We start from the raw sequence: 57106 nt of genomic DNA on the forward strand, positions 1-57106 counted from the left end.
GAGCAGCCTGCGCACCTGCGCCAGCGGCGGGTCGGCGATGCCGCTCGAGGTGATGAAGGCGTTCGAGGAGAAGTTCGGCTGCGTCATCCTCGAGGGCTACGGGCTCTCCGAGACCTCCCCGGTCGCGAGCTTCAACATGCCCGACAGGGAGCGCAAGCCCGGCACGATCGGCATCGCCATCCCCGGCTGCGAGATGCGCTGCGTCGACCTCGACGGGAACGAGGTGCCGGTCGGCGAGGTCGGCGAGATCGCGATCCGCGGCGACAACGTCATGAAGGGCTACTGGAACAAGCCCGATGCGACGGCGGAGGCCATCCCCGACGGCTGGTTCCGCACCGGCGACCTCGCGACGATGGACGCCGAGGGCTACTTCACGATCGTCGACCGCAAGAAGGACATGATCCTGCGCGGCGGGATGAACGTGTACCCCCGGGAGGTCGAGGAGGTCGTCTACCAGCACCCGGACGTCCTCGAGGTCGCCGTCGTCGGGATGCCGGACGACCTCCTCGGCGAGCAGGTCGGGGCCGCCGTCGCGCTGCGCGAGGGCTCGAGCGCGACCCCGGAGGACATCATCGCGTTCACCAAGGAGCGGATCGCCGCCTACAAGTACCCGCGCCGGGTCTGGGTCGTCGACGCGCTGCCGAAGGGGCCGACCGGCAAGATCCTGCGGCGCGAGGTCCACGCCCCGGCGGAGTGAGCGCCGCGAAGGACGGACTCGGGCGCGTGCGGGCGGACGAGTGGGACGAGCACGGCCCGGTCGAGGAGGAGGTCCGGGCCGCCGACCTCTGGCGTGCCACCGGCGTCGGGCTGTGCATCGTGTGGGGCGTCTCGCTGTGCCTCGTGGTCGGCTGGGTCGTCCGGATCACCGTCGACCCGGCGCCCGGCGACCCCCCGGGGTTCGTCCGCCTCCTGCTCACCCCGGTCGCGCTGCTCTGCGTCGGCTTCACCGTGTGGCTCGCGGTCGCGGGCTGGCGGATCCACCACCGGCGCACCGCCGCCTGGGACGCGGTCGTCGTCGTCGGCGCGCTCGGGCTCGTCACCGGGGTGTTCGTCGCGGCCCCGTGGGGCACGGCCGGCGGACCGAGCGCGGGCCCGAGCCCGGCGTCGCTCGGGCTCGTCGTGCTCGGACTGATGTCGGTCGTCGCCGGGCTGCTCGCGCAGCGGTCGTGGCGCCGGGCGGCTCGGGCCATCGAGGAGCTCCACCCCCACGAGGGCCCCGGCGGCTCAGACCCGGGCGGCGCGCTCCCGGGCGCGGGTGACGACGGCTTCTGGGGAGCGGGGGCTGCGGTTGACGACCCAGGCCGCCGCGAGGACGACGGCGAACCCGACGAGCTGCCAGGTGCCGAGCCGCTCCCCGAGGACGAGGACGCCGAGGAGCACCGAGACGACCGGGATGAGGTAGGTGATCGTCGAGCCGACGACCGGGCCGGCGCCGCGGACGACGTCGAACTGGAGGACGTAGGCGAAGCCGGTCCCGACGACGCCGAGGGCGAGCACGCACGCGAGCGGTAGCCACCCGGGGACGTCGCCCGCGGCGCGGTGGGCGACGAGCGCGCCGAGACCGTCGGCCCGGGTGGCCGCCCACCCGAGCGAGACCGGGACCATGAGCCCGAGCCCGGTGAGCAGCGTGGCGGCCGGCATGGCCAGCCCGCCGAGGTCGGCGCCGGCGAGGAAGCGGCGGTTGTAGGTCCAGCCGACCCCGTAGCTCGCGCCGCCACCGAGCGCCATCGCGAACCCGACGAGGTCCGGGCCCTCGGCGGAGGTCCACGGCTGCATGATCGTCACCACACCGACGAAGCCGACGCCGACCGCGACGAGCCGCCGCCCGGTGACCCGGGCCCCGGGAAGGATGGCGAGGGTCGCGAGCACCGTGGCGATGGGGGTGGCGGCGTTGCCGATGCCGGCGAGCGCCGAGGTGATCCGGGTCTCGGACAGCGCGAAGAGCGTGAACGGCAGGGCGGCCAGGAGGAAGCCGCAGACGAGGAGGTGGCCCCAGACCCGGCGCCCGGTGGGCAGCCGCCCGCCGCCGGCGAGGAGGAGTCCGGTGACGACGACCGCGCCGGCGAGGATGCGCAGCCCGGAGATCTGGACCGGGTCGAGGGACTCGAGGCCGACCTTCATGAGGAGGAAGCTCGACCCCCAGATGAGGACGAGCGCGACGAACTTGACCTGCCAGGGCACCCGCGGCTGGACCATCAGGACTCCGTCTCCTCGGCGACTCGGCGCGCGGTCTCGAGCGCCGTCCGGAGAACGTCGCGGGCCCCCTCCGGTGTGAGCCCGGCCAGGCCGCAGGTGGGGGTGACGACGAGGCCGGGGACGGCGGCGGGGTCGAGCCCGGCCCGCTCCAGGCCGTCGAGGAGGGTCCGGGCGGCCGCGGCGCCGGTCGTCGAGCCGTCGGTCGCGAGCACCCCGGCGTACAGGCCGACCCCCGCCTCGGCGCTCGCGGCGACCGACTCCCAGCGGGCCGGCGAGGCAGCCGTGAGGTCGAGCGCGAGCGCGCCGGCGCCCACGGAGCGCAGCAGCGGGATGGGGGCCCGCGGGTGGCAGGAGTGGAGGACGGTCGGCCCGTCGTGCGCCGCGAGGACGTCGCGCAACCCATCGGCGACCACCTGCCGGTCGACGGCCCGGACCCGGCCGTACCCGGAGGCGGTCGGCAGCGCTCCCTCGAGGACGGCGCTCAGGGACGGCTCGTCGAGCTGGAGCACGACGTCGGCGCCGGGCACGAGGCGGCGCACGTCGGCGACGTGGGCGCGGATCCCCTCGGCGAGCGAGGCGACGAGGTCGGCGGCGGCCCCGGGGTCGGTGACGACCCGCTCGCCGCGGGTGAGCTCGAGGGTGGCGGCGAGGGTCCACGGCCCGCAGACCTGGACCTTGAGCGGACCGGCGTACCCGTCGTAGGCCTCGGCGAGCTCGTCGAGGTCCTCGCGCAGCAGCGCCGCGGTGCGCCCGGCGTCCCGGCCCGGGCGGTCGACGAGGCGCCACCCGCTCGGCTGGAGGTCGACGGGCAGGTCGACGAGGATCCCCGCGGCCCGCCCGACCAGGTCGGCGCCGGGCCCCCGCCCCGGGGTCTCCGGGAGGAACGGGAGCCCGAGGCCGTCACCGCCGCCGTCGAGGAGCAGGTCGCGGACGGTCCGCACCGCCTCACCGGCGGAGGTGCCCGGCCACGACCCGATCCCGGTCGCGCGCACCCCGACCGGCTCCGCCGCGGCACTCACCGGCCCCACCGCGTGACGAGACCGCGGACGGAGGCCGGCACCTCGGCCGCGGTCGACAGGGCGTGGGGGGACGGCTCCGGGTCGCCGGCGACCGTGCGCAGGGGGACGACGCCGGTCCACGCGGTCGTCTCCTCGTCGGGGTCGCCCGGGCCGCCGGAGCGGGCCTTGAGGACCCACCGCCCGTCGGTGATCGGCAGGGCCATCGCGAGGGTCGCGACCTGCTCGCGTCGCGTCATCGGCCGCACCTCGGTGGTCCGTCCGGGCAGCAGCCGCTCGGAGAGCACCTCGAGGGCGCGCTCGCGGTCGGCGTCGCCGAGGGTGACCAGCTCGCCGTGGACGACCGCCGAGCGGTAGTTCGCCGAGGACTCGAAGGTCGTGTGCGCGACGACCAGCCCGTCGACCGAGACGACGGTGAGCGCCGCGGGGGCGCCCGCCGCGACCTGGCGGAGGGCGCCGGCACCTGTCGAGCCGTGGAGGAGGATGCGGTCGCCGTCGCGGGCGAAGAGCATCGGGACCACCCACGGCCGGCCGTCGACGACCGTCGAGAGCGTCCCGGCCAGCACCTCGTCGAGGAGGGCGTCGAGGGCGGCGCGGTCGGCCGTGGCCCGTTCCGGTTTGCGGGTCAGCCGCTCGGTGGCCGGTGCCGCGCCCCCGCCGTACCCGCGGCCGGGGCAGGGCTCGTCGCGGACGACCCGCTCGGTGGAGGCCGGTGCGCGCCGCAGCGCATCGCCGACCCGCGTGGGCCGCGGCATGAACTCCCCTCCGCAGTTCGGGCACACGCGGCCGAGGTGCTCCGCGCAGCCGGTACAGAAGGTGCACTCGAAGGAGCAGATCACGGCGCCGACGGCATCCGCGGGCAGGTCGAGGTCACAGCACTCGCAGGAGGGGCGTAGGGCGAGGGTCACGGGGTCATCATCGCGCCTCCCACCGACGGTGGACGACCCGTCCACATCACTGCGTCACGCTCGCGCTCGCGGGCGCTGTGGCCCTGGCCCGGCACGGCGAGGTGGCGGCCTCCGACGAAGGGTGAGCCGGTCACCATAGGCTGGCCGACGTGCCGGCACCCGAGGGCTTCGCGTACCGCCGCCGCGGCGAGGAGGTCGTCATCTCCCACGGCGGGCGGGTGGCCACCGTGCTCCGCGGCACGCGGGCGCGCGACTTCCTCGACGACGTCGAGCGCACGGACCCCCAGGAGCTCATGACCCGGGTCACCGGCGACTACCGCCGGGGCAACGAGCGGCAGGCCCGGCAGCACCCGCGCAACCGCGGCCGCTGACGACGCCGCCCCCGCCACCTGGCCGGTGGCGGGGGCGGCGTGGTCGGGGTCAGAGGACGTCGTGGCCAGGGTGCGGCTCGGTCGGGATGGTGCCGAGCCGGCCCGCCTGGAAGTCCTCGAACGCCTGCACCAGCTCGGCGCGGGTGTTCATGACGAACGGGCCGTAGGCCGCGACGGGCTCGCGGATCGGGCGGCCGCCGAGGATGTACAGGTCGAGGCTCGGGCTGCGCGACTCCTGGCTCTCGTCGGCACCCACCTCGACGACGTCACCGCCGCCGAGCACCGCGAGCTGGCCCATCCGCAGCGGACGACGGTCGGGACCGACCGAGCCCTTGCCGCCCAGCGCGTACACGAGCGCGTTGTACTCCGGGTTCCACGGGAGCCGCACCCGCGCCCCCGGCGCCACGGTGACGTGCAGCGCGACGATCGGGGTGTGCGTGATGCCCGGCCCCTGGTGGCCGTCGAGCTCGCCGGCGATGACGCGCACCAGCGCCCCGCCGTCCGGGCTCGAGAGCAGGGCGACGTCGCCGCCGCGGATGTCCTGGTAGCGCGGGGGCGACATCTTCTGCGCCTTCGGCAGGTTGACCCACAGCTGGAGGCCGTGGAAGAGACCGCCGCTGACGACCAGCTCCTCCGGCGGCACCTCGATGTGCAGCAGGCCGGAGCCCGCCGTCATCCACTGCGTGTCGCCGTTGGTAATGACGCCACCGCCACCGTTGCTGTCGCGGTGCACGAAGGTGCCGTCGATGATGTAGGTGACGGTCTCGAAGCCGCGGTGCGGGTGCCACGCGGTGCCCTTCGGCTCGCCCGGCGCGTACTCGACCTCGCCCATCTGGTCCATGTGGATGAACGGGTCGAGGGCGGCGAGGTCGACGCCGGCGAACGCGCGGCGCACCGGGAAGCCCTCCCCCTCGTAGCCCTGGGGTGCGGTCGTCACCGAGCGCACGGGGCGGGAGACCGCCGTCGCGACGGGCTCGGAGACCCTCGGCAGGGTCAGGATGTTCTCGACGGTCACGGCCGGCATGTCACTCACGCTCCTCGTGGTCATCCTCCGGGTGGAGGCTCGCCCCGTCCAACAGTAGTTGACAGTTCAACTATTCCTTGTCCCGGCTCACCCCACGGCTAGCCTTCGAGCATGAGCCGTCCGGTCTCCGTGGTCATCGGTGTCGTCCTCGTCCTCCTCGGCCTCCTGTGGATGCTCCAGGGCCTCGGCTACGTCGGTGGCAGCCCGATGACCGGGGTCACCTTCTGGGCCGTCGTGGGGCCGCTCGTCTCCTTCGCGGGCCTCGCCCTGGCGATCCTCGGCGGCCGCCGGCGTAGCGGGTGACCCGTCACCCGGCGTGCCGCACACAGGTGCGGGCGGTCGGCCGCGCCTCGAGCCGGCCGTCGGGGATCGGCTCGCCGCACACCGTGCAGAGGCCGTAGCGCCCCTCCTCGACCCGGACCAGCGCGGCGTCGAGCTCGCCGAGGTGCGCCCGCAGCCCCGCGGTGAGCGCCGCGAGCTGCGAGCGCTCGTACGCGATGGTCTGGCCCTCGGGGTCGTGCTCGTCGTCGGCGTTGGAGTCCACCGACGCCGCGACGAGCCGGGCCATGTCGTCCTCCATCCCCGCGAGCCGGTCGAGCAGGGCCGCGCGGTCGGCGACCAGCCGCCCCCGCGGGTCGGGCCCGTCGGGGTCAGGCGGCACGGGAGGTGGCCGTGATGGTCGCCGAGCCGACGACGCGGGTGCCGTCGTAGAGGACCACCGACTGCCCCGGAGCGACCCCACGCACCCGCTCGGCCAGTCGCACCCGGACCGCGTCACCGTCGACCAGGGCGCGGGCGCCCACCTCGGCCCCGTGGGCGCGCACCTGGGCTCCGACCGCGACCTCGCCCTCCGGGGCCGGTCCGCACCAGCGCAGGTGCGCGCCGTCGACCACGTCGACCCCGAGCAGGTCGGAGGTGCCGACGAGCACGCGGTTGCGGGGCGCGTCGACCTCGACGACGTAGCGCGGCTCGCCGTCCAGGCGCGAGCGGTCGATGCCGAGCCCGCGCCTCTGCCCGACCGTGAAGCCGTGGGCGCCGGCGTGCTCGCCGACCACCTCGCCGGAGATCGCGTCGACGAGCTCGCCGGGGCGCTCGCCGAGCCGTCGGGACAGCCAGGCCCGGGTGTCGCCGTCCGGGACGAAGCAGATGTCGTGGCTGTCCGGCTTCCGCGCGACCGAGAAGCCGCGGGCGGCCGCCTCCTCGCGGACCTGCGGCTTGGTGAGGTCGCCGAGCGGGAAGAAGGCCCGGGCCAGCTGGTCGGCGTCGAGCACGCCGAGGACGTAGGACTGGTCCTTCGCGACGTCGGCCGCTCGGTGCAGCTCGCGCCCGGTGGCCCCCTCGACGACTCGTGCGTAGTGCCCGGTGGCGACCGCGTCGAAGCCGAGCGCGACCGCCTTGTCGAGCAGCCCGGCGAACTTGATCTTCTCGTTGCAGCGCAGGCACGGGTTCGGGGTGCGGCCGGCCGCGTACTCGGCGACGAAGTCCTCGACGACGTCGCGCTCGAAGCGGGCGGCGAGGTCCCACACGTAGAACGGGATGCCGAGCCGGTCGGCGACGCGGCGCGCGTCGCCGGCGTCCTCGATCGTGCAGCACCCGCGGGCCGACTCGCGCAGGGTCGCGGCGCTGCGCGAGAGCGCGAGGTGGACGCCGACGACCTCGTGCCCGGCGTCGAGCATCCGGGCCGCCGCGACCGCGGAGTCGACCCCACCGGACATCGCGGCGACGACGCGCATCAGAGGAGCCCCCCGGCCCTCCGGGCGCGCTCGACGACCCCGGGCAGGGCGGCGAGGAAGGCGTCGACGTCGGCGTCGGTCGAGGTGTGGCCCAGCGAGAGGCGCAGCGCACCACGGGCGTCGGCCTCGGGGTATCCCATGGCCAGCAGGACGTGGCTCGGCTGCGGCACCCCGGCCTGGCAGGCCGAGCCCGTGCTGCACTCGACGCCGGCGGCGTCGAGGAGGTAGAGGAGCGAGTCGCCCTCGCACCCGGGGACGAGCAGGTGGGCGTTGCCGGGCAGCCGCCCGGTACCGTCGCCGGGACGCCAGCACCCGCTGACCGTGATGCCGAGGTCGAGGCCGAGGGCCCCCTCGACGAGCCGGTCGCGCAGCCCGAGGACCCGCTTGGCCTCGACGTCCCGCGTGCCGACCGTCTCCTCGAGCGCGACGGCGAACGCGTGGATCGCCGGCACGTCGAGGGTGCCGCTGCGCACCTGCCGCTCCTGGCCACCGCCGTGCAGCTGGGGCACGAGGACGGCGTCCCGGCGGGCGACGAGCGCGCCGACCCCGAGCGGCCCGCCGAGCTTGTGCGCCGTCACCGTCATGAGGTCGGCGCCGGACTCCTCGAAGCGCACGGGGAGGTGCGCGACGGCCTGGACCGCGTCGGTGTGGAAGGGCACCCCGTGCTCGCGGGCCACGGCGGCGAGCTCGGCGACCGCCTGGACGGTGCCGACCTCGTTGTTGGCCCACATGACCGAGACGACCGCGGCGTCGTCCGCGTGCTCGGCGAGGACCGCGCGCAGGTCGTCGACGGCGAGGTGGCCGCACCGGTCGGGCTCCAGCCACGAGACGGTGGCGCCCCGGTGCTCGACGAGGAACTCGACGGGGTCGAGGACGGCGTGGTGCTCGATGGCGCTCGTGACGACCCGGGTTCGCCGGGGGTCGGCGTCGCGGCGGGCGGCCCAGGTGCCCTTGACCGCGAGGTTGTCGGACTCGGTGCCGCCGGAGGTGAAGACGACCTCGGAGGGCCGGCAGCCGAGCGCCGCGGCGATCCGCTCGCGGGACTCCTCGACCGTCTTGCGGGCCGCGCGGCCGGCGGTGTGCAGCGAGGAGGCGTTGCCGACCCGGCCGGCCGACTCGACGAACGCCTCGACTGCGGCGGGGAGCATCGGCGTGGTCGCCGCGTGGTCGAGGTAATGCGTCACGAGGGTCGAGTCTACGTTTCGCACCGGGTCCGACCGGCGCCCGGCGTCAGCCCGGGAAGAGGCAGAACGGATGACCCGAGGGGTCGGCGAGGACGTAGAGCGGTTCGTCGGGGTCGTCGGTGCGGTCGAGCAGCAGCCGGGCCCCGAGCGCCTCGGCCCGGGACCGCTGCCGCTCGAGGTCGTCGCGGTCGTCGACGAGGAGGTCGAGGTGCAGCTGCATCGGCACCTCGTGGTCCGGCCACGTCGTCGGGGTCAGCTCCTCGACCTCCTGGAAGGCGAGCCGCCGCGTGCCGTCGGCCTCGGTGAGGACCAGCCAGTCGGCGTCGTCGGGCTCGCCGTCGGCCGGCGGCTCGTCGCCCGGACGGTAGACGAGGCCGAGCAGCTCGCGCCAGAACTCGGCGCTGCCCCGGACGTCGGTGGTGTCGAGGACGGTGTGCAGCAGCCGTGGCGATTGCCCCATCGGCCGACCGTACCGCCCCGCCGTCAGCCCTTGCGCTTCCTGACCTCGGACGTCGCCTGCGGCAGGACCGAGAAGAGGTCGCCGACGACGCCGAAGTCGACGAGCTCGAAGATCGGCGCCTCCTCGTCCTTGTTGACGGCGACGATGGTCTTCGAGGTCTGCATGCCGGCCCGGTGCTGGATCGCGCCGGAGATGCCGGCCGCGACGTAGAGCTGCGGCGAGACCTGCTTGCCGGTCTGGCCGACCTGGTTGCTGTGCGGGTACCAGCCGGCGTCGACCGCCGCGCGGCTCGCGCCGACGGCGGCGCCGAGCGAGTCGGCGAACTCCTCGACCGGACCGAAGTCGCCGCCGGTGCCGCGGCCGCCGGAGACGACGATCGCGGCCTCGGTGAGCTCGGGGCGGCCGGTGGCCTTCTTCGGCTGGGAGTCGGTGATCCGGGCGGCCTTCGCGGCCTCGCTGACGCTCACCTCGACGGGCTCGAGCGCGGCGTCCTCCGGGGCCGCCTCGATGGAGGCCGAGTTCGGCTTGACGCAGATGATCGGGGTGCCCGTCGTCACCTTCGCCGTCACCGTGTACGAGCCGGCGAACACCGACTGCGTGGTCTCGGGGGTGCCGTCGTCGCCGGCGCGGACGTCGACGGCGTCGGTGATCATCCCGGAGCCGGTCTTGATGGCGAGGCGCGCGGCGATCTCCTTGCCCGCGGCATTGCTCGGGATGAGCACCGCTGCGGGAGAGACCTTCTCGATGATCGCCGCGAGGATCTCCGCCTGCGGCGCGACGAGGTAGGACGCGGCGTCGGCGTCGTCGACGACGTACACCTTGTGCGCGCCGTACTTCGCGTAGGTCTTCTGGGCGGTCGCGGCGCCGGGACCCACGTGCACCGCGGACGGCTCGCCGAGACGGCGGGCGAGGGTCAGCAGCTCGGCGGTCGCCTTGCGCAGGCGACCACCGGCGTGGTCGGCGAGGACGAGGACTTCAGCCATGGTGTGTGTGCTCCTGGTCTGCTGGGGCGGCCGCGGTCAGAGGAACTTCTGGGCGCTGAGGAACTCGGCGAGCTTCGTGCCGCCGTCTCCCTCGTCGGTGACGATCTGGCCCTGCTCGCGCGGCGGACGCTTGGCGAACGCGACGACCGAGGTCCAGGCGGCCTCGAGGCCCACGTCCGACGCGTCGACACCGAGGTCGGCGAGCGACCACGTCTCGACCGGCTTCTTCTTGGCGGCCATGATCCCCTTGAACGAGGGGTAGCGCGGCTCGTTGATCTGGTCGGTGACCGAGACGAGCGCCGGCAGGGACGCCTCGATGGTCTCGGAGGCGGTGTCGCCGTCGCGGCGGATGGTCACGCTGCCGTCGCCGACGGTGAGCTCGGAGGCGTAGGTGACCTGCGGGAGGCCGAGCCGCTCGGCGAGCATCGCCGGGACGACCCCCATGACGCCGTCGGTCGAGGACATCCCGGTGAGGACGAGCTCCGGGCTGCCGTCGGTGACCTTCTCGACGGCCTTGGCGAGGACGAGCGAGGTGCCGACGGCGTCCGAGCCGTGGATGGCGTCGTCCTGGACGTGGACGGCCTTATCGGCGCCCATCTGGAGGGCCTTCTTGATGGCGTCCGCGGCGGCCTCGGGACCGACCGTGACGACGGTGACCTCGCCCTCGCCGGCGGCCTCGACGATCTTGAGGGCCTCCTCGACGGCGTACTCGTCGAGCTCGGAGAGCAGGCCGTCGGCGGCCGCCCGGTCGACGGTGTTGTCGGACTCCTGGAACGTCCGCTCGGACTGCGCGTCCGGGACGTACTTGACGCAGACGACGATGTTCATCCGTCCCTCGTCCTCTTCCTGTCGCTTGGGTGGTCACGCGCACGGGGGTGCCCGGCGCACGTGCCGACCATCCTCTCAGCCGGTGAGCGCTCGTTCACCACCGAGGCGGCGTGACGGTCACCACCCCGCCCGAGGGGAACACCGCGGTGACGCGGCACGGGTCTGTCAGGATCGGACCCGTGAGCAGCGAGGACGCGGTCGGACCGGGATCGGTGCGGCGCACCGTCGGGCCGTTGGGCGACCCCGAGACGGTCGGCTGGTGGGAGGCCCTCTGGCGCCCGTTCTGGGTGCTGCCGGCCGTCGTCGTGGCGCTCTCGGTGCTGGCCGGTGTCCTGCTCCCCCTCGTCGACGAGCACCTCCTCGGCGACGTCGACTACCTCTTCGGGGGGAACGCCGACTCCGCGCGCAGCCTCCTCGGCACGATCGCCAGCGCGATGATCTCGGTGACCGGGCTGGTGTTCTCGATCACGATGGTCGTCATGCAGCTGGCGAGCAGCCAGTTCACCCCGCGCCTGCTCTCCGGGTTCCTCGGCAGCCGCGTCGTGCAGGTCACCCTCGGGGTCTTCATCTCCTCGTTCGTCTTCGCGCTCATGGTGCTGCGCGACGTGCGGGCCGGAGGCAGCCCCTTCGTCCCCCAGCTGTCGGTGACGGCGGCCTTCGGTCTCGTCCTCGCGAGCGTCGCCCTCTTCCTCGCCTTCATCCACCACATCACCGACTCGATCCGGGTCGACCAGGTCATCGACCGGATCGCCGCGCACACCGTCCGCTCCCTCGAGCGCGGCTCGGCGGCCGAGTGGGACGACACCTCCGCGGTGCCGCCGTCGTGGGCGCAGCAGCCCGGGCCGACGCTCACCGTGACGACCGGCGAGCGGCACGGGGTCGTCCAGCGCGTCCACTACACCGGTCTCGTCGAGTGTGCCGAACGGGCCGGGGTGGTCGTCGAGCTGCTGACCCGCGCCGGCGAGGTCCGTCACCGCGGCCAGCCGCTCGCGATCGTCCACGGCGCGCACGCCGGCGACGACGTCGCCGAGGCGGTCCGCGACGCCGTCGGCCTCGGTCGCGAACGCACGCTCCAGCAGGACCCCGAGTTCGGGCTGCGGCAGCTCGTCGACATCGCCGAGCGGGCACTGTCCCCCGGGGTCAACGACCCGACGACGGCCGTGCAGGTGCTCGACGAGCTGCACCGCGTCCTGCGGGTCGCCGCCCTGCGCCCGGACCGGTCGGCATACCTCGTCGACGGCCGGGGCACGGTCCGCGTCCTCGACCGCCCCCCGACCTTCGCCGGGATGCTCGACCTCGCCCTCGACGAGGTGGCGCACTACGGCGCGGACGGCCTCCAGGTGCCCGCCCGCATCGACGCGCTCCTGCAGGACCTCGAGCTCATGGCGCGCCCGGAGCACGCCGCGACCGTCGTGGCCAAGCGGGCCGACCTGCGGGCCCGGCACGGCGGGCGGCACGCGGGCACGGACGGCTGAGGCCGGGCGTCCGGGACCACGCTCAGGCGCCCTCGAACGGCGCCGGGCCCTTGCCCTTCTCGACGAAGTGACGCATGCCGGTGGCGCGGTCCTGCGTCGCGAAGAGCCCGGCGAAGAGGGTGCGCTCGATCTCCAGGCCCGTCTCGAGGTCGACCTCCAGGCCCCGGTCGATGGCCTCCTTCGCCGCGCGCAGGGCGTAGGCCGGGCCGCCGACGTACCGGGCGACGAGCGCGCGGGCGGTCTCGTACACCTCGGCCGCGGGGACGACCCGGTCGGCGAGACCGATGGCCAGGGCCTCCTCGGCGTCGACGAACCGGCCGGAGAGGACGAGGTCCTTGGCCCGGGCCGGACCGACGAGGCGGGCGAGGCGCTGGGGGCCGCCGGCGCCGGGGATGATGCCGAGGTTGATCTCGGGCTGGCCGAGCTTCGCGTCGTCGGCGACGACCCGCCAGTCGCAGGCCAGCGCGACCTCGCAGCCGCCCCCGAGCGCGTAGCCGGTGATCGCGGCGACGGTCGGCTTGGGCAGGCCGGCGAGCGCCTTCGTGAAGTCCTGGAGCAGCGCGGAGTGGTCGACCATGTCGGTGTACGACATCGTCTCCATCTCCTTGATGTCGGCGCCCGCGGCGAACACCTTCTCGCCGCCGTGGACGACGACGGCCGCGACGTCGCGCCGCTCGGCCGCCTCGCGGCAGGCCGCGACGAGCCCGTGCTGGATCTCGGCGTTGAGCGCGTTCATCGGCGGGCGGTCGATCCGGATCGTGCCGATGCCGCCCTCGACCTCGAGGCGGACGAGGTCGGTCACTGCCCGTCCTCCAGCGGCTGGCCGGTCTCCGGGTCGATGCCGAGCATCCGCTGGTGCCAGAGGTGCACGGCGGAGAGGACGACCTGGATGGAGACCTGGGTGAGGACCGAGAGGTCGGCGCCCGCGGTGACGACGTGCTCGCCGGTGACGACGAGCGTCGTGCCCGCGATGCCCGTCTTCACGTGGTTCATGTGCAGGTTGATCTCGTTGCACGTCTCGTGCAGCTTGAGCCGGTCGGCGACGAGCTCGTCCTGGATCTGCCACTGCCCGAACAGCCGCATGATCTCGACGTCGCCCTCGGTGCAGCGGACGAAGAGCTGCTGGTCGTTGACGGTGAAGGCGACGTCGCCGTCGCCGTCGATGTTCGGCCCGAGCCCGAGGTCGACGAGGACGTCGAGGACCCGGCCCCGCAGCGGGTGCTCGTCCGGGGGCGGCGGGAAGTTGGGCAGCGAGGTGGGGTCGGTCATGGCACCACCGTAGCCACCGGCGGCGAGGCCCCGGCCGGGGCGGGGTGGGACGGGCCGGGAGTCCCGCGGTGCCTGGATGGCCGAAATGGCGGATCCAGTAGTACATTGCCGGGAGACCTGCGGGATGCCGCATACCAGACCCCCTACCGCCACGGATTCCACAAGCCCAGGAGACAGTGACGATGTCCGCGACCGAGACCACCGCCCGCCCCTACCCCGCGCACGACCCGGCCACCTACCGCCGTCTTCCCGCGAGCAGCCGCCCGGTCGACCCGGCGCGCGTCGAGTCGCTGCTCGCGGCCGAGTGGGAGCGCTTCACCGGTAGCACCCCGGCCTCCGGCGAGCACAACGAGCGCGCGGCCCGCACCCTGCCGCTCGGGGTCACCTCCTCGTTCCAGCATTGGGACCCCTACCCGGTCTCGGTGCAGTCCGCCCGCGGCGCGTGGCTCACCGACGTCGACGGCCGACGGATGCTCGACCTGTCGATGGGCTTCGGCGCGATGCTCGTCGGCCACCTCAACCCCGTGGTCGTCGAGCACGTCCAGCGCGCGCTCACCGAGACCGGGACCCTCTTCGTCACCCCCTCGCCGCAGGCCACCGAGATGAGCGAGCGGTTCTGCGCCCGCTTCGGCCTCGACATGATCCGCTTCACGAACTCCGGCACCGAGTCGCTGATGTACGCCATCCGCGCCGCGCGTGCGTACACCGGCCGCAAGGCCGTCGTGAAGATCGAGGGCGGCTACCACGGCGGCTACGACGCCCTCCAGGTCTCGGTCAAGCCCGAGCTCGCGAACATCGGCCCGGCCGACGCGCCGGTGCCCGAGGTGCCGTTCGACGTCGAGGCGGGCACCGTCCACGTCGTCCCCTACAACGACCTCGACCGGCTGCGCGCGGTCCTCGCCGAGCACGGCCGCGAGGTCGCCGTCATGGTCGTCGAGCCGGTCGTCGAGAACCTCTCGATCGTCGTGCCCGACGCCGGCTACCTCGCCGGCGTGCGGCAGCTGTGCGACGAGCACGGCGTCGTCCTCCTCTTCGACGAGGTGAAGACCGGCCTCACCGCCGGGTACGCCGGCGCCGCCCAGCGCCTCGGGGTCAAGCCCGACCTCATCACCCTCGCCAAGTCGATCGGCGGCGGCCTGCCGCTCGCCGCGTTCGGTGGCACGCGCGAGGTGATGGAGGTCGTCGTCGACGGGCGGATGGCCCACTTCGGCACCTACAACGGCAACCCGCTGGTCATGGCCGCGGCGAAGGCGGTCGACGAGATCAGCACCGCCGAGGCGCTCGCCGACACCGAGGCCGTCAACGTCCGTGCCCTGTCGGCCATCGACGACGTCATCGACGCGTACGAGCTGCCCGCCCACACGGTCGGGCTGGGCGTCAAGGGCTGCGTCACGTGGTCGACGGCGCCGGTGCGCACGTACCGCGACTACAAGGCGACGGACTTCGCGATGGCCGAGCTGTCGTGGCTGTGGGGCGTCAACCGCAACATCCTCACCCCGCCCGGGCTCGACGAGCAGTGGCTCGTCTCGCTCGCCCACACCGACGAGGACATGGGGCTGCTCGTCGAGCACGTGACCGACCTCGCGAAGGCCCTGCGGGCCTGAGACACCCGCCCTCGCGCCGCGCCGCCCACGGCTAGGGTGCGGCCATGCCGACGCGTCCCGCCCCGCCCGGGCCGACGACCCGCGACCTGCCGCCCCCGCCCGGGGTGACGCTCGTCCCCGGCGGCGCGGACGTGGCGGTCTACGCCGGGCACGCGGACGGCGTCGACGTCTGCCTCTTCGAGGCCGGCGACGGCGAGGGTGCGAGCGAGCGCCGCGTGCCGCTGCGCGAGCGCGCCCACGGATGGTGGTTCGGGTTCGTCCCGGGGATGGGTCCGGGGACGCGGTACGGCCTGCGCGTCGACGGCCCGTGGGACCCCGACCACGGCCTGCACCACAACCCGACCAAGCTCCTGCTCGACCCGTACGCGGGCGCGGTCGAGGGGGACGTGACGTGGGGGCCGGAGGTGTACGGCCACCACGTCGACGCGACGTGGCACGGCGACCTCGAGCGGCGCTCGGCCCTCGACAGCCGCGGCCACGTCCCGCGGTGCGTCGTCGTCGACCACGCCTTCGACTGGGGCGAGGACCGCGCCCCCGGCCGCTCGCGCAGCGAGACCGTCCTGTACGAGGTGCACGTCCGCAACCAGACGATGCTCCACCCGGGCGTCCCGGAGGCCCTGCGGGGCACCTACGCCGGCCTGGCGCACCCGGCGTCGGTCGAGCACCTCCTCTCGCTCGGCGTCACCGCCGTCGAGCTGCTGCCGGTCCACGCGTTCACCCACGAGCCGCACCTCGTCCGGCGCGGGCTGACCAACCACTGGGGTTACAACACCCTCGGCTTCCTCGCGCCGCACGCGCCGTACGCCGCCGCGGCGGACCCGCAGGGCGTCGTCGACGAGGTCAAGGGCATGGTCAAGCTGCTCCACGCGGCCGGGCTCGAGGTGGTCCTCGACGTCGTCTTCAACCACACCGCCGAGCAGGGCCGCACCGGCGCGACGCTGTCGTGGCGCGGCCTGGACCAGCGCGCCTACTACCGGCTCGACGAGCGCGGCCGCGACATCGACGTCACCGGGTGCGGCAACACCCTCGACCTGCGCCACCCCGTCGTCTGCCGGATGGTCCTCGACAGCCTGCGGCACTGGGTGCAGGAGTACCACGTCGACGGTTTCCGGTTCGACCTCGCGGTGGCCCTCGGCCGGGGCCGCGGCGACGACTTCGACCCCGACCACCCCTTCCTCGTCGCCCTGCGCACCGACCCCGTCCTCTCGCGGGTGATGCTCGTCGCCGAGCCGTGGGACCTCGGGATGCACGGGTGGCGCACCGGGCAGTTCCCGCCGCCGTTCCTCGAGTGGAACGACCGCTTCCGTGACACGGCCCGCCGGTTCTGGGTCGGTGACGCCCGCGCCCAGGCCCACGGCCTGCGCGGCCACGACGCCCGCGAGCTGGCCACCCGGCTCACCGGCTCGCGCGACCTCTTCGGGGCCCGCGACCGCGGCCCGACCGCGTCGGTCAACTTCGTCACCGCCCACGACGGCTTCACCCTCGCCGACCTCGTCGCCCACGACCACAAGCACAACGACGCCAACGGCGAGGGCAACCACGACGGGTCGGACGGCAACGGCTCCTGGAACCACGGCACGGAGGGCCCGACCGACGACCCCGAGGTGCTCGAGGCGCGTCGGCGGGCGATGCGGGGGCTGCTCGGCACGTTGTTCCTCTCCCAGGGCGTCCCGATGCTCACCGCCGGCGACGAGCTGGGTCGCACGCAGCACGGGAACAACAACCCCTACTGCCAGGACAACGAGCTGTCGTGGGTCGACTGGTCCCTCGCGCCGTGGCAGGAGGACCTGCTCGCGACGACCCGGCACCTCACCGCCCTGCGCCGCACGATGCCCGTGCTGCGCCAGCGCACCTGGCTCACCGGCCGCGAGGTCGACGACGACGGCACGCTCGACGTCGCGTGGTTCGCCGCCGACGGAGCACCGATGGGCGACCGCTGGCACGACGGCGGCGTCCGGGTGCTCCAGATGGCCCTCGCCGCGCCGGCCGACGACCAGGCCGGGGCGCTCCTCGTCGTCAACGGTGCGGCGCACCCGGTCGAGGTGACGCTGCCGACCACCGGCGGGTACCGGCTGGTGTGGGACAGCGCGTGGGAGCGGCCCCCCGCGGACGGCGAGCCGGTCGACGGCGGAGCGGTCGTGCCGGCGATGACCTTGCGTCTCTACGCCAGCGGCCCGTCCTAGACTGACCGCAGCCACCGCATCCCGCCCACGAGACCGAGGAGCACCCGAGCATGACCGCGACCGCGCCCGCGCCGACCGGCTTCGAGCCGATCGACCCCGCCATCCGCGAGCAGTACGACCGCGACGGCTTCGTCGTCATCAAGAACGCCCTCCCCGAGGAGGACCGCGCGTACTTCGAGGACGCGGTCGACCGCATCTACGCCGAGGAGGAGGCCGCCGGCGAGCTGCGCCCGGACCGCTCCATCCACGTCATGGGGTGGCTGCACAAGGACCCGCGCTTCCCCGAGCTGCTCACCTGGCCCACGACCTTCCCCTACATCTGGGGGACCATGGGCTGGAACATCTACACGCACCACAACCACATCGACGTCAACCCGCCGAAGGACGAGCCGCCCTTCTGGAACTGGCACCAGGACGGCTACCGGCAGAACTCCGACATCGACATGGACGTGCGCCCGATGTTCATGACGAAGATCTGCTACGCGCTGACCGACCTCTCCGAGCCGGGCTACGGCAACACCAAGGTCATCCCGGGCAGCCACAAGAACAACACGCTCGCCGGCCGCCCCGAGAAGCCGGGCGACCCCATCATCGAGCCCGAGGGGGCCACCGAGGTGTGCCTCGAGCCGGGTGACGCGTTCATCTTCGACCGGCGCATCTGGCACAGCCGCTCGATGAACAAGAGCGAGCGCATCCGGAAGCTGATGTTCATCGGTTACACCTACCGCTGGATCCGCCCGCTCGACGAGGCGGTCGCCGACCAGGACTCCGAGTGGTTCAAGGGCCTGAGCCCCCTGCACCAGCAGCTGCTCGGCTACGGCCCCGACCACGCGTCGTTCTGGGGCATCAAGCAGAGCGGCTGGATCGACGACGAGATCCCGCTGCGCGCCGAGCTCAAGGAGCGCGGCCTGCTCGACCGCACGATCCCCTACCTGCGCTGAGCGGTCCCGCTCAGGCGGGCCTCAGCTCGCCCGAGCGGGCCACCCGCTGGAGCAGGACGACGACGAGCACGCCGACGACCGCCTCGGCCAGCCGGGCGAGCAGCCAGAGCAGGCTGACCGGCACCGCGAGCGCCGAGGCCGAGGTGACGAGGTAGACGGCCGGGTCGGTGAGGACGAGGAGGACGCCGAGCGCGGCGGCCGCCGGGCGCAGCCGGGCGGCCCAGCGCCGCGCGGCCTCGTCGTCCGAGTGCTCGAGGACGCCGGAGGCCAGGGCCCACAGCGCGACGGCGAAGGCGGCCGCCTGGACGACGAGCGCCGCGACGAGCAGGGGCCGGCTCACGGCGAGCAGCGGGGTCCCGGTGACCAGCGCCGCCGGCACCCCGACCATCGCCGCCGAGCGAGCGAGGACGAACGGGCGGCCCACCCGCTCGGCACCGGTGAGCGCGACGACGAGCCACGCGAAGCCGACGACGTCGGGCAGGACGTCCCAGAGGCCGACCCGCAGGTCGAGGACGACGAGGAGCAGGCCCCACGGGGCCCAGGCGAATCGCTGCACACCGGCACCCTAGGGCCGCGGGAGCCGGTCGCCACCGGAGGTACCGCCGGACGGTCGCATCCGGTAGACAGGCGGTCGTGGTCGCTCCAGGCATCGGTCGCCTCGCCCAGTCCGCCGTCTACCGGGCCGGTTCGTTCGGGCGGCGCCCCGCCGTCCCGACCGACGGCACCCGCCTCGAGGAGGCCGCCGAGCGGGTGATGTCGCGCCGCGGCTTCGCCTACGTCGCGGGGTCCGCCGGCGGCGAGGCCACCGCGCGCGCCAACCGGGCGGCCTTCGAGCGGTGGCGGGTGCTGCCGAGGATGCTCGTCGACACCGCCGAGCGCGACCTGTCGGTCGAGCTGTTCGGCCGGCGCCACCCGAGCCCGCTGCTCGTCTCCCCCATCGGCGTCCTCTCCGCGGCCCACCCCGACGCCGACCTCGCCGTCGCCCGGGCCGCCCGGGGGCAGGGCGTCACCCCGGTGCTCTCCACCCAGGCCTCGGTGCCGATGGAGACGGTGGCCGCCGAGCTCGGCGGCCACGGGTTCTGGTACCAGCTGTACTGGAGCAACGACGACGACCTCGCGGCCTCGCTCGTCCGGCGCGCCGAGGCGTGCGGCGCCGAGGTCCTCGTCGTCACCCTCGACACCGGATACCTCGGCTGGCGCCCACGCGACCTTGACCTCGGCCACCTGCCGTTCGCCCGCGGCGAGGGCATCGCGCAGTACACCTCCGACCCGGTCTTCCGCCGGCTCGTCGCCGAGCGGGTCGCGGCCGCCGCTGACGGACCCGAGGAGCCGCAGCCGCGGCCGACCCCCGCGGCCGTCCGCACCCTGCTCGCGATGAGCCGCAACCACCCCGGCACCACGCGCGAGAACCTCACCTCGCCGGTGCCCCGGGCGGCCGTCGAGACCTTCCTCGAGGTGTTCTCGCGGCCCTCGCTCACCTGGGCCGACCTGCCGCGGCTGCGCGAGCTGACCTCGCTGCCCGTCGTCCTCAAGGGCGTGCTCGACCCGGACGACGCCGCGCGGGCCCTCGACGCCGGCGTCGACGGCCTCTGGGTCTCGAACCACGGTGGGCGGCAGGTGGACCGGTCGGTCGGCGCCCTCGACGCGCTGCCCGGTGTCGTCGAGGCGGTGCGCTCCCGCGGCTCGGCGATGCCGGTCGTCCTCGACTCCGGCGTCCGCTCCGGCGCCGACGCGTTCGTCGCCCTCGCCCTCGGGGCCACGGCGGTCGGCATCGGGCGCCCGCACGTCTACGGACTGGCCCTGGCCGGCGAGGAGGGTGTGGCCGAGGTGCTGCGCAACGTCGCCGCCGAGCTCGACCTGACGATGGCCCTCACCGGCTGCCCGACGCTCGCCGAGGTCACCAGCGACCGGCTGGTCGCCGCCCCGTGAGCCCCACGCGTCACGGCACGCCGCTCATCCACCGAACTGTGCAAGCGTTTCCGCACCGGGTCGCTACCCTGTGTCAGCGCGCCACCGTCGCCGCGCCCGAACCACCACCGTGCCCCGAAGGACCGCACCGATGACCGACACCGTGCCCTCCCCCTCCGTCGTGTCCGACGAGTCGCCGTCGACCGACGTGCGACGGATCGGTCCGGCGTTCCGGACCAGCCACCCGCTGGCCTCCGGCCCCGTCGTCCAGCCGCCGAACACGGTCGACGGCTTCGTCGAGACCTTCCTCGGCGAGCTGAACTACGGCCAGGGCACGCTGCTGTCCCAGTCCACGGTCAACGACCAGTACCTCGCCCTGGCCCGCACGGTGCGGCGCTACCTCATGGCGGACTGGCTCGAGACCGGCGCCCGCCGCCGCCAGGCGCAGCAGAAGACCGTCGGCTACCTGTCGGCGGAGTACCTCCTCGGCCGCCAGCTCGGCAACAACCTCCTCGCGACCAACCTCCAGGACATCGCCGAGGAGGCGATGCACCGCTGCGGCATCGACATCGCCACCCTGCGCGCCCAGGAGGTCGAGCCGGGCCTCGGCAACGGTGGCCTCGGCCGGCTCGCCGCCTGCTTCGTGGACTCGCTCGCGACGATGGACGTGCCGACCATCGGCTACGGCATCCGCTACGAGTACGGCATCTTCCGGCAGACCTTCGAGGAGGACCGCCAGGTCGAGGTGCCCGACTCGTGGCTCTCGCTCGGCAGCCCGTGGGAGTTCCCGCACCCGGAGCGCCAGGTGCTCGTGAGCTTCGGAGGCCACACCGAGACGACCACCGACGCCCAGGGTCGCGAGCGCACCCGGTGGCTGCCCGACTGGCAGGTGCTCGGGATGCCCTACCACTACATGGTCCCGGGCTTCCGCAACGGCGTGGTCAACACGCTGCGGCTGTGGAGCGCCCGCGCCACCCAGGCCTTCGACCTGCAGATCTTCAACTCCGGCGACTACGCGCAGGCGGTCCGCGCCCAGACCTTCGCCGAGAACATCTCGAAGGTCCTCTACCCGGAGGACTCGACGCCGCAGGGCAAGGAGCTGCGCCTCCAGCAGCAGTACTTCTTCGTCGCCTGCTCGCTCCACGACTTCATCGACAACACGCTGCCCGCCGACTACGACCTCCGGCGCCTGCACGAGCGGATCATCTTCCAGCTCAACGACACCCACCCCGTGATCGCCATCCCCGAGCTGATGCGGATCCTCGTCGACCGCAAGGGCTTCGCGTGGGACGAGGCGTGGGAGATCACCCGGAAGTGCTTCGCCTACACCTGCCACACGCTGCTGCCGGAGGCGCTCGAGGTGTGGCCGGTCGAGCTGCTCGGCCGCCTCCTCCCCCGCCACCTCGAGATCATCTACCGGATCAACGAGGAGTTCCTCGAGGAGGTCCGCGAGGCCTTTCCCGGTGACGAGATGCGGGTGCGCCGGATGTCGATCATCGGCGAGCACCCCCAGCGCTCGGTGCGGATGGCCTACCTCGCGACGGTCGCCGGGGCGAAGGTCAACGGCGTCGCCGAGCTGCACAGCCAGCTGCTGCGCGACAAGGTGCTCCCCGACTTCAGCCAACTGTGGCCTGAGAAGTTCACCAACGTCACGAACGGCGTCACCCCGCGGCGCTTCGTCCGGCTCGCCAACCGCCGGCTCTCCGAGCTGCTCACGGACACCCTCGGCGAGGGCTGGGTCACCGACCTCGACCGCCTCCGCGAGCTCGAGCCGTACGCCGAGGACGCGAGCTTCCGCGCCGAGTTCCGCCGGGTCAAGCAGGCGAACAAGCAGCGGCTGCACGACCTGCTCCGGGTGCGCGACGGCCTCGAGCTGCCGCACGACACGATGCTCGACGTCATGGTCAAGCGGCTGCACGAGTACAAGCGCCAGACCCTCAAGCTGCTGCACATCGTCTCGCTCTACGACGACGTGGTCTCCGGTCGCGTCCCGGTCGAGCAGGTGACGCCACGCACCTTCATCTTCGGCGCGAAGGCGGCCCCGGGCTACCACATGGCCAAGGAGATCATCTTCCTCATCAACGCCGTGGCGGACGTCGTCAACACCGACCCCGCGGTCGCCGGCCGGCTCTCGGTCGCGTTCCCGGCGAACTACAACGTCACCCTCGCGGAGAAGCTCATCCCGGCCGCCGACCTCTCCGAGCAGATCTCGCTCGCGGGCAAGGAGGCCTCGGGCACCGGCAACATGAAGTTCGCCCTCAACGGTGCCCTGACCATCGGCACGGACGACGGCGCCAACGTCGAGATCCGGCGGCTCGTCGGCGACGACAACTTCTTCCTCTTCGGGATGACCGAGCCCGAGGTCGAGCGGCTCCGGCCCGGGTACTCGCCCTCGATGTACTACGAGGAGAACCCGCGCCTGCGCAGCACGATCGACCTCCTCGCGAGCGGACGGTTCACCGACGGCGACCGCCAGGCCGTCGCCCCGGTCATCGACAACCTGCTGCACGAGGACGCCTTCATGGCCCTCGCGGACTTCCAGTCCTACCTCGACGCGCAGGCCCGGGTGGACGCCGCGTACGCCGACGAGGACGGCTGGTCGCGTGCTGCCATCCTCAACGTCGCGCGCTCCGGCTTCTTCTCCTCCGACCGCTCGATGCGCGACTACCTCGAGCGCATCTGGCACGCCTGACCGGACCGCGGACCGGCGGGTCCCGCACCTCACGCCACCCACGCGCGTCCGTGTAGGTTCGGTGGGGTGAGTGATGCCCTCCGCACCGCCCCGCCCCAGGTCCCGATCGGTCGCATCCCGGTCCAGGACGTCAGACCGTGCGTCGACCACGGAGCCCGCCCGGCGAAGGCCGTCGTCGGCGAGGAGATCGAGGTCGTGGCCACCGTCTTCCGCGAGGGCCACGACGCGGTCAACGCCACGCTCGTCCTCACCGACCCCGACGGCGTCGAGCGGCAGCTGCCGATGACGTGCACCAACCCGGGGCTCGACACCTGGGTCGCCCGAGTCTCCGCCGACCGCACGGGCTGGTGGTCCTACCGGGTCGAGGGGTGGTCGGACCCCTACGGCACGTGGGAGCACGACGCGACGATCAAGGTCGCGGCGGACGTCGACACCGAGCTGATGCTCGAGGAGGGCGCGCTCGTCCTCGAACGGGCCCTGGACGAGGTCGACCGGACCGCCGCCCAGGAGCAGGTGCTCGTCGACGCCGTGCGGACCCTGCGCGACGCGTCCCGCCCGCCCACGATCCGCCTCAGGGCCGGCACCGACGCGGCGGTCGAGGCCGAGCTCGGCGCCCGGCCGCTGCGCGAGAAGGTCTCGCCGTCGGCCGAGCACGCCCTGCTCGTCGAGCGCGAGCGGGCGCTCTACGGCGCCTGGTACGAGCTCTTCCCGCGCAGCGAGGGCGCGCGGTACGACGAGAAGGAGCACCGCTGGGTCACGGGGACCCTCCGCACCGCCGCCGAGCGCCTCCCCGCCATCGCCGACATGGGCTTCGACGTCGTCTACCTCACCCCGGTGCACCCCATCGGGCAGGCCGCGAAGAAGGGCCCGAACAACACCCTCGACGCGCGGCCCGAGGACCCCGGCAGCCCCTACGCCATCGGCTCCCCCGACGGCGGCCACGACGCCATCCACCCCGACCTCGGCGACTTCGACGACTTCGACGCCTTCGTCGCGCGGGCCGCGGATCTCGGCCTCGAGGTGGCGATGGACCTCGCCCTCCAGTGCTCCCCGGACCACCCGTGGGTCGCCGAGCACCCGGAGTGGTTCACGACCCGGGCCGACGGCACGATCGCCTACGCCGAGAACCCGCCGAAGAAGTACCAGGACATCTACCCGCTGAACTTCGACAACGACCCCGAGGGCATCTACCGGGAGGTCCGCCGGGTGGTCCAGGTCTGGATCGACCACGGGGTCGAGATCTTCCGGGTCGACAACCCCCACACCAAGCCGGTCGAGTTCTGGCAGTGGCTCATCGCCGACGTCGCCGAGGACCACCCGGACGTCATCTGGCTCGCCGAGGCGTTCACGAAGCCGGCGATGATGCACACCCTGGCCAAGGTCGGCTTCCAGCAGAGCTACACGTACTACGCGTGGCGCAACACGGCCGGCGAGCTGCGCGAGTACCTCGCGGAGCTGTCCGGCGACGCCGCCGCGTACATGCGTCCGTCGTTCTGGCCGACGACCCACGACATCCTCACGCCTTACATGCAGTTCGGCGGCCCGGCGGCGTGGAAGGTCCGCAGCGCCCTGGCCGCCACGCTGGTCCCGACCTACGGCATCTACGCCGGGTACGAGCTGATGGAGCACGTGGCCCGCCCGGGCGCCGAGGAGCAGATCGACAACGAGAAGTACGAGCTCAAGGACCGCCGCTGGGCCGACTACGAGCCCGGCGGCACCAAGGAGGGGCAGTCGCTCGCCGGCTGGCTGACCATGCTCAACACGGTCCGCCGCGAACACCCCGCGCTGCACCGGTTGCGCAACATCCGGTTCCACCACGTCGACGACGAGAACTTCCTCGCCTTCTCCAAGCGGCGCACGCTGGCGGACGGCACCGAGGACGTCGTCCTCGTCGTGGCCAACCTCGACCCCCACTCGACCCGGGCGAGCACGCTGCGGCTCGACCTGCCGGCCCTCGGCTTCGAGCCCGGCGACTCGCTCGAGGCCCACGACCACGTCACCGACCAGACCTGGACCTGGCAGCGCGACGTCTACGTGCGCCTCGGGCCCGAGGTCGAACCGTGCCACGTCGTGTCCCTGAGGAGGCCGTGGTGAGCGTCATCCCCGGGATGGGCCACAGCACCCCCGGGCTGGGGATGAACCAGCCCGGACTGCGCCACGACCCCGAGTGGTTCCGGACGGCCGTGTTCTACGAGGTCCTCGTGCGGGCCTTCGGCGACTCGACCGGCTCCGGCGAGGGCGACTTCGCCGGCATCATGAACCGGCTCGACTACCTCCAGTGGCTCGGCATCGACTGCCTGTGGCTGCCGCCGTTCTACGCCAGCCCGCTGCGCGACGGCGGCTACGACATCTCCGACTACACCCAGGTGCTGCCCGAGTTCGGCACGCTCCCGGAGTTCAAGGAGCTGATCAACCAGGCGCACGCCCGGGGCATCCGGATCGTCACCGACCTCGTGATGAACCACACGAGCGACCAGCACCCGTGGTTCCAGGCCTCGCGCAGCGACCCGGAGGGGCCGTACGGCGACTTCTACGTGTGGTCGGACACCGACGACAAGTACACCGACGCGCGGATCATCTTCATCGACACCGAGACCTCCAACTGGACCTTCGACCCGATCCGGCGGCAGTTCTTCTGGCACCGCTTCTTCAGCCACCAGCCGGACCTCAACTTCGAGAACGAGGCGGTGCACGACGCGATCTTCGACGTCGTGCGCTTCTGGATGGACATGGGGATCGACGGCTTCCGGCTCGACGCCGTCCCCTACCTCTACGAGGAGGAGGGGCACAACTGCGAGAACCACCCGAAGACGCACGGGTTCCTCGCGAAGCTGCGCGCCATGGTCGACACCGAGTACCCGGGACGCATCCTGCTCGCCGAGGCCAACCAGCCGCCGAGCGACGTCGTCGACTACTTCGGCACCGAGGAGGAGCCGGAGTGCCAGATGTGCTTCCACTTCCCGGTCATGCCGATGCTCTACTACGCGCTGCGCGAGGAGAAGGCGGCCCCGATCATCGACGTCCTCGCCGACACGCCGTCGATCCCGAGCGGCACGCAGTGGGGCACCTTCCTGCGCAACCACGACGAGCTGACCCTCGAGATGGTCACGCCGGAGCAGCGCGCCGCGATGTACGGCTGGTACGCCCCCGACCCCCGGATGCGGGCCAACGTCGGCATCCGGCGCCGGCTCGCGCCGTTGCTCGACAACTCCCGCCCCGAGATCGAGCTGATCCACGCGCTGCTGCTCTCGCTGCCCGGCTCGCCGTGCCTCTACTACGGCGACGAGATCGGGATGGGCGACAACATCTGGCTGCAGGACCGCGACGCGGTCCGCACCCCGATGCAGTGGACCCCGGACCGCAACGCCGGCTTCTCCACGGCGGCCGACCCCGGCAAGCTCTACCTGCCGGTCGTCCAGTCGCTGGTGCACCACTACAACCACGTCAACGTCGAGGCGCAGATGGCCTCCGGCTCGTCGCTGCTGCACTGGGTCCGCGGGATGCTGGCGGTCCGGCGCGAGCACCCCGTCTTCGGCGTGGGCGACTTCACGGTCTGCGACTCCACCCACGACCGCGTCCTCGCCTACGTGCGGGTCGACCGGCGCGACCGCGACGCCGAGGACCGCTCGGCCCGAGCGGTCCTCTGCGTCAACAACCTCTCCTCGCGCCCGCAGGCCTCGACGGTCACGCTGCCCGACGAGCTCGCCGGCTGGGAGACCCGGGACCTGTTCGGCGGCACCGGGTTCCCCGACGTCGGGGCCGACGGCACCCTCACCCTCACCCTCGGCTCGCGCGACTTCTTCTGGCTCGCCCTCGACCCTCCCCCCGGGAGCGACCGTGGCTGAGATCCACACCGACGCGACCCTCACCCCGACCAAGCGCGAGCTCGTCGAGGAGTGGATGGGCGCCCAGCGCTGGTACGCCGCGAAGGGTCGGCGCCCCCGGGTGCGGCGCCTGGCGTCGTGGCGGCTCGACGACCCGGCCGGCGAGGTGGGGATCGAGACGATGATCGTCGCCGACGAGTCCGGGGACGAGCCGGTCGTCTACCAGGTGCCGCTCACCTACCGGGGCGAGCCGTTGGCCTCGGCCGACCACGCCCTCGTCGGCACGACGGAGCACTCGGTGCTCGGCCGTCGGTGGGTCTACGACGCGCCGCACGACCCCGTGTACGCCACCCAGCTCCTCGAGCTCGTCCAGGGCCGGGTGCCGGCCGCGTCGTCCTCGGAGTCCGACGCCGTCGACGAGTCGGTCACCGGTGTGCCGCAGGCCAGCTGGAGCCGGGCCGTGCGAGTCCGCTCGGCCCGCGTCCTCGCCGGCGAGCAGTCGAACACCTCCGTCATCCTCGACACCGACGACGAGTCCGGCCACCACGTGCCCCTCATCGTCAAGGTCTTCCGGATGCTCTCGCCGGGCGAGAACCCCGACGTCGTCCTCCAGGGGGCGCTCGTCGACGCCGGCTCCCGGCGCGTGCCGGCCGTCGTCGGCGCCGTCACCGGCCGGTGGCCGCACCCGGGCCCGGAGGGCGACCGCCCCGCCTCCGGCCACCTCGCCTTCGTCCAGGAGTTCCTGCCCGGCGTCGAGGACGCGTGGCGGGTCGCCCTGCGCGCGGCCGAGGACGGCACCGACTTCACCGGCCCGTCCCGCGAGCTCGGGGTCGCCACGGCCGAGGTCCACCGCACCCTCGCCGGCGTGCTCGGCACCGAGCCGACCTCCCCCGCCCAGGTCGAGGGCATCCTCGCGAGCATGCGCTCCCGCTTCGACGCCGCGGTCGCCGCCGTGCCGGCGCTCGAGTCGACGCGGGGAGCCGTCGCCTCGGTCCTCGACGCGGCCGCCGCCGCACCGTGGCCAGACCTCCAGCGCATCCACGGCGACTACCACCTCGGGCAGGTCCTCCGCTCCCCCGAGCGCGGCTGGGTGCTCCTCGACTTCGAGGGCGAGCCGCTGCGACCGCTCGCCGAGCGCTCGCTGCCCGACCAGTGGGTGCGCGACGTCGCCGGGATGCTGCGCAGCTTCGACTACGTCGGCGGCACGCTCGAGCGGGTGGTCGGCCAGTCCGCGCGCGACTGGGTGCTCGCCGCCCAGCAGTCCTTCCTCGACGGCTACGCGGCCGAGGCCGGCGAGGACCCGCGCGACCGCGCCGCCGTCCTCGCGGCCTTCGAGCTCGACAAGGCGCTGTACGAGGTCGTCTACGAGGCCCGCAACCGCCCCGACTGGCTCGGGGTCCCGCTCGACGCCGTGACCCGCCTCACCGCCCGCTTCTCCCCCGCCGGACCGTCCGCACCCGAAGGAGACCTCTCGTGAGCCCCTCCCCCAGCCCCGAGGTCGGAGGCGCCATCACCGCCCTCGTCCAGGGCCGCCACCAGCAGCCGCACGACCTCCTCGGGCAGCACCTCGAGCCGGGCGGTCTGCGCATCCGCGCCCTCAAGCCGATGGCCGAGTCGGTGCGGGTGCGGTTCGAGGACGGCGAGGAGCTCACCCTCGACCACGAGGCCGAGGGCGTGTGGAGCGCGGTGCGGGAGGGCGCCACGGCGACGATGGACTACCGGCTGCTCGTCGCGTGGGGTGACGGCATCGAGCACGAGCAGGACGACCCCTACCGCTTCGCCCCGACCCTCGGCGAGGTCGACCTCCACCTCGTCGGCGAGGGCCGGCACGAGCAGCTGTGGACCGTCCTCGGCGCCCGGGTGCACGAGTACGGCGGCCCGATGGGCACCGTGCGCGGCACCTCGTTCGCGGTCTGGGCCCCGCGGGCCAAGGCGGTGCGGGTCGTCGGCGACTTCAACTCCTGGGACGGCCGGGTCCACCCGATGCGGATGATCGGCAGCAGCGGGGTCTGGGAGCTGTTCGTCCCCGGTGTCGGTCCGGGCGACGTCTACAAGTACGAGATCCGCGGCGCCGACGACGTCGTGCGCACCAAGGCCGACCCGATGGCCCGGCGCACCGAGTGCCCGCCCCGCACCGGCTCGGTCGTCGACGACAGCACGCACGCGTGGGGTGACACCGCGTGGATGGAGCAGCGGGCCGCGCGCGACCCGCACACCGGCCCGATGAGCGTCTACGAGGTGCACCTCGGCTCGTGGCGGCAGGGGATGACCTACCGCGAGCTCGCCGAGCACCTCGTCAACTACGTCAGCGACCTCGGCTTCACGCACGTCGAGCTCCTCCCGGTGATGGAGCACCCCTACGGCCCCTCGTGGGGCTACCAGGTGACCGGCTACTACGCCCCGACCGCGCGCTTCGGGACCCCTGACGACTTCAAGTACCTCGTCGACACCCTCCACCAGGCCGGCATCGGGGTCATCCTCGACTGGGTGCCCGGGCACTTCCCGCGCGACGAGTGGGCGCTGGCCCGCTTCGACGGCCTCGCCCTCTACGAGCACCCGGACCCCCGACGCGGCGACCAGCCCGACTGGGGCACGCACGTCTTCGACTTCGGCCGGCTCGAGGTGCGCAACTTCCTCGTCGCCAACGCGGTGTACTGGCTCGAGGAGTTCCACGTCGACGGCCTGCGGGTCGACGCCGTCGCCTCGATGCTCTACCTCGACTACTCGCGCCGGGACGGCGAGTGGATCCCGAACGTGCACGGCGGCCGCGAGCACCTCGAGGCCATCGGGCTGCTCCAGGAGGCCAACGCCACCGCGTACAAGCGGGTGCCGGGGGTCGTGACGATCGCCGAGGAGTCGACCTCGTGGCCGGGCGTCACGAAGCCCACGTCCGCCGGCGGCCTCGGGTTCGGTCTCAAGTGGAACATGGGCTGGATGAACGACACGCTCCGCTACCTCCACGAGGTGCCGGTGCACCGGCAGTACCACCACAACCTGCTGACCTTCTCGCTCATGTACGCCTTCAGCGAGAACTTCGTCCTGCCGATCAGCCACGACGAGGTGGTCCACGGCAAGGGCTCGCTGCTGACCAAGATCCCCGGCGAGCGGCCCGAGCAGCTCGCGACGCTGCGGGCCTTCCTCGCCTACATGTGGAGCCACCCCGGCAAGCAGCTGCTCTTCATGGGCTGCGAGTTCGCCCAGCCGCAGGAGTGGGCCGACGGCCGCTCGCTCGAGTGGTGGCTGCTCGACCACGCGGCGCACTTCCGGGTGCACAACCTCGTCAAGCAGCTCAACACCCTCTACCGCGAGCACCCCGCCCTGTGGTCGCTCGACGCCGAGCCGGCGGGCTTCCGCTGGCTCGACGCCGACGACAACACCGGCAACCTGCTGTCCTACCTGCGCCACGAGCGGGCCGACGGCACCGGCGACGTCGTCGCGACCGTCGTCAACTACAGCGGTGAGGACAAGGAGTGGGTCCGCCTCGGCGTCCCCCGCTCGGGGCAGTGGGAGGTCGTCCTCGACACCAGCGGCTACGACGAGGCCGGGTCGCCGAGCCAGGCCGGCAGCGTGCTCGAGGCCGAGGCGGCACCGTGGAACGACCAGCCGTTCTCGGTCACCGTCCGGGTCGCCCGCCTCTCGACGCTGTACCTCGCCCCCGTGCCCGGCACCGAGCGGGCCACGCCCGCGCTGGAGATCTGAGGGGCGCGGCCCGCCACGCGTCGCGGTTCAGAGGGAGTGCGCGGGCTGCAGCACCCGGTCGGGGTCGACCCGGTCGCGCACGGCGAGCAGCCGCGCCAGGACGTCGGCCGCGTGGACGCGGCTCGCCTCGACCCGGTTCTCCGCGAACGTCGGGGCCAGCCCCGGAACCGTCCACGGGGCCATGGCCCGCACGACGGCGAACGCGGCGGCCCGGCCGGCGACGACCGCCCCCGGCTCGGGAGCGACCGCGACGGCGAGCATCGCGTACTCCCCCGACAGCCGGGACAGCGCGCCGCCACCCTCGGGCTCGCGGGCGAAGGCACCACCGAGGTGGCGCAGCTCGGCGAACATGAGCCCCGAGCGCGTCCCCGGCCCGACCTGCCCGAGGAACGCCGCGTCCGCCGCGTCGTCGAGCGGCCCGAGCAGCGCGTGGTCACCGACCGCCGGGACCGGGGTCGGCGGGTCCATGTGCACGGCCAGCAGACCCGCGGACGGCATCCGGCCCATCGTGTCGACCTCGGGCTCCAGCGCCCGCAGCGGGGCCAGCAGGGCCGCCGCCCGCTCGTCGTCCTCGAGGAGGGCGCCGTCGACGACCACGACGTCCCGCCCGGACAGGAACGGGGGAAGCTCCGGCAGCGGCGGGAAGCTCATGACCCGCAACGAGGTCGTCACCGACTCCGGCAGCCCGGTGGTCCACTCCCGCCAGGCCCGCAGCACCTCGGGGGCACGGTCCCGGCCCCAGAGGAGCATGCCGGCGACGACGTCGGGATAGGGCAGCAGGTCGATCTCGACGGCGACGACGACACCGACCGAGCCGCCACCGCCGCGCACGGCCCAGAACAGCTCCGCGTCGTCGGCGTCGACCCGCCGCAGCGTGCCGTCGGGGAGCACCACGTCGAGGGCACGGACGGCGTTGACGCCCAGCCCGTGGCGTCGGCCGTAGAACGACAGACCGCCCCCGAGGAGGTAGCCGATGACGCCGACGTCGGGTGCGCTGCCGTGGGCCGCGGTCAGCCCGTGGGGTGCGGCCGCCTCGAGGACCGCGTCCCACGTCGTGCCGCCCAGGACGCGGGCGGTCCGCGACACCGGGTCGACGGTGACCCCGGTGAGGGCCGACGTGCGCAGCAGCACCGCGCCGGTGAGGCCCTGCTCGCCGAGCGGCCCCGCACCGTGGCCGGTCGCCTGGGGCGCGACGCGCAGTCCGGCGGCCGCGGCGGCACGCACCACGTCGACGACCTCCTCGACGGTGCGCGGCAGCGCGACGACGTCCGGTCGCTGGTCGACGGCGAGGTTCCACGGCATCCGCACGCGGTCGTATCCGGGGTCGCCGGGGTGGTGCACCTCGCATCCGGTGCGGAGGGTGAGCGGTGCGGTGGTCGCCGCGCCGGCTGGGGTGGTGCTCATCGGGTGTCCTCTCGACGGTCTCGGGGCACCGGGCGGTCGCCACGGTGGCCGGCGTCGAGACTGCTCGTCCCGGCCCACCCGCCACCATCCCCGCGGCGAGGGGAGTGTCCGGCCGCCCGTCAGGGGGTGGCCACACCCCACGGAACTGGGATGTACAGCGCGCCGGTCCGGTCCCATACTCGGATCGTGGCCAGGGGACTGACGGCGACGCGGGTGCGCCAGGACGTCGACATCGTCGCGCGCGCGGGCCTCGACCTCGACGCCTTCTTCGGCGAGGCGGTCGAGTCGATCCGCCGCGCGGTGCCCTGGGACGCCGCGTGCGTCGCGACCCACGACCCCGGCACCTCGTTGCTCACCAGCGCCCGCAAGTACGGACACCTGGCCGAGGTCGACAGCCACGACCTGGAGTTCGGCGTCGTCGAGTACGGCACCGTGGAGCCGAGCGCGTTCACCGAGCTCTCCCGCGCCGCGGTCCCGGCCGCCGGGGTCCACGTGATGACCCACGGCGAGGTCGAGCGCTCGCACCGGATGGCCAGCTTCATGCAGCCGCACTTCGGCTTCGGTGACGAGGCCCGGCTCATCTTCCGCGACGACCGCAACGCCTGGGGCGCCCTGGCGCTGTTCCGGGGCCCGGACGACCCGCCGTTCGCCGAGGACGAGATCGACTTCCTCGCCTCGCTCTCGGGCACCTTCGCCCACGGCGTGCGCACCGGCCTGCTCGCCGGGCTCGGGGACCCCACGCTCGCGCCGACCTCGCGCGGCCCGGCCGTCGCGGTCGTCGACGCCGCCGGTGAGCTCGTGCGGATGACCCCGGGGACCGAGGACCGCCTCGAGGACCTGCGCGGCGGAGCCGCCGGTGGGGACCCGGTCACGCCCCTCTACGCGCTCGTCGGTGCCGCCCGCCGGTACGCCCGCGGGGAGGTGCCGAACCCTCCGCGCAGCCGCATCCGCGGGGCGAGCGGCATGTGGCTCGTCCTCCACGCGGCCCCGCTGGTCGGGCGTGACGGTCACGTCGGGGAGGTGGCGGTGACCATCGAGGAGGCGCGCCCGCCCGAGATCGTCGGCCTCGTCGTCGCCGCCTTCGGCCTCACCCCGCGCGAGCGCGACGTCACCCAGCTGGTCCTCCAGGGCGAGGACACCCGGGCCATCGCGAGCACGCTGCACCTGTCCGCCTGGACCGTCCAGGACCACCTGAAGTCGGTCTTCGACAAGGCCGGGGTGCGCACCCGCCAGCAGCTCGTCTCGCGGGTGTACTTCGACCAGTACGTCCCGCGGATGGGCGAGGCCATCGCCCCCGCCGGCTGGTTCGCCTGACGTCCGCCCCTCGGCGGACGCGCGACGACCCGGCGGGGACCGGTCTCCGCCGGGTCGCGCGCGCAGCGGCCTCAGATGAACAGCAGCTGCGCGCCGTCGGTGAGCTCGATGAAGTCACTCGCCGAGATGATGCCCTCGACGCCCTCGTAGAGGTCCTCCTCGGTCACGTGGTTCATGTCCGCGGACATCCGGCAGGCCCACATGTGCACGCCGGACCCGGAGAGCAGCTCGAGGAACTCGGGCACGTCGGGCACGTCGAGGTCGGCGATCTGCTTCTTCATCATCTTCGTGGCCGCAGCCGTCGCGCCGGGCAGGGCACCGAGCATGTGGTGGATCCCCATGCCGCTGTGGCCCGGCGGGTGCATCGCGGTGTTGCCGACGAAGCTGAACTTCAGGTCCGCCATCGTCGCCTTCGTGATGATGTCGAAGCCCCAGAAGGTGAAGAACATGTGCGTCTCGACGCCCTCGCCGACGGCGGCGTTGGCGAGGATGAGGCCCGGGTAGGCCATGTCGAGGTTGCCCTTGGAGCAGATGATCGCGAGCTTGCGGCCGGTGCCGGCGTCGTCGTCGAACGACGGGACGACGACCGGCGCGGTGTCGGTGGCGGTCATGTCAGACACATCCCTTCGGCTTGGGCAGGCCGGAGACGTAGGCCATCTTCTTGGCCGGCTTGCCGGGGAAGAGGGTGAAGAGGGTCTTGACCGGGGTGCCCGTCTGGGTCGAGACCCGGCGCAGCGTCGCGGTCTCGCCCTGGGCGGCGTAGTCCTCGCGGAGGAAGCGGATGAGCTTCCAGTGCTCCTCGCCGAGCTGCAGCCCGATGAGCTGCGCCAGCTCGGGGGCGAGGTCCTCGGTCCACTCCTCGGGCTTCGTGAGGAAGCCCTCCTCGTTGACCTCGACCTCGTGGCCGGCGATCGTCGTGGTGGTCATCGTGTTCGTTCCTTTCCGGGAGTGCTCAGGCGGGGTTCTTGCCGGCCATCGACATCTCGGCCGGGAGGCCGAGCGGGCGACCGGGCAGCAGCGCGTTCCAGTAGATGTGCCGGAACGCGAGCTTGCCGAGGTGGTTGGCGCGGGACTCGCCGAGGAGCTTCATCGGCCCGACCTTGGGGATCGGGAAGGTGCCGGTGAGCGGCTCGGTGTCGTAGTTGAAGTCGAGCAGCAGGGCCTTGCCGTGCCCGGACTCGACGAAGCAGTTGGCGTGCCCGTCGAAGCGGTGGGTCATCGGCCGTCCGGCGACGTGCTCGAGGAAGTTCTCGACGAAGACGTCGACCGAGAAGTGCGCGACCGAGCCGGCCTTGCTCGTCGGGATGTTGCTCGCGTCGCCGAGGGCGAACACGTCGTCGTACCCGGTGGCGAGGAAGGTGTGCTTGTCGACCGGGACGTAGTTCAGCTCGTCACCGAGGCCGGAGGCCGCGACGAAGTCTGCGCCCATGTTGAGCGGGATGGTCACCAGCTGGTCGTAGGCGACCTCGCGCTCGTCGAAGGAGACGAGGACCTTCCGCTCCTGGTCGATCCGCTCGATCATGAAGTCGGGCTCGACGGTGATGCCCTTCTCCTCGAGCAGCCCGCCGAGGGTGCGGCTGGCGACCGGCTTGGTGAACGCCCCGTCGAGCGGGGTGACGAAGACGAGCTCGGTCCGCTCGCGCAGCCCGCGCCGCCGCAGCCAGTCGTCGGCGAGGAAGGTGAACTCCAGCGGCGCGACGGGGCACTTGATCGGGAGCTCGGTGATGTGCACGACGAGCCGGCCGCCGGTGAAGGTGTCGAGCTGGTCGTGGAGCGCGAGCGCGCCCTCGTAGGTGTAGAACTCGCCGACCTCCTTGTGCCACTGCGGCCCCAGCGTCCCCTCGGTCTGGTCGGGGCGCGGCGACGTGCCCGTCGCGATGACGAGCTGGTCGTAGCGCAGGATGCGGCCGCCGGCGATCCGGACCTCGTGGGCCGCGGTGTCGACCCGCTCGATCTCGCCCATGACGACGTCGATCCCGCCGTGGATGAACGGTCGCTTGGTCTTGCGGATCTGCTCCGGGGTGTTCAGCCCGAACGGGATGAAGAGGTAGCCCGGCTGGTAGTCGTGCACGTCGTCCTTGTCGACGACGGTGATCGACCACTCCTCGCGCGGGAGTCGCCTGCGCAGCTTGTTGACGATCATCGTCCCGGCTGTTCCGGCGCCGAGGACCACCAGCTTCTTCGTCGTGCGTTCCATGCCTCATTACTACTCCTCGTAGTAGTCCTTCCGCTACCCCGTGGGGTATGTCCGGGTGTGATCTCCGAGACACCGCTGCCGTCCGCGCGGGCGGTGGTTCTGCGAGGATCGGCCCCATGAGCTCCTCGCGTGCCGGCCAGCCCGCCCAGCCCTCCGACCTCGTCGACGTCGCGGCCCTCGTCACGGCGTACTACACGCGCGAGCCGGACCCCGAGGACGTCGACCAGCAGGTCGTCTTCGGCACCTCGGGACACCGTGGGTCGAGCCTGCGCACGTCGTTCAACGAGGCGCACATCCTCGCCACGACGCAGGCGATCTGCGACTACCGCCGCGAGCAGGGCTACGACGGGCCGCTGTTCGTCGGCCGCGACACGCACGGCCTCTCGGAGCCGGCCTGGTCCTCGGCCCTCGAGGTCCTCGCCGCCAACGACGTCACCGTCCTCGTCGACGCCGCCGACCGCTACACCCCGACACCCGCCGTGTCGCACGCGATCCTCGTCGCGAACCGGGGCAAGGTCTCGGGCGTCTCCGACCTGCCGGCCGGCCGGGGCCTCGCCGACGGCATCGTCGTCACGCCGTCGCACAACCCGCCGAGCGACGGTGGCTTCAAGTACAACCCGCCGCACGGCGGGCCGGCCGACTCGGACGCGACGAAGGTCATCGCCGCCGCCGCCAACGCGTACCTACGCGCCGGCCTCGACGGGGTGCGCCGCGTGCCCTTCGCCCGGGCCCGGGCCGCCGCCCAGTCCTACGACTTCCTCGGCACCTACGTCGACGACCTCCCCAGCGTCCTCGACCTCGACGCGGTCCGCGAGGCCGGGGTGCGCATCGGCGCCGACCCCCTCGGAGGCGCCGCCGTCGACTACTGGGGCGCCATCGCCGAACGCCACCACCTCGACCTCACCGTGGTCAACCCGCTCGTCGACCCGACGTGGCGGTTCATGACCCTCGACTGGGACGGCAAGATCCGGATGGACTGCTCGTCGCCCTCGGCGATGGCCTCGCTCATCGCACGCCGTGACGAGTACGACGTCGCCACCGGCAACGACGCGGACTCCGACCGGCACGGCATCGTCACCCCCGACGCCGGCCTCATGAACCCGAACCACTACCTCGCGGTGGCCATCCAGTACCTCTACGGCGGAGCGCGGCCGGACTGGCGGGCGGACGGGTTCGTCGGCAAGACCCTCGTCTCGAGCTCGATGATCGACCGGGTCGCCGCGGACCTCGGGCGCCGGCTCGTCGAGGTCCCGGTCGGGTTCAAGTGGTTCGTCCCCGGCCTGCTCGACGGGTCCGGGCCCTTCGGCGGCGAGGAGTCGGCCGGCGCGTCGTTCCTGCGCCGCGACGGGTCGGTGTGGACGACCGACAAGGACGGCATCCTCCTCGCCCTCCTGGCCTCGGAGATCATCGCCCGGACCGGTCGCACGCCGTCCGAGCTGTACGCCGACCTCACCGCCCGGCACGGCGCGCCGGCCTACGCCCGCATCGACGCACCCGCCGACCGCGAGCAGAAGGCCAAGCTGGCCGCCCTCTCTCCCACCGACGTCGCGGCCGAGTCGCTCGCCGGGGAGCCGATCACGGCCAAGCTCACCGAGGCGCCCGGCAACGGCGCGGCGATCGGCGGCCTCAAGGTGGTCACCGAGTCGGCGTGGTTCGCGGCCCGGCCGAGCGGCACCGAGGACGTCTACAAGATCTACGCCGAGTCCTTCCGCGGCGCCGACCACCTCGCGCAGGTGCAGGCCGAGGCCAAGGAGGTCGTCTCGGCGGCCCTCGGTGGTTGAGGGGGCCGGCCGACCGCCCGTGTGACGTTTCAGGCACCCCGGCGCCGGCGGTCGTCGGACGCTGCAAGGTGAGGGCATGACGTGGGTGCGCGACCACGTGGAGTCGCTGCTGTTCGCGTCCTCGGCGGTGATGCTGCTCGGGGGCGGTGTGGCGTGGCTGGGATCCGCGGTGGCCGTCGCCGACGTGGTCTGGGTGGCGGGAACCGGTCTCGGTCTCGTCGCGTCCGTGGCCTGGACGGTGGCCGCCGTGCGGCGACGGCAGCCGAGCGTCGACGTCATCGCCGTTCTGGCCCTCGCCGGTGCGCTGGCGGTCGGGGAGCCCTTCGCCGGGGCGATGATCACCGTGATGCTCGCGTCCGGCCGGCTCCTCGAGGCCCGGGCCGCGGCCCGGGCGCGACGCGAGCTGAGCCTGCTCGTCGAGCGCGCCCCCCGCAGCGCTCGACGCCGGATGGGCGAGGACGTCGTGGAGGTGCCGGTCGACGACGTCCGCCGCGGCGACCGGATCCTCGTCGGCACCGGGGAGGTCGTGGCCGTCGACGGCCGGCTCGTCTCGGGCGCCACCCTCGACGAGGCCGCGCTGACCGGCGAGCCACTCCCCGTCGAGCGGAGCCCGGGTGAGGACGTCCGCAGCGGCGTGGTCAACGCCGGGCCCCCGCTCGAGCTCGTGGCGACGGCCGCCGCGGCCGAGTCGACGTACGCGGGGGTGGTCCGGCTCGTGGAGGAGGCGCAGGCCTCCTCGGCGCCCTTCGTGCGCACGGCCGACCGCTTCGCGCTCCTGTTCGTGCCGCTCACCCTCGTCCTCGCGGGCGCGAGCTGGGTACTCGCCGCCGACCCGGTGCGGGCCGTCGCGGTCCTCGTCGTGGCGACCCCGTGCCCGCTCCTGCTCGCGGCCCCCATCGCGATCATCTCGGGCCTGTCGCGGACCGCGCAGGTCGGCGTCGTCGTCAAGGGGGGTGGCGCGCTCGAACGGCTCGCCGCCGGCCGCGTCGTGCTGTTCGACAAGACGGGCACCCTCACCCAGGGCCGGCCGGTCCTCGCCTCGTCCGTCACCGCGACCGCCGAGGTCGACGCCGACGAGGTGCTCCGCCTCGCGGCGTCACTGGACCAGGTCTCGCCCCACGTCCTCGCCGGCGCGATCGTCACCGAGGCAACCCGCCGCGGGCTGCCGCTGCGGGTGCCCACCGACGTCGTGGAGGAGCACGGCCGCGGGCTGCGCGGCCTCGTGGACGGGCACCGGGTCCGGGTCGGCAAGGCCGACTGGATCGTCCCCGGGACCCCGCCGGCCTGGGTGCGCCAGGTCCGCCGGCGGGCCGACCTCGACGGCTCGCTCACCGTCTTCGTCGCGGTCGACGGCGCCCCGGCCGGCGCCTTCCTCCTCGAGGACCCGATCCGCCCCGACGCGCCACGGATGGTCCGCGCGCTGCGGGAGGCAGGCATCGCCCGGGTCGTCCTCGTCACCGGGGACCGGCCCGACATCGCCACGACCGTCGGTCGGATCGTCGGGGTCGACGCGGTCCTGGCCGACCGGGACCCCGCCGAGAAGCTCACCGCCGTCGTGGCCGAGACCGCCGACACGCCGACCATCATGGTCGGCGACGGCGTCAACGACGCTCCCGCCCTGGCCGCCGCCGGGGTCGGCGTCGCGCTCGCCGCGCGTGGTGCGACCGCGTCCTCGGAGGCCGCGGACGTCGTCCTCACCGTCGACCGGCTCGACGTCCTCGCCGACGCCATGTTCATCGCCCGCCGGTCCGGGCGCATCGCCCTGCAGGCCGTCGTCGTCGGCATGGGCCTGTCGCTGCTCGCCATGGGGGGCGCGGCCGCCGGGCTCCTGGCCCCCGCCGTGGGAGCCGTCGTCCAGGAGGTCATCGACGTCCTGGCCATCGGCATCGCCCTGCGCGCCCTGCGTCCCGGGCGGGTCCACTCCGTGTCGATGAGCCCGGCCGACGTCGCCCTCGCGCGCCGGCTGAGGACCGAGCACGACGCGGTCCTGGCGGACGTCGAGCAGATCCGGACCGTCGCCGACGCCCTGTCCTCGCACGGCACCGAGCTGGCCCCGGCCCATGCCCTCCTCCACCGGCTCGAGGGTGGGCTGCTCCCCCACGAGCTGGCGGACGAGGAGTTGCTCGTGCCGCTGGTCTCCCGAGCCCTCGGCGGGGCCGACGCGACCGCGGCCATCAGCCGCACCCATGCCGAGATCGAGCACCAGGTCGGCCGGATGCGCCGGCTGCTCGCGGACCTGGACGACGACACCGTGCGGCCGGAGGACGTCGTGGAGCTGCGTCGCCTGCTCTACGGCCTGTACGCCGTCCTGCGCCTGCACAACGCCCAGGAGGAGGAGGGCGCCTTCGCCCTGGTGCCCCCCGGTCAGGAGGTGGGCGGGGTCGCCAGGACGCCCACCCGGTTGCGGCCCGACCGCTTCGCCTCGTAGAGCGCCTGGTCCGCCCGGACGTACAGGCCCTGGAGGTCCGCCGCGTCGACGGGGACGTTGGCCAGCCCGATGCTCACCGAGACCCGGATCGCCTGACCGTCGTGCAGGACGAACGTGTGGGCCCTGACGTCGGCGACGATCTGTTCCGCGCGCCGCTGGAGTGCCTCCTTCGAGCAGCCCGGCAGCAGCACCGCCATCTCGTCGCCGCCGAGCCGGCTCACGATGTCGTCGCGGCGCGCTGACCGCACGAGGTACTCGGCCAGCTGGACCAGCACCTCGTCGCCGCCGGGGTGGCCGTAGCGGTCGTTGACGGACTTGAACTCGTCGACGTCCAGCAGGATCAAGGACGTTCCCTCGGCACTGTCCGCGCCGGAGATGGCCGACCTCGCGGCCTCGTCCAGCACGCGCCGGGTCGCCAGGCCGGTGAGCGGGTCGACCGCGGCGAGCCGCTCGAGCCTCGTCACCAGCTCGTCCTGCCGTTCGCCGGAACGGACCAGGAGGACCGCGGTCGTGACGAGGGCCGCCGTGACGTAGCCGAGGTCGGCGACGGCCGCGGCGAGCGGCAGGGAGCCGAGGACCACGACACCCACTCCGACGACGGACGCCACCGTCATGACCACGGCGCCGGGGCGACGCAGCTGTGAGGCCCCGTACAGCGTGGGGAAGACGAAGAAGACCTGGGCCGCCACGGAGACGTCGGAGGTCAGCAGGTCGAGCACGACGATCGCCACGACGGACAGCAGGGGGACCACCGCCCACGCCACCAGCGCCGGGACCGGACGGTTGCGGGCCGCCCAGCACCCGAGCAGGACCACGGCGACCGCACCGAGGAGCAGGAGGAGCTCGGTCGGCGTCGGGTTCCGGGCGCCCGTCTGCACCGGGAGGAAGACGACCGTCACCAGGACCGCGACACCGGCGAGCACGACCATGCTGGAGCGCGCCGCCGACCGACTGCGCGGCTGCATCCACAGCAGGAACCGCATGTCCTGGCCTCCTCACCGACCCGTCCGACGTCGTGTTGCCCCGCACCGCCCAGCGTAGAGGTCAGGTCGCCGCCGGGTGCGCGTTCGTCCGGGGAGGGCGCGTCATCGGTGCTGGTCGGAGAGCCAGAGCCCGACCAGGCCGCCGAAGTGGGCCTCGAAGCGGTCCCACTCCTGGGGCGGGTAGGTCTGCTGGACGGTCGAGGTGAGCATCCGGCGGAAGTCGTCGGAGGCGACCCAGTCGAGCACCATCTCCGGCACGTGCGCCAGGGTCGTGGCACAGAACTCGCGGTACCGCTCGGTCTCGAAGTGCGCGTCGGCCAGGGCCTGGTACGCCGCGAGCCGGTCCTCGTGGTCGAGCGCGGGGTCGTCGGCGACGGCGAACCACGGCGCGGTGTCGATGTGCGGGCGCGGCGAACGCCCGGTGACGACGCAGTAGGTGCTCCAGCGCAGCAGCGCCGTCATCGCCCTCGGGAAGTAGTAGTGCAGCGAGGTGACGGCGACGTCCGGGCAGGCGTTCGCGTAGTCGATGGGGTACACGACGCCGTCCTTGACGAGCATCTCGCACGAGTTGAACTCCCACCGGAAGAAGGCGTTGACGGTCTGGCTCGTCGTGACCACCTCGCGGCCGACCTCGTCGGAGAGGAAGCCGTGGACGACGGCGTAGCGGTCGTGCATCGGCTCGTCCGGCCGGAACTTCATCGCCATCGTCTCGGGCCCGATGGTCAGCGTGCGGACGAAGTGCTCGTAGTCGGGCACCGACGCCTGCAGGTGCATGAGCATCTCCCCGGAGTCGTCGTAGGCGCGGTGCAGGTCCTCCCGGTCGCGCACCTGCGAGACGCCGCGCCAGCCACCGCCGTCGAACGGCTTCATGTACAGCGGGTAGCCCAGGGACGCGGCGATCTCGTCGAGGTCGAAGCCGCGGTTGTAGCGCGCCGAGGTGTAGGCCCACCGGGCGTTGTCGACCGGGTGCTTGTAGGGGACGAGGACGGTCTCGGGCACGTTCATCCCGAGCCGCATCAGCGCGCAGTACGCCGAGTGCTTCTCCATCGACTGGAAGGTGAACGGGCTGTTGAGCAGGTAGACGTCGTCCATGAGGGCGACCTTCTTGAGCCACTCGCGCGGGTGGTAGTACCAGTGCGCGAGCCGGTCGATGACCAGCTCGTGGCGCGGCCGGTCGCGCAGGTTGAACGGCTCGATGGTCATCCGCTCCGTGCTCACCGTGTGGGTGGAGCCGTCCGGGGCGGTGAGCACGCCGAGCCGGGCGGCCAGCGCCTCGAACGCGGTCGGCCAGTCCTCCTCGGCGCCGAGCAGGAGCCCCACGGGATGGTCGGTGGCGGTCACGTCGGATCGTCCTCTCGGTCAGGCGAATCGGGGTAGGTGGTGCGCGAGCTGGCGCGCCCACCACGGCCAGTCGTGCGCGCTGTCGTGGCCCCAGACGTCGAGCTCGTGGCGGATGGCCCGGCGGGACAGCAGCTCCGCGAACTCGCGGGTGGCGGGCAGCGAGCGGGTGGGCGACACCTCGAAGGGGCCCTGCCCGACGACGAGCAGGATCGAGACCCGGGAGCGCAGCCAGTCGAGGTGGCCGCCCTCGGCGTTGGCGACGTAGGCGGTGGGGTTCGCGAAGTAGGTGGCGTCGCCGAGCTCGCCCCAGCCGTTCCACGTCAAGGGGTCGTAGTTGCCGGACAGCCCGATGGCCACCGGGACGACGTCGGCGCGCGTGAGGGCCAGGTGGACCGCGTGGTAGGCACCCAGCGAGGGGCCGGCGGCGACGACCTCGCTCGAGCCGCCGGTCTCGGCCTGCACCCACGGCAGCACCGCCTCGGAGAGCCAGGCGGTGTAGGCACCGGCGCGACGCGCGCGCTCCTCGGTGGGCAGCGACGCGTCCGACCACGACCAGCCGTCGAGCGAGTCGACGCAGAAGAGGCTGACCCGCCCGGCGTCGACCAGGGGCCGGACCGCGTCGAGCATCCCGTTGCCCTCGGCGTCGCGGGCGCCCCCGGCCTCGGACGGGAAGAGGAGCACCGGGCGACCCCAGTGGCCGTGGCGGACCACCTCGAGGTCGGCGTCGTGCCCGGGGACGCCGAGCCGGACGCTGCGCTGCTCCATGCGCCCCGACCCTAGTGGGGCCTCAGCCCGCCGTGCCTTCCGAGCACCACAGGGTCCGCAGCACCTCGGTGAGCGTCGGGTCGAGGGCGTCGCGCCAGGCGGTGTAGTTGTGCAGGTCGGCGACCTCGCGGTAGCGCACGTCGTGCCCCGCGCGGCGCAGGGCGGCGGCCATGTCGCGGTTGTTCGCGGCGTTCTCCTCGAGCGCGCCGCAGGTCATCCCGACGACGAGGGGGTGCTCGGCGTGCCGGGCGTCGAGGACGCCCTGCACGGCCCGGGAGATGCGCCCGAAGTACCGGAACCCGCTCTCGGAGTCGTCGTGGCGGACCTGGAAGAACGAGCCCGACTGGGCGAGCACGCCGCCGACCCGGGGGGCCGCCGCGAGCGCGAGGAGGAGGGCGGTGAGGCCGCCGAGGCTGGCGCCGACGACGACGACCGGGCCGCGCACCGGGTGTGCCGCGGCGATCCGGTCGAGCCCGGCCTCGGCGACGGTGCGCAGGTAGCGCGGGGACCCGGAGTACCACGCGTCGCGCAGGACCGGGTGGGCCAGGGCCACCCGGTGCGGGGGCAGCGTCCCGGCCGCGACGAGGGCCCCCGAGTAGCGGGTGACCTCGGCGAGCAGGTCGTACTCGGGCCCGTCGTGGACGAGGAGCATCGGCGCCGGCTCGTCGGCCCCGAGGGACGTCGGTGACCACACGGTGACGGGGACGTCGTCGGCGGTCTCGCCCGCCACCGCCATCGGCTCGAGGCGGCCGTCGACCACGGGGGCGTCGAGCCACCACGGCGGGGCGTAGCCGGGCAGCTCGAGGACCGAGCGGTCGCCGAACGCCGTGGCCACCCGCCGGGGGTTCGCCGGGTCGGGCCCGACCTCGGTCTGCTCGCCGCGGGTCACCGCGAGGCGGTACTCGAGCCGCCCCAGCGGTGGGGCCGGCAGCTCGAGGACCCACTCCGTCCCCACACGCCGGAACGCGCGGGGGCCCGGGACCACCGGGTCGCAGTCGAGCGAGACGGCGGTGACCGCCTCGTCCGCGGCGTCGAGCCCGAACCGGACGAGGCCGTCGTGGTGCGTCGGCGGCACCGTCAGAACAGCGCGCTCATGAGCGCGGTGCGCCCCTTGCGGACCCGCTCGTCCTGGGCACCGACGACGTCGAAGAGCCCGAGGAGGTGGGTGCGCGCCTGCTCGCGCTCCTCGCCCGCGCTGGTGCGGACGAGGTCGACGAGCCGGGTGAACGCGTCCTCGACGTGGCCGCCGAGGACGTCGAGGTCGGCGACGACGCAGGCCGCGGCGACGTCGGAGGGGTCGGCCGCGGCGGCCGCCCGGGCGGCCTGGGGGTCGACGCCCGCGGTGCGCTCCATGAGCCGCACCTGCGCGAGACCGAGCCGCGCGTCCTCGTCCTTGGGGTCGGCGGCGAGCGCCTGCTCGTAGGCGGTGGCCGCCGCGGGGAGGTCGCCGCGCTCGATGGCCTCGTACGCGGCCTCGTGCAGGGGAGAGAGGGCCTCCTCCTCGGCCTCGGCGCCCTCGGGGAGCGGGCCGAGGTCGACCCGGCCGGTGATGCCGTTCTGGACCGCGGCCTGGAGCAGCTGGTCGACGGCCTCGGCCACCTGCCGCTCGTCGGCGACGCCCGGGAAGAGCGGGACCGGCTGGCCCTGGAGCAGCCCGAAGGTCGCCGGGACGGTCGGCTGCCCGAAGGCCTGGACGAGGAGGGGCTGGAAGGCCTGGAGCAGCTCGGGCTCGCCGGTGAGGTCCGCCGTGAGGACGAGGACGCGCCCCTCCTGGCGTGCGGCCACCCGGGCGACGGTGTCGACGAGCTGGCGGGTCTGCGGGTGCCCGGAGGACCAGAGGACGAGCAGGCCCGCGACCTGGACGGTGCGGGTCAGCGCCTGCTGCAGCGTCGCCGGGGTGACCTCGACGAGGAGGCCCTCCGGGACCGCGGGCACGGGGGCGGCGTCCGCGCCGGGGGGACGGCCGCCCCCCGCGGGCACGCCGCCACCACCGGTGGCGGCACCCGGGGTCGTCAGCTGCGAGACGGCGGACAGGTCGACGGCACCGCGGGTGCCGGCGGGCTCGGGGGTCTGCGTCATGGTCGGATTCTCCCGCACCGGAGGGACTCGTGCCGGACCGGGGTCAGCGGCCCTTGCCGGCGGCCAGCAGCTCGGTCGCGCCGATGGCCGTGGCGTCACCCTCGGTGGGCACGACGAGGACGATCGGCTCGAGGCTGGTCAGGCTGAGGGACTTCGTCACCTTCTTCTTGCCGACGAGCGCGGAGTAGCGCGACGGCAGGACGAGCTCCTTGGCCCCGGGGCGCACCGAGATGGTGTCGGTGCGGCGCATGAGGCCGAAGGCGACGACCCCACCGCCGGCGAGGCGGAAGGCCACGGCGTGGCGCAGGTCGGGTGTGTGCACCTGCGCGAGCGTCGCGAGCCGTCCGAGCGCCTTGGTCTGCACCGCCGCCGAGACTCCCAGGGCGTCGGCGAAGGAGTCCTTGGCGTCCACGCCCTTCGGCGGGGTCTTCGGGGCCGGGCGACCCAGGGCGGCCGCGTAGCCCTGGAAGGCCTTGGCCGGCGAGATCGGCAGCCCCTCGCCGTCCTCGACCGGCACGAAGGGCGCCCCGTCCCCGCGGCCCCCGAGGCTCGGGAGGCGCGCGCCGCCGAGCATCGGGACCGAGGCCTCGATGCGGAAGGGGGCCTGCGGGGAGCGGGACACCATGACGTGGAGGTACTGGGTCGAGGTCGACTCGTCGAGCGTCGTGGCGAGGATGGCCCGTGGCCACTCACGACCGCGGGACTGGGCGAGGACCGTGGGCGCGGGGCCCTTGGCCAGGCCCGCCTCCGTCGTCGCGACCGCACCGCGCGCGGCCGCGGTGTCGGCCATCGTCAGGGCGTCGCCGGCGAGCACCGCGGCCCGGGCCGCGTGCCCCGTGGCGCCCGGCTCGGTGGCCGTCGCGCGGGCGGCGGCGAGGAGCCGGGCGGCGATCGCGGTCGCACCCTCCTCGTCGAGCGGCGCGGCGGTAGAGCGCTCGGACGGGGCGTCGTGCAGCCCGACGAGCGCGTCCGTGGCGCCGCAGCCCGTCGTCGCGAGGGCGAGGCCCAGCGCCGCGGCGGTCAGCGCGTGGCGGCGGGTCGGCCGGGTGGTCGGGCGGCGGGTGGCACGGGTCATCGGGCGACCTCCTCGTCGGTCGGGGCGAGCGGGGCGGACGGGCGACGGCGCGGCCAGAGCGCGACGACGCCGGCCGCGACGAGGAAGAGCCCGACGAGGACCGCGACGACCGACTCGACGAACCAGCGCTTGTCGACGACGCGGAGGGTCACGGACGCGACCGACCCCCGGCCGGCGGCGACGACGACGCTCTCCGGTGCGTCCTGCTGGTGCACGGTCATCGTCACGGGTCCGTCGGCGTCGTCCTGCGAGCGCCAGAGGTCGGCGGTGCCGAGGGTCGGCGGCTCACCGGACCCGGTCGTCGTCGTCTCGAGGCGCCACTCGCGCACCGAGACACCGCTCACCCGCACGTGTGCGGAGTCGCCGAGGACGGCGGTGGCGTCGGAGGGGTTGGCCAGGGCCATCCACAACGAGCCGCCGCGCGTCGGCGTCGCGGTGACGACGACGTCGGCGTCGACGCGGTTGAGCACCTCGGGGGGGATGACGACGGGGGCGCCGGCCGCCGGGCGGGCGGTGAACTCGGCCGTGCCGCTGCCGCCGAGGGCGGCCGCGAACCACACACCGAGGACGGTGAGGGCGAGCCCGACGAGGGCGGCGAGAGCACCGGCCACCCGCGTGACTGTCCTGAGCATCGAGAGGGTTTCCTTCGGGGTCCGGGGCGCACCGGATCCGGGGTCCGGGGCACGAGGCGTACCCTCCACGATGACAAACGCCCGGACCGTGGACAAATCCCGCGCTCTCAGGGAGTGAAGTCGCGCGCCCCCACACGCACCTCCCGCAACAGGGAGAACAGGAGTGCGTGCTGCTCCGGGTCGAGCATCCCGAGCCCGAAGTCGGCCTGCTCGAGGTCGGCGGTCACCGCCTCCATCGCCTCCCGGCCGGCGTCGGTGATGACCGCGAAGGCCCCGCGGCGGTCGGCGGGGTTGGGGACGCGCTCCACGAAGCCCTGGGCGAGGAGGCGCTGGACGATGTTGGTGGCGCTCGTCGGATGGACCATGAGCCGCTCGCCGACCTTCGACATCGACAACCGCCCCTCGCGGCTGAAGGCGAGGAGGACGAGCGCCTCGTAGCGGGCGAAGGTCAGCCCGTGCCGACCGGCGATGGCGTCGAACCGGGCGAGGAGGAGCTGCTGGACGCGCATGACCGACGTCGCGGTGGCCATCGACGCCGACCGCGACCCCTCGCCCCACCGGGCCACCCAGAGCTCACGTGCCCGCTCGATGGGGTCGAACGGGAGGCGGACCGGCTCGCTCACGCCCTGCACGCTAGCGAACCCCGTCCGCGCGTCGTTTGTGCGTCTCGCCCGGATGTCCCTAGCGTGGGGCGGGTGACTGGCTCGAGAACCGTGGCCTGGGAGCGTTACGACGCCGTGCTCCTCGACCTCGACGGCGTGCTCACCCCGACCGCCCGGGTGCACATGGCGGCGTGGGCCGAGATGTTCGGCGAGTTCCTCCGCGGGCTCGACCGCACGCGGCCGGGCTTCGAGGACGCCGACACCGCGCCGTACACGGACGCCGACTACTTCGCGCACGTCGACGGCAAGCCCCGTTACGAGGGCGTCGCCGACCTCCTCGCCTCGCGCGGCATCGTCCTGCCGCCGGGCTCCCCCGACGACCCGTCGTCGGCTGAGACGATGTGCGGGCTCGGCAACCGCAAGAACGCCGCGTTCACGACGGTCCTGGCCCGTGACGGCGTCGACCCGTACCCCGGGTCGGTCGCGCTCCTCGACCGCCTCGTCGCACTCGGCACCCGGCTCGCCGTCGTCTCCTCGTCGGCCAACGCCCCGGCCGTGCTCGCCGCCGCGGGGCTCGCCGACCGCTTCGTCACCGTCGTCGACGGTCGGGTGGCCGCCGACCTCGGCCTCGCCGGCAAGCCCGCCCCCGACACCTTCCTCCACGCCGCCGCGGAGTGCGGCACGACGCCGGCCCGGGCGGTCGTCGTCGAGGACGCCGTCTCCGGCGTGCGCGCGGGGGCGGCCGGGGGCTTCGGGCTCGTCGTCGGCGTCGACCGCGGCGCCGGCGCCGGGCCGCTGGCCGCCGCCGGGGCCGACCTCGTCGTCGCCGACCTCGGGGAGCTCGCGTGAGGACGACGGCCGTCGGCCCGGACCCCCTCGACCGCACCCGGTTCCCCGCCGACCCGTGGCGCCTCGTCGAGTGCGAGCCCAGCGACGACGACCTCGGGCACACCGAGACCCTCTTCGCCGTCGCGAACGGCTATATCGGGATGCGCGGCAACCCCGAGGAGGGCCGCGAGGTCCACGAGCACGGCACGTTCGTCAACGGGTTCCACGAGACCTGGCCGATCCGGCACGCGGAGGCCGCGTACGGTTTCGCCCGCACCGGGCAGACCATCGTCAACGTCCCGGACGCGAAGCTGGTCAAGGTGTACGTCGACGACGAGCCGCTCGTCGTCGGGATGGCCGACCTCGAGGAGTACGAGCGCAGCCTCGACCTGCGCGACGGCATCCTGCGCCGCTCGCTCGTGTGGCGCACGCCCTCGGGCAAGCGGGTACGGGTCGCCTCCACCCGGATGGTCTCGATGACCGAGCGCCACCTCGCGGTGATCACGCTCGAGGTGACGATGCTCGACGGCGACGCCCCGGTGGTCGTCTCCTCCCAGCTGCTCAACCGCCAGGACGGCGAGGACGAGTACCACGAGCCGGCGCACACCAGGGTCGCCATGGTCGACCCGCGCAAGGCCGGCGCGTTCCGCGGCCGCGTCCTGCTCCCCCGGCTGCACGCGGCGAGCGAGGACCGGCTCGCCCTCGGGTACCGCTGCGCGAACTCCGGGATGACGGTGACCGCCGTCGCCGACCACCGGGTCGAGGTCCCCGACGACTCCGAGGTCGTCGTGCGGGCCGAGGACGACCTCGCGAAGGCGGTCTACCGCGTCGAGGCGCGCGAGGGACGCACGGTGCGTTTCGAGAAGCTCGTCGCTTACCACACCTCGCGCAGCCTGCCGGTGCGCGAGCTGGCCGACCGCTGCGAGCGCACGCTCGACCGGGCCGGCAAGCACCCGGTCGTCGAGCACCATGCCCGCCAGCGGGCCTGGTTCGACCGGTTCTGGGCCGCCAGCGACGTCGAGGTCGACACCGCCGACGAGCACCGGGCCGCCGTGCAGCAGGCGGTCCGCTACAACCTCTTCTCGCTCGCCCAGGCCAGCGCGCGCGCCGACCGGCAGGGCGTCCCTGCCAAGGGCGTCACCGGCTCCGGCTACGAGGGGCACTACTTCTGGGACAGCGAGGTCTACGTCGCCCCGTTCCTCACCTACACCCAGCCCGACGCGGCGCGGAACCTCCTCCACTTCCGCAGCCTCATGCTGCCGGCGGCCCGCGACCGGGCCCGCGAGATGTCGCAGCGCGGAGCCCTCTTCCCGTGGCGCTCGATCAACGGCGAGGAGGCCTCGGCCTACTACGCCGCCGGCACCGCCCAGGTGCACCTGGACGCCGACGTCGCGCACGCGCTCGCCCAGTACCTCGCCGCCACCGGCGACGTCGACTTCCTCGTCCGGCACGGCATGGCGATCCTCGTCGAGACCGCGCGCCTCTACGCCGACCTCGGCTTCTGGCGCAGCAACGGCACCGCCAGCTTCCACATCCACGGCGTGACCGGCCCGGACGAGTACACGACGGTCGTCAACAACAACCTGTTCACCAACGTCATGGCCCGCTCCAACCTCGAGCACGCGGCCGCGGCGGCGGAGCGGCTGCGCGAGGAGCGCCCGGAGGACTGGGCCCGCCTCGCGCGGCGGCTCGAGGTCACCGACGACGAGGTCACCGAGTGGCGGCGCTGTGCCGCGGGCATGCACATCCCGTTCGACGAGGGCCTGGGCATCCACCCGCAGGACGACTTCTTCCTCGACCGGGAGGTGTGGGACCTCAGCCGCACCCCGGCGTCGGTGCGTCCCCTGCTGCTCCACTACCACCCGCTCGTCATCTACCGGTTCCAGGTGCTCAAGCAGGCCGACGTCGTCCTCGCCCTCTACCTCCAGGGCGACCGCTTCACCGCCGAGGAGAAGCGCGCGGACTTCGAGTACTACGACCCCATCACCACCGGTGACAGCACGCTCTCCGCGGTCGTGCAGTCGGTCGTCGCCGCCGAGGTCGGCTACCACCAGGCGGCGCTCGAGTACTTCCACGAGGCGCTCTACGTCGACCTCGCCAACCTCCACGACAACACGGTCGACGGGCTGCACATCGCCTCGGCCGGCGGCGTGTGGGCGGCGCTGGTCGGCGGCTTCGGCGGGATGCGCGACCACGGCGGCCGGCTCGTCCTCGACCCGCGGCTGCCGGCGGCGTGGGAGTCGCTCACCTTCCGCCTCACGTGGCGGGGCACGCGGGTCCGGTTCCGGCTCACCGCGTCCGAGCTGCGGATGGAGGTCGAGGAGGGCGAGGGGCCGGTGCCGGTGACCGTCCGCGGCACCGAGCACTCCGTGGCGCCGGGCGACCCGGTGTGCGTCGTCCTCGACGGCCAGGGCCCACGGGTCGACGGCCTGCTCCCGAAGCGGCCCCGCCTCGGCGGGGTGCGGGCGGACGGCAGCCGCATCACGGCCGGGGTGCCCGACCCGATCCCGTTCGAGGAGCTCGAGAACCCCGAGTCGCTCGTCAGCGACCCGACGAGCTGAGGGCCCGGGGGGTGAGCTCCATGTCGAGGGCCGCGACCTCGACGCCGTCGAAGAGGAGGGCCTGCGGGCGCACCCCGGTCGGGACGAAGCCGACCTTCTCGTAGACGTGCCGGGCGCGCGGGTTGAACTCGAAGACCTCGAGGGTGACCCGCTCGATGCCGACGGCGAAGGCGTACCGGCAGAGCAGCCACACGGCCTCGGTGCCGAGCCCTCGCCCGCGGCCCTCGGGCCCGAGGAGGCAGCGCAGGTTCGTCGTCCGGCCGCCGTCGTCGTACTCGTTGAGGACCACCTCGCCGACGACCCGGCCGGACTCGGCGTCGACGACGGCGAGGTCGAGCCGGTCCGGCTGCTGCGAGCGCGTCGCGTACCACTGGCGCAGGCCGTCGTCGAGGGGTTGGGGCCGCTGCGCCTCCGCCGTCGTCCCAACGCTGCCGGTGAGCCGGCGCACCTCGGGGTCGGAGAGGATCTCGGCCATCGCCGGCGCGTCGTCACCGACGAGCGGGCGGAGCACGACCTTCTCGCCGCGCAGCGTGGGCTTCTCGGAGAGGTCGGGCGTGGCGGGCCGCCGCCCCCCCCCCCCCCCCCCCCGCCCGCGGCCGGCCCGGCGTGGGGGCGGGGCCCGCCCTCCGCGCCGCGCCGCTTGGGCTTCGCGGGGGGGGGGGGCGTGGCGGCCCCCCGCCGGCCGCCTCGACCAGCCGGTCCGCGGCCGACCAGGCGTCGGTGCGGCCGTCGACCACCTCGGCCGCGAGGGCGTCGAGGCGGTCCCCACCGTCGAGACCGCCGACCCTGGCCCGGAGCACCTCGAGCGCCAGACCCTCCACCTCGCGGGCCGCGCGGTGCAGGCGGCGCCTGCGCAGCCCCTCGTCGCCGAGGTGGCGACGGTGCCCGTCGATCGCGCCGAGCAGCTCGGCGACCCCCTCCCCCGACGTCGCGACGGTGCGGACCACCGGTGGGCGCCAGTCGGACTCGTCACGGGCGGCCATCGCGACCACGTGCCGCAGGTCGCGGGTCGTGCCCGAGGCGCCCTCGCGGTCGGCCTTGTTGACGACGAGCACGTCGGCGACCTCGAGGATGCCGGCCTTCGCGGCCTGGACGCCGTCACCCAGCCCCGGCGCCAGGACGACGACCGTCGTGTCGGCCGTCCCCGCGACCTCGACCTCGCTCTGCCCGACCCCGACCGTCTCCAGGAGGACGACGTCGCAGCCCGCGGCGTCGAGGACCCGCAGGGCCTGGGGCGCCGCCCACGACAGCCCACCGAGGTGCCCGCGCGAGGCCATCGAGCGGATGAACACCTCGGGGTCGGCAGCGTGCTCGGACATCCGGATCCGGTCGCCGAGCAGCGCGCCGCCGGAGAACGGCGAGGACGGGTCGACGGCGAGCACCCCGACCCGGTCGCCGCGCGCCCGCAGCGCCGTGACGAGCGCGTTCGTCGTCGTCGACTTGCCGACGCCGGGCGCCCCGGTGATCCCCACGACGTGCGCCCGGCCGGTGTCCCCGGCGAGCGCGACCATCACCTCCCGCAGGGCCGGATGGGCGTCCTCGACGAGCGAGATGAGCCGGGCGACGGCGCGCGGGCTCCCCTCCCGCGCCGCGGCGACGAGGGAGGGGACGTCGACGTCGCGCGCCGCGGCCAGGGGGTCAGCCCTGCGCCGGGACCTTGACGACGAGCGCGTCGCCCTGGCCTCCACCGCCGCACAGGGCCGCGGCGCCGACGCCCCCGCCGCGCCGCTTGAGCTCGAGCGCGAGGTGGAGGGTGATGCGCGCGCCGGACATCCCGATCGGGTGGCCCAGGGCGATGGCGCCGCCGTTGACGTTGACCTTCTCGGGGTCGAGGCCGAGCTCCTTGGTCGAGGCGAGGCCGACCGCCGCGAACGCCTCGTTGATCTCGACGAGGTCGAGGTCGGTGGGCGAGATGCCCTCTCGCGCACAGGCCTTCGCGATGGCTCGGGCCGGCTGGCTCTGCAGCGTGGAGTCGGGGCCGGCGACGACGCCGTGCGCGCCGATCTCGGCGAGCCAGTCGAGGCCGAGCTCCTCGGCCTTCGAGCGCTTCATGACGACGACGGCGGCGGCACCGTCGCTGATCTGCGAGGCCGAGCCGGCGGTGATGGTGCCGTCCTTGCGGAACGCGGGCCGCAGGCCACCGAGGGACTCGGTCGTGGTGTCGGGGCGGATGCCCTCGTCGGTCTTGAACTCGACCGGCTCGCCACGGCGCTGCGGGATGCTCACCGTGACGACCTCGTCGTCGAAGAGGCCGTCCTTCCACGCGCGCGCCGCGAGCTGGTGGCTGCGGGCCGAGAACTCGTCCTGCTCCTCGCGGGTGAAGGCGAGGTCGCCGGTGTTGGCGGTCTCGGTGAGCAGTCCCATCGCCTGGTCGGTGAAGGCGTCCCAGAGGCCGTCCTGCGCCATGTGGTCGTGGAGGGTGACGTCGCCGTACTTGTAGCCGTCGCGGCTCTTCTCGAGCAGGTGCGGTGCGTTGGTCATCGACTCCTGGCCCCCGGCGACGACGACGTCGAACTCACCGGCGCGGATCAGCTGGTCGGCGAGCGCGATGGCGTCGATGCCGGAGAGGCAGACCTTGTTGACGGTGAGCGCCGGCACCGACATCGGGATGCCGGCCTTGCTGGCGGCCTGGCGGGCCGGGATCTGCCCCTCGCCCGCGGTGAGGACCTGGCCCATGATCACGTAGTCGACCTGCTCGGGGGACACCCCGGCCTTCTCCAGCGCCCCCTTGATCGCGAAGCCCCCGAGGTCGGACCCGCTGAAGCCCTTGAGGGAGCCGCTCATCCGCCCCATCGGGGTGCGGGCGCCGGCGACGATGACGGTCGGGTCGGTGGACATGCGGTGGCCTCCGTGGTCGGGTCGGGGGGATCCTCTCGATGCTAGACCGCGGCCTCCGGTGGTGCCGACCCCCCGGCACGGTGACTCTCGCCACCGTCCCCCGTGCCGGCCGGCCGCCCCGACCTACGCTGGCGGCATGACCGCCTCCGACCTCTTCACCGCCATCGACCACGTCGGTGTCGCCGTGCGCGACCTCGACGAGGCCGTCGCCTTCTACGAGCGCACCTACGGGATGCGCAAGCTCCACGAGGAGCGCAACGAGGAGCAGGGCGTCCGCGAGGCGATGATGGGCGTCGGCGACTCCGGCTCGTGCATCCAGCTGCTCGCGCCGCTGTCGGAGGAGTCGACGATCGCGAAGTTCCTCGAGCGCAGCGGCCCGGGCATCCAGCAGCTCGCCTACCGCGTCGAGGACCTCGACGCCGTCTGCGCCACCCTCCGGGAGCGCGGGATGCGGCTGCTCTACGAGACGCCGAGGCGCGGGACGAGCGACAGCCGGGTCAACTTCGTCCACCCGAAGGACGCCGGCGGCATCCTCGTCGAGCTCGTCGAGCCGGCCGCCACGCCCTAGCGGCGTGCGACGCAGCCGGGGTCGCCGAGGTCGAGGACGGTGACCCCCGCGACGCGCTCCGGGCAGGCCCTGGCCCGGGCCCAGTCGACGACCGTGGCCACCGGGCGTCCGGCGAGCCCCGCCGGCGTGCCGGCCGGGTCGGTGCGGTAGCGCCCCTCGAGCACGAGGTAGCGCAGCCGGCCCTGCTCGACGAACCGGGCGAGCTGCGCGGTCGACGGTGCCGCCGCGGCCCCGGTGAAGCCGCCGATCGGGAGCACCGGCAGGCCGCTCGCGAGCTGCAGCTGGGCCGCGGGGGTCGCCTCCGGGACGGCCGCCGCCCAGGTCGCGTCGCCGCGGCCGGCCCGGAGGAACGCGACGAGTGCGGCGGGCGGCACCGACGAGACGCCGTGCTGCGACCAGCCGGCCCCCGGGGCGGCACCGTTGACGACGACGTGCAGCGTCGCCCAGTCGGTCGCCGCCGGTCCCACGAGGACCGCCACGAGCGCGGCCACCCCGCCCACGACCGCGCCGCGGCGGGTGCGGCCGGCCAGCCCGACGGCGGCGAGGACCGCCGCCGCCACGGCGACGCCGGCGAGCCCGGCGAGCGACCGGCCGGTCGCCCCGAGCGCGAGGGCGCCGGTGGTGCCCGCGACGAGCACGAGGAGGATCGGCCGCCAGCTCGCCCACCCGCGCCCGACCCGGGCGGCGGCGAGGCCGAGGAGGGCGGCGGCCGGTGCGGCGAGGTAGCTCGTGTAGTACGGGTGCATGGCCCCGCCCATCGCACTGAAGAGGACGGCGGCGACGACGAGCCAGCCGCCGAACAGCCGGACCGCGGCCCGCCACGCCGGCGAGCCGGGCCCGGACCCCCCGACGGCGCCGGACCGGGCGGCGCGGTCGAGCAGGAGCAGTGCGGCGGCGACGAGCGCGGCCGGGAGGTACCACGCGCTCTGGTCGGCGAACGGCGGCAGGAGCAGGCGCCACGGCCCGGGGTGGCCGGAGATCGCACCGCCGCCGTCCCCGGAGAGCCGGGAGACCCCGTTCGACCCGAGCACGAGGTGGAGCAGGCTGCCCGAGGAGGAGTCGGCGTAGGGGCGGCGGTCGGGACCGAGCACCGCGAGGACGCCGACCCACCACGTCCCGGAGACGACGGCCGCGGTGGCGGTGACGAGGACCGCCCGGGTGCGCCGGCCGGCGGTCGGGCCGCAGAGCGCCCAGGCCACCGCCGGCACGACGACGAGCCCGGCGAGCCACTTGGTGAGGAACGCCGCCCCGAGCGCCGCGCCGAGGAGGACCAACCAGCGCTTCCGCGGGTCCGCGGCCGCGCGGACGACCGCGTACGCGACGACGACCGAGGCGAGGAGGAGCATCGTGTCGGGGTCGTCGAACCGGGCCAGCGCGAAGGTGACCGGACCGGCCGCGAGCAGGAGGGCGGCGACGACGGCCGCCCTCCCCCGGCCGGCCCACCAGACCGTCGCCCCGAGCACGACGACGGCGGCCACCGTCTCGAGCAGCTGCGGCAGCAGGACGGCGAGCGGGTGCGCGCCGAGGAGGCGCACGGCGAGCATCATCGGCCACAGCCCGAGCGGGGGCTTGTCCGTGCTGACGACCGACGAGGGCTCGAGGCTGGCGAAGAAGCCGGCGGCCGGGTGGGCTGCCCCGGTGACCGCGATCCCGGCGTAGTACAGGTTCCCCCAGCCGTTCGCCGTCAGCCGCCAGCCGGCGACGAACCCTCCGACGAGGGCGACCCCGGCGACCCCGAGGGCCGCCCGCCGGGCGCTGCGCTCCATCCCGTGGACTCCTTCCGCACGTCGGTGCCCGCGACCGCGAGCAGGGGCAGCAGCGGCAGGAGCACGAAGTCCGGGACCACGAGCCCGGAGTCGTTGACCGCGAAGCCGACCACGCCGAGAACGAGCGCAGCCCGCAGCAGGGTTCCCCCGGGGGCATGCGGTCTCCACCCGGTCCGGTGGGCGACCACGAGGACGAGGACGGCCCCCGCGGCGATGGCCAGCAGCGGCGGGGAGCCGAGGTTGCTGAGGTTCTGGGCGAGCTTGCGTCCCACCACCTCGTCGGCGCCGCCGTCGAGGACGGTCTGGACGAACTCGCCGAGGTGGGTGCGCGACTGCTCCGGGCGCAGCCAGTCGAGGACGGCCAGGGCGCTCGTCAGCAGGACGACGCCGGCCCCGGCGAGGAGCACGCGCCCCACGGTGAGCCGGACACCGGCCGCCACGGCGAGGACGAGCAGCCCGCCGAGGACGAGCCCGGGCGGCCCGCCGAAGTCCGCGCCGAGCGACGGGTGGCCCTCGAGCCCGACCGCGACGACGAGGACGAGCGCGCCGAGACCCACCGCCCGCCAGCGGCCCGGCCGCGGAGCGAGGGCGACGACGGTGACGGCGGTGAGGACGGCCAGCCCGTAGAGGGCGTAGCTCGTGTTGCCGAAGCCGTAGAAGCGACCCCCGACCGTCGGGTTCTGCCCGAAGACCGATGCCAGCTGGAGGCGGGATCCGGTGAGGACGTCGCCGCCGAGGACGAGCAGGGTGACGACCGCGAGCACCCCCGCGGCGCCCAGCGGCCACCGCCGCCCGGCGGCGAGCGAGAGCGCGGTGAGCGCCGCCGCGACGAGCACGAGGACGGCGACGAACGTCGCTGCAGGCGGCCCGACCGACCACCACGGGACGAGGTTGGCGACGAAGGTCGAGACCGGCACGGCGGCCAGGGCCACGCCGGCGACGCCGAGCCACGGAGGCGGGTCGCCGGCCTCCCTCCGGCGCCACCCGAGTGCGGCGACGAGGACGCACCAGGCGGCGAACAGCGTCGCCAGCCACCCGGTGACCTGCGGGCTCACCGCGCGCATCGTCGCCGCCCGGTCCTCGAACCCGACCCGCTCGGCCACGCGTTCGGCGGCCGGGGCGCTCGAGGCGTCGACCGTCACCGGGCGCCCGGCGAGCTCGGTCGGGTCCGCCCCGAAGTGCTGCAGCAGGGTGGCGGTGAGGTCCTGCAGCTGGACCAGCCCGGGCTGCCGCGTCGACGGCGAGGTGAGGGTGCCGCGGGCGACGTCGGGTCCCGCGAGGAGGACCGCCCGGGGGCGGATGGTCGAGTCGCCGTCGGCGAGGCCGGCGACGAGGAGCGTCCGCGGCGACCCGGCGGACGCCACCCGGGCGACGAGCCGGTCGAGGGCGCGCAGGGCGGCCGGTCGCCCCGCTCCCTCGGGCAGCGACGGCACGCCGGTCAGCGTGAGCGGGCACGCGCCCACGGAGACGCGGCCCTGCTCGTCGGCGGCGGCGATCGCGGCGGCCGCCCCGACGGCGGAGACGCACGTCCCGGTGGCCGCCAGCCGTTGCCCGAGCGTCCCCGGGACGGCACCGTACGACGCCGCCCGGGCGGCCGCGACGTACTCGTCCCAGTCGGCGACCCGGCTCTGCGCCACGCCGGCCGG

General features: G+C 74.0%; 48 protein-coding genes and 1 pseudogene (1 of these 49 only partly in view). 19 read left to right on the forward strand and 30 right to left on the reverse strand.

What is annotated here, in order from left to right:
* Window positions 1-697 (forward strand): AMP-binding protein (locus PKA89_RS06160; RefSeq protein ID WP_324417633.1); only part of this gene is annotated, 697 nt, incomplete at its 5' end.
* A 527-nt stretch (window positions 698-1224) separates the two neighbouring features.
* On the opposite strand, the gene PKA89_RS06165 is transcribed toward PKA89_RS06160, so the two are convergent.
* From PKA89_RS06165 to PKA89_RS06175, 3 genes are read right to left on the reverse strand one after another with little or no spacing between them, the layout of a single operon-like run.
* The gene (locus tag PKA89_RS06165; RefSeq protein WP_324417635.1) at window positions 1225-2196 is read right to left on the reverse strand and encodes a DMT family transporter; all 972 of its coding nucleotides are present in this window, start codon (window positions 2194-2196) and stop codon (window positions 1225-1227) included.
* Complete coding sequence (locus tag PKA89_RS06170; RefSeq protein ID WP_324417637.1) at window positions 2196-3215, reverse strand: methionine synthase; 1020 nt, start codon at window positions 3213-3215, stop codon at window positions 2196-2198. The genes PKA89_RS06165 and PKA89_RS06170 overlap by 1 nt, the downstream gene beginning before the upstream one ends.
* Entirely contained in the window at window positions 3212-4120 is a 909-nt protein-coding gene (locus PKA89_RS06175) for a DUF1272 domain-containing protein (protein ID WP_324417639.1), read from the reverse strand. Before PKA89_RS06175 ends, PKA89_RS06170 begins: the two co-directional genes overlap by 4 nt.
* 149 nt (window positions 4121-4269) lie before the next feature.
* On the opposite strand from PKA89_RS06175, the gene PKA89_RS06180 reads away from it, so the two are divergent.
* Entirely contained in the window at window positions 4270-4491 is a 222-nt protein-coding gene (locus tag PKA89_RS06180; protein ID WP_324417641.1) for a hypothetical protein, read from the forward strand.
* A 49-nt stretch (window positions 4492-4540) separates the two neighbouring features.
* On the opposite strand, the gene PKA89_RS06185 is transcribed toward PKA89_RS06180, so the two are convergent.
* A complete protein-coding gene (locus tag PKA89_RS06185; protein WP_324417643.1) occupies window positions 4541-5515 on the reverse strand; it encodes a pirin family protein in 975 nt (324 codons plus the stop codon).
* 111 nt (window positions 5516-5626) lie between these two features.
* Here PKA89_RS06185 and PKA89_RS06190 point away from each other — a divergent pair, with 111 nt between their 5' ends.
* On the forward strand, window positions 5627-5818 hold the full coding sequence (locus tag PKA89_RS06190; protein WP_324417645.1) for a hypothetical protein: 192 nt from the start codon (window positions 5627-5629) through the stop codon (window positions 5816-5818).
* 4 nt (window positions 5819-5822) lie between these two features.
* Here PKA89_RS06190 and PKA89_RS06195 read toward each other — a convergent pair whose 3' ends face one another.
* From PKA89_RS06195 to PKA89_RS06220, 6 genes are read right to left on the reverse strand one after another with little or no spacing between them, the layout of a single operon-like run.
* Window positions 5823-6176: a TraR/DksA C4-type zinc finger protein gene (locus PKA89_RS06195; protein WP_324417647.1), complete on the reverse strand. Its 354-nt coding sequence runs from the start codon at window positions 6174-6176 to the stop codon at window positions 5823-5825.
* Entirely contained in the window at window positions 6166-7248 is a 1083-nt protein-coding gene (gene mnmA, locus PKA89_RS06200) for a tRNA 2-thiouridine(34) synthase MnmA (RefSeq protein WP_324417649.1), read from the reverse strand. The genes PKA89_RS06195 and mnmA overlap by 11 nt, the downstream gene beginning before the upstream one ends.
* Window positions 7248-8432, reverse strand: coding sequence for a cysteine desulfurase family protein (locus tag PKA89_RS06205; RefSeq protein ID WP_324417651.1), 1185 nt, complete (start codon window positions 8430-8432; stop codon window positions 7248-7250). Before PKA89_RS06205 ends, mnmA begins: the two co-directional genes overlap by 1 nt.
* Window positions 8433-8478: 46 nt before the next feature.
* Window positions 8479-8892 carry a VOC family protein gene (locus tag PKA89_RS06210; protein WP_324417653.1) on the reverse strand — a complete coding sequence of 138 codons (414 nt, stop codon included), beginning with the start codon at window positions 8890-8892 and terminating at the stop codon, window positions 8479-8481.
* Window positions 8893-8915: 23 nt separating this feature from the next.
* Window positions 8916-9875, reverse strand: coding sequence for an electron transfer flavoprotein subunit alpha/FixB family protein (locus PKA89_RS06215; RefSeq protein ID WP_324417655.1), 960 nt, complete (start codon window positions 9873-9875; stop codon window positions 8916-8918).
* 36 nt (window positions 9876-9911) lie between these two features.
* Entirely contained in the window at window positions 9912-10703 is a 792-nt protein-coding gene (locus PKA89_RS06220; RefSeq protein WP_324417657.1) for an electron transfer flavoprotein subunit beta/FixA family protein, read from the reverse strand.
* A gap of 179 nt (window positions 10704-10882) precedes the next feature.
* On the opposite strand from PKA89_RS06220, the gene PKA89_RS06225 reads away from it, so the two are divergent.
* Complete coding sequence (locus tag PKA89_RS06225; protein WP_324417659.1) at window positions 10883-12178, forward strand: DUF2254 domain-containing protein; 1296 nt, start codon at window positions 10883-10885, stop codon at window positions 12176-12178.
* 22 nt (window positions 12179-12200) lie between these two features.
* Here PKA89_RS06225 and PKA89_RS06230 read toward each other — a convergent pair whose 3' ends face one another.
* Both PKA89_RS06230 and PKA89_RS06235 read right to left on the reverse strand, forming a co-directional pair.
* Complete coding sequence (locus tag PKA89_RS06230) at window positions 12201-12980, reverse strand: enoyl-CoA hydratase-related protein (RefSeq protein ID WP_324417661.1); 780 nt, start codon at window positions 12978-12980, stop codon at window positions 12201-12203.
* A complete protein-coding gene (locus PKA89_RS06235; RefSeq protein ID WP_324417663.1) occupies window positions 12977-13447 on the reverse strand; it encodes a YbjN domain-containing protein in 471 nt (156 codons plus the stop codon). Before PKA89_RS06235 ends, PKA89_RS06230 begins: the two co-directional genes overlap by 4 nt.
* Before the next feature lie 182 nt (window positions 13448-13629).
* On the opposite strand from PKA89_RS06235, the gene PKA89_RS06240 reads away from it, so the two are divergent.
* The 3 genes from PKA89_RS06240 to PKA89_RS06250 are packed head-to-tail and all read left to right on the forward strand — an operon-like array spanning window position 13630 to window position 18175.
* Window positions 13630-15051: an aminotransferase class III-fold pyridoxal phosphate-dependent enzyme gene (locus tag PKA89_RS06240; RefSeq protein WP_324417665.1), complete on the forward strand. Its 1422-nt coding sequence runs from the start codon at window positions 13630-13632 to the stop codon at window positions 15049-15051.
* A 44-nt stretch (window positions 15052-15095) separates the two neighbouring features.
* Window positions 15096-17234, forward strand: a complete 2139-nt coding sequence (gene glgX, locus PKA89_RS06245; RefSeq protein WP_324417667.1) for a glycogen debranching protein GlgX — start codon at window positions 15096-15098, stop codon at window positions 17232-17234.
* A 50-nt stretch (window positions 17235-17284) separates the two neighbouring features.
* Entirely contained in the window at window positions 17285-18175 is an 891-nt protein-coding gene (locus PKA89_RS06250) for a phytanoyl-CoA dioxygenase family protein (RefSeq protein ID WP_324417669.1), read from the forward strand.
* 10 nt (window positions 18176-18185) lie between these two features.
* Here PKA89_RS06250 and PKA89_RS06255 read toward each other — a convergent pair whose 3' ends face one another.
* A complete protein-coding gene (locus tag PKA89_RS06255) occupies window positions 18186-18731 on the reverse strand; it encodes a hypothetical protein (RefSeq protein ID WP_324417671.1) in 546 nt (181 codons plus the stop codon).
* 77 nt (window positions 18732-18808) lie between these two features.
* On the opposite strand from PKA89_RS06255, the gene PKA89_RS06260 reads away from it, so the two are divergent.
* The 6 genes from PKA89_RS06260 (at window position 18809) to glgB (ending at window position 30298) form a co-directional block, all read left to right on the forward strand.
* Window positions 18809-20104, forward strand: a complete 1296-nt coding sequence (locus PKA89_RS06260; RefSeq protein WP_324417673.1) for an alpha-hydroxy-acid oxidizing protein — start codon at window positions 18809-18811, stop codon at window positions 20102-20104.
* Window positions 20105-20234: 130 nt separating this feature from the next.
* Entirely contained in the window at window positions 20235-22775 is a 2541-nt protein-coding gene (locus tag PKA89_RS06265) for a glycogen/starch/alpha-glucan phosphorylase (RefSeq protein WP_324417675.1), read from the forward strand.
* Window positions 22776-22841: 66 nt separating this feature from the next.
* Complete coding sequence (locus PKA89_RS06270; RefSeq protein WP_324417677.1) at window positions 22842-24869, forward strand: alpha-1,4-glucan--maltose-1-phosphate maltosyltransferase; 2028 nt, start codon at window positions 22842-22844, stop codon at window positions 24867-24869.
* Window positions 24870-24883: 14 nt separating this feature from the next.
* Window positions 24884-26620 carry a maltose alpha-D-glucosyltransferase gene (treS, locus tag PKA89_RS06275; RefSeq protein ID WP_324417806.1) on the forward strand — a complete coding sequence of 579 codons (1737 nt, stop codon included), beginning with the start codon at window positions 24884-24886 and terminating at the stop codon, window positions 26618-26620.
* Window positions 26613-28076, forward strand: coding sequence for an aminoglycoside phosphotransferase (locus PKA89_RS06280; RefSeq protein ID WP_324417679.1), 1464 nt, complete (start codon window positions 26613-26615; stop codon window positions 28074-28076). Before treS ends, PKA89_RS06280 begins: the two co-directional genes overlap by 8 nt.
* Window positions 28073-30298 carry a 1,4-alpha-glucan branching protein GlgB gene (glgB, locus tag PKA89_RS06285; RefSeq protein WP_324417681.1) on the forward strand — a complete coding sequence of 742 codons (2226 nt, stop codon included), beginning with the start codon at window positions 28073-28075 and terminating at the stop codon, window positions 30296-30298. Before PKA89_RS06280 ends, glgB begins: the two co-directional genes overlap by 4 nt.
* 27 nt (window positions 30299-30325) lie before the next feature.
* Here the strand turns inward: glgB and PKA89_RS06290 are convergent, their stop codons facing one another.
* Window positions 30326-31702: an FAD-dependent oxidoreductase gene (locus PKA89_RS06290; RefSeq protein ID WP_324417683.1), complete on the reverse strand. Its 1377-nt coding sequence runs from the start codon at window positions 31700-31702 to the stop codon at window positions 30326-30328.
* 186 nt (window positions 31703-31888) lie between these two features.
* Here PKA89_RS06290 and PKA89_RS06295 point away from each other — a divergent pair, with 186 nt between their 5' ends.
* Complete coding sequence (locus PKA89_RS06295) at window positions 31889-33016, forward strand: helix-turn-helix transcriptional regulator (RefSeq protein WP_324417685.1); 1128 nt, start codon at window positions 31889-31891, stop codon at window positions 33014-33016.
* A gap of 71 nt (window positions 33017-33087) precedes the next feature.
* Here PKA89_RS06295 and PKA89_RS06300 read toward each other — a convergent pair whose 3' ends face one another.
* Genes PKA89_RS06300 through PKA89_RS06310 form a run of 3 tightly spaced genes read right to left on the reverse strand, consistent with a single transcriptional unit; the run spans window position 33088 to window position 35213 of the window.
* Complete coding sequence (locus PKA89_RS06300) at window positions 33088-33627, reverse strand: DsrE/DsrF/DrsH-like family protein (RefSeq protein WP_324417687.1); 540 nt, start codon at window positions 33625-33627, stop codon at window positions 33088-33090.
* A 1-nt stretch (window position 33628) separates the two neighbouring features.
* On the reverse strand, window positions 33629-33943 hold the full coding sequence (locus PKA89_RS06305; protein ID WP_324417689.1) for a TusE/DsrC/DsvC family sulfur relay protein: 315 nt from the start codon (window positions 33941-33943) through the stop codon (window positions 33629-33631).
* A gap of 25 nt (window positions 33944-33968) precedes the next feature.
* Window positions 33969-35213 (reverse strand): FAD/NAD(P)-binding oxidoreductase, encoded by a 1245-nt coding sequence (locus tag PKA89_RS06310; protein ID WP_324417691.1) that lies wholly within the window; start codon window positions 35211-35213, stop codon window positions 33969-33971.
* 116 nt (window positions 35214-35329) lie between these two features.
* On the opposite strand from PKA89_RS06310, the gene pgm reads away from it, so the two are divergent.
* Entirely contained in the window at window positions 35330-36994 is a 1665-nt protein-coding gene (gene pgm / locus PKA89_RS06315) for a phosphoglucomutase (alpha-D-glucose-1,6-bisphosphate-dependent) (protein WP_324417692.1), read from the forward strand.
* Window positions 36995-37070: 76 nt separating this feature from the next.
* Window positions 37071-39422, forward strand: a complete 2352-nt coding sequence (locus tag PKA89_RS06320) for a heavy metal translocating P-type ATPase (RefSeq protein ID WP_324417695.1) — start codon at window positions 37071-37073, stop codon at window positions 39420-39422.
* On the opposite strand, the gene PKA89_RS06325 is transcribed toward PKA89_RS06320, so the two are convergent.
* The 8 genes from PKA89_RS06325 to PKA89_RS06360 all read right to left on the reverse strand — a co-directional run bounded on the left by PKA89_RS06325 (window position 39359) and on the right by PKA89_RS06360 (window position 46920).
* A complete protein-coding gene (locus tag PKA89_RS06325; protein ID WP_324417696.1) occupies window positions 39359-40405 on the reverse strand; it encodes a GGDEF domain-containing protein in 1047 nt (348 codons plus the stop codon). The two genes, PKA89_RS06320 and PKA89_RS06325, sit on opposite strands and share 64 nt — an antisense overlap.
* A gap of 102 nt (window positions 40406-40507) precedes the next feature.
* A complete protein-coding gene (locus PKA89_RS06330) occupies window positions 40508-41746 on the reverse strand; it encodes a hypothetical protein (RefSeq protein ID WP_324417697.1) in 1239 nt (412 codons plus the stop codon).
* An 18-nt stretch (window positions 41747-41764) separates the two neighbouring features.
* Window positions 41765-42511, reverse strand: a complete 747-nt coding sequence (locus tag PKA89_RS06335) for an alpha/beta hydrolase-fold protein (RefSeq protein ID WP_324417698.1) — start codon at window positions 42509-42511, stop codon at window positions 41765-41767.
* Window positions 42512-42533: 22 nt separating this feature from the next.
* Entirely contained in the window at window positions 42534-43586 is a 1053-nt protein-coding gene (locus PKA89_RS06340) for an alpha/beta hydrolase-fold protein (RefSeq protein ID WP_324417700.1), read from the reverse strand.
* Window positions 43587-43588: 2 nt separating this feature from the next.
* The gene (locus tag PKA89_RS06345; protein WP_324417702.1) at window positions 43589-44590 is read right to left on the reverse strand and encodes a tetratricopeptide repeat protein; all 1002 of its coding nucleotides are present in this window, start codon (window positions 44588-44590) and stop codon (window positions 43589-43591) included.
* A gap of 43 nt (window positions 44591-44633) precedes the next feature.
* Complete coding sequence (locus PKA89_RS06350) at window positions 44634-45665, reverse strand: hypothetical protein (protein WP_324417704.1); 1032 nt, start codon at window positions 45663-45665, stop codon at window positions 44634-44636.
* Window positions 45662-46276, reverse strand: a complete 615-nt coding sequence (locus tag PKA89_RS06355) for a hypothetical protein (protein ID WP_324417706.1) — start codon at window positions 46274-46276, stop codon at window positions 45662-45664. Before PKA89_RS06355 ends, PKA89_RS06350 begins: the two co-directional genes overlap by 4 nt.
* A 128-nt stretch (window positions 46277-46404) precedes the next feature.
* The gene (locus PKA89_RS06360) at window positions 46405-46920 is read right to left on the reverse strand and encodes a MarR family transcriptional regulator (RefSeq protein WP_324417708.1); all 516 of its coding nucleotides are present in this window, start codon (window positions 46918-46920) and stop codon (window positions 46405-46407) included.
* A gap of 72 nt (window positions 46921-46992) precedes the next feature.
* On the opposite strand from PKA89_RS06360, the gene PKA89_RS06365 reads away from it, so the two are divergent.
* On the forward strand, window positions 46993-47748 hold the full coding sequence (locus tag PKA89_RS06365) for an HAD-IA family hydrolase (protein WP_324417711.1): 756 nt from the start codon (window positions 46993-46995) through the stop codon (window positions 47746-47748).
* The gene (locus tag PKA89_RS06370; RefSeq protein WP_324417713.1) at window positions 47745-50288 is read left to right on the forward strand and encodes a glycosyl hydrolase family 65 protein; all 2544 of its coding nucleotides are present in this window, start codon (window positions 47745-47747) and stop codon (window positions 50286-50288) included. Before PKA89_RS06365 ends, PKA89_RS06370 begins: the two co-directional genes overlap by 4 nt.
* Here PKA89_RS06370 and PKA89_RS06375 read toward each other — a convergent pair.
* The 3 genes and pseudogenes from PKA89_RS06375 to PKA89_RS06385 all read right to left on the reverse strand — a co-directional run bounded on the left by PKA89_RS06375 (window position 50269) and on the right by PKA89_RS06385 (window position 53126).
* Window positions 50269-50799: a GNAT family protein gene (locus PKA89_RS06375; RefSeq protein ID WP_324417715.1), complete on the reverse strand. Its 531-nt coding sequence runs from the start codon at window positions 50797-50799 to the stop codon at window positions 50269-50271. The two genes, PKA89_RS06370 and PKA89_RS06375, sit on opposite strands and share 20 nt — an antisense overlap.
* A 175-nt stretch (window positions 50800-50974) precedes the next feature.
* Window positions 50975-51922, reverse strand: a pseudogene (gene meaB, locus PKA89_RS06380) (methylmalonyl Co-A mutase-associated GTPase MeaB); the annotation flags it as partial.
* Window positions 51923-51926: 4 nt separating this feature from the next.
* Entirely contained in the window at window positions 51927-53126 is a 1200-nt protein-coding gene (locus PKA89_RS06385; RefSeq protein ID WP_324417718.1) for an acetyl-CoA C-acetyltransferase, read from the reverse strand.
* Between the two features lie 136 nt (window positions 53127-53262).
* Between PKA89_RS06385 and mce the strand changes: the two genes are divergently transcribed.
* Window positions 53263-53694: a methylmalonyl-CoA epimerase gene (mce, locus tag PKA89_RS06390; RefSeq protein ID WP_324417720.1), complete on the forward strand. Its 432-nt coding sequence runs from the start codon at window positions 53263-53265 to the stop codon at window positions 53692-53694.
* On the opposite strand, the gene PKA89_RS06395 is transcribed toward mce, so the two are convergent.
* Together PKA89_RS06395 and PKA89_RS06400 are read right to left on the reverse strand one after the other, a co-directional pair.
* Window positions 53691-55460, reverse strand: a complete 1770-nt coding sequence (locus PKA89_RS06395; RefSeq protein WP_324417722.1) for a glycosyltransferase family 39 protein — start codon at window positions 55458-55460, stop codon at window positions 53691-53693. The two genes, mce and PKA89_RS06395, sit on opposite strands and share 4 nt — an antisense overlap.
* On the reverse strand, window positions 55379-57106 hold the 3' portion of the coding sequence (locus tag PKA89_RS06400; protein ID WP_324417724.1) for a hypothetical protein. 321 nt of this gene lie beyond the right edge of the window; 1728 of the gene's 2049 nt are visible here — the last part of the coding sequence; the start codon falls outside the window, past its right edge; its stop codon occupies window positions 55379-55381. Before PKA89_RS06400 ends, PKA89_RS06395 begins: the two co-directional genes overlap by 82 nt.

It is taken from the genome of Phycicoccus sp. (assembly GCF_035325325.1).
In the GTDB taxonomy this organism is placed as follows: domain Bacteria; phylum Actinomycetota; class Actinomycetes; order Actinomycetales; family Dermatophilaceae; genus Phycicoccus.

What these genes read in the sequence shown, in the direction of transcription:
- PKA89_RS06165 (WP_324417635.1), bottom strand. Translation starts at nt 2,196, where the DNA reads ATGGTCCAGCCGCGGGTGCCCTGGCAGGTCAAGTTCGTCGCGCTCGTC.
- PKA89_RS06185 (WP_324417643.1), bottom strand. Translation starts at nt 5,515, where the DNA reads ATGCCGGCCGTGACCGTCGAGAACATCCTGACCCTGCCGAGGGTCTCC.
- PKA89_RS06190 (WP_324417645.1), top strand. Translation starts at nt 5,627, where the DNA reads ATGAGCCGTCCGGTCTCCGTGGTCATCGGTGTCGTCCTCGTCCTCCTC.
- mnmA (WP_324417649.1), bottom strand. Translation starts at nt 7,248, where the DNA reads ATGCGCGTCGTCGCCGCGATGTCCGGTGGGGTCGACTCCGCGGTCGCG.
- PKA89_RS06210 (WP_324417653.1), bottom strand. Translation starts at nt 8,892, where the DNA reads ATGGGGCAATCGCCACGGCTGCTGCACACCGTCCTCGACACCACCGAC.
- PKA89_RS06215 (WP_324417655.1), bottom strand. Translation starts at nt 9,875, where the DNA reads ATGGCTGAAGTCCTCGTCCTCGCCGACCACGCCGGTGGTCGCCTGCGC.
- PKA89_RS06220 (WP_324417657.1), bottom strand. Translation starts at nt 10,703, where the DNA reads ATGAACATCGTCGTCTGCGTCAAGTACGTCCCGGACGCGCAGTCCGAG.
- PKA89_RS06235 (WP_324417663.1), bottom strand. Translation starts at nt 13,447, where the DNA reads ATGACCGACCCCACCTCGCTGCCCAACTTCCCGCCGCCCCCGGACGAG.
- PKA89_RS06240 (WP_324417665.1), top strand. Translation starts at nt 13,630, where the DNA reads ATGTCCGCGACCGAGACCACCGCCCGCCCCTACCCCGCGCACGACCCG.
- glgX (WP_324417667.1), top strand. Translation starts at nt 15,096, where the DNA reads ATGCCGACGCGTCCCGCCCCGCCCGGGCCGACGACCCGCGACCTGCCG.
- PKA89_RS06250 (WP_324417669.1), top strand. Translation starts at nt 17,285, where the DNA reads ATGACCGCGACCGCGCCCGCGCCGACCGGCTTCGAGCCGATCGACCCC.
- PKA89_RS06265 (WP_324417675.1), top strand. Translation starts at nt 20,235, where the DNA reads ATGACCGACACCGTGCCCTCCCCCTCCGTCGTGTCCGACGAGTCGCCG.
- treS (WP_324417806.1), top strand. Translation starts at nt 24,884, where the DNA reads ATGGGCCACAGCACCCCCGGGCTGGGGATGAACCAGCCCGGACTGCGC.
- PKA89_RS06290 (WP_324417683.1), bottom strand. Translation starts at nt 31,702, where the DNA reads ATGAGCACCACCCCAGCCGGCGCGGCGACCACCGCACCGCTCACCCTC.
- PKA89_RS06300 (WP_324417687.1), bottom strand. Translation starts at nt 33,627, where the DNA reads ATGACCGCCACCGACACCGCGCCGGTCGTCGTCCCGTCGTTCGACGAC.
- PKA89_RS06305 (WP_324417689.1), bottom strand. Translation starts at nt 33,943, where the DNA reads ATGACCACCACGACGATCGCCGGCCACGAGGTCGAGGTCAACGAGGAG.
- PKA89_RS06310 (WP_324417691.1), bottom strand. Translation starts at nt 35,213, where the DNA reads ATGGAACGCACGACGAAGAAGCTGGTGGTCCTCGGCGCCGGAACAGCC.
- pgm (WP_324417692.1), top strand. Translation starts at nt 35,330, where the DNA reads ATGAGCTCCTCGCGTGCCGGCCAGCCCGCCCAGCCCTCCGACCTCGTC.
- PKA89_RS06320 (WP_324417695.1), top strand. Translation starts at nt 37,071, where the DNA reads ATGACGTGGGTGCGCGACCACGTGGAGTCGCTGCTGTTCGCGTCCTCG.
- PKA89_RS06325 (WP_324417696.1), bottom strand. Translation starts at nt 40,405, where the DNA reads ATGCGGTTCCTGCTGTGGATGCAGCCGCGCAGTCGGTCGGCGGCGCGC.
- PKA89_RS06335 (WP_324417698.1), bottom strand. Translation starts at nt 42,511, where the DNA reads ATGGAGCAGCGCAGCGTCCGGCTCGGCGTCCCCGGGCACGACGCCGAC.
- PKA89_RS06345 (WP_324417702.1), bottom strand. Translation starts at nt 44,590, where the DNA reads ATGACGCAGACCCCCGAGCCCGCCGGCACCCGCGGTGCCGTCGACCTG.
- PKA89_RS06350 (WP_324417704.1), bottom strand. Translation starts at nt 45,665, where the DNA reads ATGACCCGTGCCACCCGCCGCCCGACCACCCGGCCGACCCGCCGCCAC.
- PKA89_RS06385 (WP_324417718.1), bottom strand. Translation starts at nt 53,126, where the DNA reads ATGTCCACCGACCCGACCGTCATCGTCGCCGGCGCCCGCACCCCGATG.
- mce (WP_324417720.1), top strand. Translation starts at nt 53,263, where the DNA reads ATGACCGCCTCCGACCTCTTCACCGCCATCGACCACGTCGGTGTCGCC.
- PKA89_RS06395 (WP_324417722.1), bottom strand. Translation starts at nt 55,460, where the DNA reads ATGGAGCGCAGCGCCCGGCGGGCGGCCCTCGGGGTCGCCGGGGTCGCC.